The sequence below is a fragment of the Streptomyces sp. NPDC006997 genome (assembly GCF_040635175.1).
Classification (GTDB): domain Bacteria; phylum Actinomycetota; class Actinomycetes; order Streptomycetales; family Streptomycetaceae; genus Streptomyces.
In genome coordinates, this window is sequence record NZ_JBEYHH010000034.1 from 1 (window position 1) to 55137 (window position 55137).

General features: G+C 69.1%; 61 protein-coding genes and 1 tRNA gene. 51 read left to right on the forward strand and 11 right to left on the reverse strand.

Annotated features, from left to right (window positions below; translation table 11 throughout):
• Positions 1-114: 114 nt before the first annotated feature.
• On the reverse strand, positions 115-1341 hold the full coding sequence (locus ABZ659_RS28130; RefSeq protein WP_360225215.1) for a pyridoxal phosphate-dependent aminotransferase: 1227 nt from the start codon (positions 1339-1341) through the stop codon (positions 115-117).
• Positions 1342-1611: 270 nt separating this feature from the next.
• On the opposite strand from ABZ659_RS28130, the gene ABZ659_RS28135 reads away from it, so the two are divergent.
• From ABZ659_RS28135 to ABZ659_RS28215, 17 genes are all read left to right on the forward strand, one after another.
• A tRNA-Trp gene (locus ABZ659_RS28135) sits at positions 1612-1684 on the forward strand.
• 105 nt (positions 1685-1789) lie between these two features.
• Positions 1790-2077 (forward strand): preprotein translocase subunit SecE, encoded by a 288-nt coding sequence (gene secE, locus ABZ659_RS28140; RefSeq protein ID WP_360225217.1) that lies wholly within the window; start codon positions 1790-1792, stop codon positions 2075-2077.
• A 77-nt stretch (positions 2078-2154) separates the two neighbouring features.
• The gene (nusG, locus tag ABZ659_RS28145; protein ID WP_360225219.1) at positions 2155-2994 is read left to right on the forward strand and encodes a transcription termination/antitermination protein NusG; all 840 of its coding nucleotides are present in this window, start codon (positions 2155-2157) and stop codon (positions 2992-2994) included.
• Between the two features lie 188 nt (positions 2995-3182).
• Positions 3183-3617, forward strand: coding sequence for a 50S ribosomal protein L11 (gene rplK / locus ABZ659_RS28150; RefSeq protein ID WP_360225221.1), 435 nt, complete (start codon positions 3183-3185; stop codon positions 3615-3617).
• 81 nt (positions 3618-3698) lie between these two features.
• The gene (gene rplA, locus ABZ659_RS28155) at positions 3699-4424 is read left to right on the forward strand and encodes a 50S ribosomal protein L1 (RefSeq protein ID WP_360225223.1); all 726 of its coding nucleotides are present in this window, start codon (positions 3699-3701) and stop codon (positions 4422-4424) included.
• Positions 4425-4555: 131 nt separating this feature from the next.
• Positions 4556-5431 (forward strand): hypothetical protein, encoded by an 876-nt coding sequence (locus ABZ659_RS28160; RefSeq protein WP_360225225.1) that lies wholly within the window; start codon positions 4556-4558, stop codon positions 5429-5431.
• A 90-nt stretch (positions 5432-5521) separates the two neighbouring features.
• Entirely contained in the window at positions 5522-6394 is an 873-nt protein-coding gene (locus ABZ659_RS28165; protein WP_360225227.1) for a DUF1396 domain-containing protein, read from the forward strand.
• Between the two features lie 306 nt (positions 6395-6700).
• The gene (gene rplJ, locus ABZ659_RS28170) at positions 6701-7231 is read left to right on the forward strand and encodes a 50S ribosomal protein L10 (RefSeq protein ID WP_358779919.1); all 531 of its coding nucleotides are present in this window, start codon (positions 6701-6703) and stop codon (positions 7229-7231) included.
• 114 nt (positions 7232-7345) lie between these two features.
• On the forward strand, positions 7346-7732 hold the full coding sequence (gene rplL, locus ABZ659_RS28175; protein ID WP_360225229.1) for a 50S ribosomal protein L7/L12: 387 nt from the start codon (positions 7346-7348) through the stop codon (positions 7730-7732).
• 567 nt (positions 7733-8299) lie between these two features.
• Positions 8300-11779, forward strand: coding sequence for a DNA-directed RNA polymerase subunit beta (rpoB, locus tag ABZ659_RS28180; RefSeq protein ID WP_360225231.1), 3480 nt, complete (start codon positions 8300-8302; stop codon positions 11777-11779).
• Between the two features lie 94 nt (positions 11780-11873).
• On the forward strand, positions 11874-15788 hold the full coding sequence (locus ABZ659_RS28185; protein WP_360225233.1) for a DNA-directed RNA polymerase subunit beta': 3915 nt from the start codon (positions 11874-11876) through the stop codon (positions 15786-15788).
• Between the two features lie 126 nt (positions 15789-15914).
• Positions 15915-16475, forward strand: coding sequence for a DUF1707 and DUF4190 domain-containing protein (locus ABZ659_RS28190; RefSeq protein WP_360225235.1), 561 nt, complete (start codon positions 15915-15917; stop codon positions 16473-16475).
• Between the two features lie 333 nt (positions 16476-16808).
• Complete coding sequence (rpsL, locus tag ABZ659_RS28195) at positions 16809-17180, forward strand: 30S ribosomal protein S12 (RefSeq protein WP_003948652.1); 372 nt, start codon at positions 16809-16811, stop codon at positions 17178-17180.
• A gap of 2 nt (positions 17181-17182) precedes the next feature.
• Positions 17183-17653 (forward strand): 30S ribosomal protein S7, encoded by a 471-nt coding sequence (gene rpsG / locus ABZ659_RS28200; RefSeq protein WP_003998848.1) that lies wholly within the window; start codon positions 17183-17185, stop codon positions 17651-17653.
• Between the two features lie 39 nt (positions 17654-17692).
• On the forward strand, positions 17693-19819 hold the full coding sequence (gene fusA, locus ABZ659_RS28205) for an elongation factor G (protein WP_360225237.1): 2127 nt from the start codon (positions 17693-17695) through the stop codon (positions 19817-19819).
• Positions 19820-19975: 156 nt separating this feature from the next.
• Positions 19976-21169, forward strand: a complete 1194-nt coding sequence (gene tuf, locus ABZ659_RS28210; RefSeq protein ID WP_360225239.1) for an elongation factor Tu — start codon at positions 19976-19978, stop codon at positions 21167-21169.
• Positions 21170-21303: 134 nt separating this feature from the next.
• Positions 21304-22650: a hypothetical protein gene (locus tag ABZ659_RS28215; protein WP_360225241.1), complete on the forward strand. Its 1347-nt coding sequence runs from the start codon at positions 21304-21306 to the stop codon at positions 22648-22650.
• A 70-nt stretch (positions 22651-22720) separates the two neighbouring features.
• Here ABZ659_RS28215 and ABZ659_RS28220 read toward each other — a convergent pair whose 3' ends face one another.
• Together ABZ659_RS28220 and ABZ659_RS28225 are read right to left on the reverse strand one after the other, a co-directional pair.
• A complete protein-coding gene (locus ABZ659_RS28220) occupies positions 22721-24091 on the reverse strand; it encodes a carbohydrate-binding protein (RefSeq protein WP_360225243.1) in 1371 nt (456 codons plus the stop codon).
• A 126-nt stretch (positions 24092-24217) separates the two neighbouring features.
• Positions 24218-25129 (reverse strand): LysR family transcriptional regulator, encoded by a 912-nt coding sequence (locus ABZ659_RS28225; protein WP_360225245.1) that lies wholly within the window; start codon positions 25127-25129, stop codon positions 24218-24220.
• A gap of 164 nt (positions 25130-25293) precedes the next feature.
• Between ABZ659_RS28225 and ABZ659_RS28230 the strand changes: the two genes are divergently transcribed.
• Complete coding sequence (locus ABZ659_RS28230) at positions 25294-26424, forward strand: acyltransferase (RefSeq protein WP_360225247.1); 1131 nt, start codon at positions 25294-25296, stop codon at positions 26422-26424.
• Between the two features lie 35 nt (positions 26425-26459).
• Here the strand turns inward: ABZ659_RS28230 and ABZ659_RS28235 are convergent, their stop codons facing one another.
• From ABZ659_RS28235 to ABZ659_RS28250, 4 genes are all read right to left on the reverse strand, one after another.
• On the reverse strand, positions 26460-26717 hold the full coding sequence (locus ABZ659_RS28235) for a hypothetical protein (protein ID WP_360225249.1): 258 nt from the start codon (positions 26715-26717) through the stop codon (positions 26460-26462).
• A complete protein-coding gene (locus tag ABZ659_RS28240) occupies positions 26714-27061 on the reverse strand; it encodes a hypothetical protein (protein ID WP_360225251.1) in 348 nt (115 codons plus the stop codon). The genes ABZ659_RS28235 and ABZ659_RS28240 overlap by 4 nt, the downstream gene beginning before the upstream one ends.
• A gap of 88 nt (positions 27062-27149) precedes the next feature.
• Positions 27150-27965, reverse strand: coding sequence for a helix-turn-helix domain-containing protein (locus ABZ659_RS28245; RefSeq protein WP_360225253.1), 816 nt, complete (start codon positions 27963-27965; stop codon positions 27150-27152).
• A 197-nt stretch (positions 27966-28162) separates the two neighbouring features.
• Positions 28163-28633 carry an ATP-binding protein gene (locus ABZ659_RS28250; RefSeq protein ID WP_360225255.1) on the reverse strand — a complete coding sequence of 157 codons (471 nt, stop codon included), beginning with the start codon at positions 28631-28633 and terminating at the stop codon, positions 28163-28165.
• Between the two features lie 125 nt (positions 28634-28758).
• Here ABZ659_RS28250 and ABZ659_RS28255 point away from each other — a divergent pair, with 125 nt between their 5' ends.
• A complete protein-coding gene (locus tag ABZ659_RS28255; RefSeq protein ID WP_360225257.1) occupies positions 28759-29607 on the forward strand; it encodes a helix-turn-helix transcriptional regulator in 849 nt (282 codons plus the stop codon).
• Positions 29604-29804, forward strand: coding sequence for a DUF397 domain-containing protein (locus ABZ659_RS28260; RefSeq protein WP_360225259.1), 201 nt, complete (start codon positions 29604-29606; stop codon positions 29802-29804). The genes ABZ659_RS28255 and ABZ659_RS28260 overlap by 4 nt, the downstream gene beginning before the upstream one ends.
• On the opposite strand, the gene ABZ659_RS28265 is transcribed toward ABZ659_RS28260, so the two are convergent.
• Positions 29777-31153: an FG-GAP and VCBS repeat-containing protein gene (locus ABZ659_RS28265; protein WP_360225261.1), complete on the reverse strand. Its 1377-nt coding sequence runs from the start codon at positions 31151-31153 to the stop codon at positions 29777-29779. The genes ABZ659_RS28260 and ABZ659_RS28265 overlap by 28 nt on opposite strands.
• 213 nt (positions 31154-31366) lie before the next feature.
• Here ABZ659_RS28265 and ABZ659_RS28270 point away from each other — a divergent pair, with 213 nt between their 5' ends.
• A complete protein-coding gene (locus tag ABZ659_RS28270; RefSeq protein ID WP_360225329.1) occupies positions 31367-32479 on the forward strand; it encodes an endo-1,4-beta-xylanase in 1113 nt (370 codons plus the stop codon).
• Between the two features lie 7 nt (positions 32480-32486).
• Here ABZ659_RS28270 and ABZ659_RS28275 read toward each other — a convergent pair whose 3' ends face one another.
• From ABZ659_RS28275 to ABZ659_RS28285, 3 genes are all read right to left on the reverse strand, one after another.
• Positions 32487-32993, reverse strand: a complete 507-nt coding sequence (locus ABZ659_RS28275; protein ID WP_360225263.1) for a hypothetical protein — start codon at positions 32991-32993, stop codon at positions 32487-32489.
• A 72-nt stretch (positions 32994-33065) separates the two neighbouring features.
• Positions 33066-34607: a hypothetical protein gene (locus ABZ659_RS28280; protein ID WP_360225265.1), complete on the reverse strand. Its 1542-nt coding sequence runs from the start codon at positions 34605-34607 to the stop codon at positions 33066-33068.
• An 88-nt stretch (positions 34608-34695) separates the two neighbouring features.
• Positions 34696-37638 carry a BTAD domain-containing putative transcriptional regulator gene (locus tag ABZ659_RS28285; protein ID WP_360225267.1) on the reverse strand — a complete coding sequence of 981 codons (2943 nt, stop codon included), beginning with the start codon at positions 37636-37638 and terminating at the stop codon, positions 34696-34698.
• Between the two features lie 414 nt (positions 37639-38052).
• Here ABZ659_RS28285 and ABZ659_RS28290 point away from each other — a divergent pair, with 414 nt between their 5' ends.
• The 30 genes from ABZ659_RS28290 (at position 38053) to rpsK (ending at position 55066) form a co-directional block, all read left to right on the forward strand.
• Positions 38053-38997, forward strand: a complete 945-nt coding sequence (locus tag ABZ659_RS28290; protein WP_360225269.1) for a helix-turn-helix domain-containing protein — start codon at positions 38053-38055, stop codon at positions 38995-38997.
• A gap of 40 nt (positions 38998-39037) precedes the next feature.
• The gene (locus ABZ659_RS28295) at positions 39038-39868 is read left to right on the forward strand and encodes a carbohydrate-binding protein (RefSeq protein WP_360225271.1); all 831 of its coding nucleotides are present in this window, start codon (positions 39038-39040) and stop codon (positions 39866-39868) included.
• 426 nt (positions 39869-40294) lie between these two features.
• Positions 40295-40603 (forward strand): 30S ribosomal protein S10, encoded by a 309-nt coding sequence (gene rpsJ, locus ABZ659_RS28300; protein WP_003948644.1) that lies wholly within the window; start codon positions 40295-40297, stop codon positions 40601-40603.
• A 17-nt stretch (positions 40604-40620) separates the two neighbouring features.
• Positions 40621-41265, forward strand: coding sequence for a 50S ribosomal protein L3 (gene rplC, locus ABZ659_RS28305; RefSeq protein WP_031477844.1), 645 nt, complete (start codon positions 40621-40623; stop codon positions 41263-41265).
• A gap of 8 nt (positions 41266-41273) precedes the next feature.
• The gene (gene rplD, locus ABZ659_RS28310) at positions 41274-41933 is read left to right on the forward strand and encodes a 50S ribosomal protein L4 (protein WP_360225274.1); all 660 of its coding nucleotides are present in this window, start codon (positions 41274-41276) and stop codon (positions 41931-41933) included.
• Positions 41933-42352: a 50S ribosomal protein L23 gene (gene rplW, locus ABZ659_RS28315; protein ID WP_360225276.1), complete on the forward strand. Its 420-nt coding sequence runs from the start codon at positions 41933-41935 to the stop codon at positions 42350-42352. The genes rplD and rplW overlap by 1 nt, the downstream gene beginning before the upstream one ends.
• A gap of 38 nt (positions 42353-42390) precedes the next feature.
• Positions 42391-43227, forward strand: a complete 837-nt coding sequence (rplB, locus tag ABZ659_RS28320; RefSeq protein ID WP_360225278.1) for a 50S ribosomal protein L2 — start codon at positions 42391-42393, stop codon at positions 43225-43227.
• A 12-nt stretch (positions 43228-43239) separates the two neighbouring features.
• Positions 43240-43521, forward strand: a complete 282-nt coding sequence (gene rpsS, locus ABZ659_RS28325; protein ID WP_003992359.1) for a 30S ribosomal protein S19 — start codon at positions 43240-43242, stop codon at positions 43519-43521.
• A gap of 43 nt (positions 43522-43564) precedes the next feature.
• The gene (rplV, locus tag ABZ659_RS28330) at positions 43565-43912 is read left to right on the forward strand and encodes a 50S ribosomal protein L22 (RefSeq protein WP_019329637.1); all 348 of its coding nucleotides are present in this window, start codon (positions 43565-43567) and stop codon (positions 43910-43912) included.
• Positions 43912-44745 (forward strand): 30S ribosomal protein S3, encoded by an 834-nt coding sequence (gene rpsC / locus ABZ659_RS28335; RefSeq protein ID WP_360225280.1) that lies wholly within the window; start codon positions 43912-43914, stop codon positions 44743-44745. Before rplV ends, rpsC begins: the two co-directional genes overlap by 1 nt.
• A gap of 4 nt (positions 44746-44749) precedes the next feature.
• Entirely contained in the window at positions 44750-45169 is a 420-nt protein-coding gene (rplP, locus tag ABZ659_RS28340; protein WP_030967307.1) for a 50S ribosomal protein L16, read from the forward strand.
• Positions 45169-45393 (forward strand): 50S ribosomal protein L29, encoded by a 225-nt coding sequence (rpmC, locus tag ABZ659_RS28345; protein ID WP_007494763.1) that lies wholly within the window; start codon positions 45169-45171, stop codon positions 45391-45393. Before rplP ends, rpmC begins: the two co-directional genes overlap by 1 nt.
• A complete protein-coding gene (rpsQ, locus tag ABZ659_RS28350) occupies positions 45390-45680 on the forward strand; it encodes a 30S ribosomal protein S17 (protein WP_360225282.1) in 291 nt (96 codons plus the stop codon). The genes rpmC and rpsQ overlap by 4 nt, the downstream gene beginning before the upstream one ends.
• Positions 45681-45778: 98 nt before the next feature.
• Positions 45779-46147: a 50S ribosomal protein L14 gene (gene rplN, locus ABZ659_RS28355; protein WP_003998823.1), complete on the forward strand. Its 369-nt coding sequence runs from the start codon at positions 45779-45781 to the stop codon at positions 46145-46147.
• Between the two features lie 2 nt (positions 46148-46149).
• Positions 46150-46473 (forward strand): 50S ribosomal protein L24, encoded by a 324-nt coding sequence (gene rplX, locus ABZ659_RS28360; RefSeq protein ID WP_010036713.1) that lies wholly within the window; start codon positions 46150-46152, stop codon positions 46471-46473.
• Positions 46473-47030 carry a 50S ribosomal protein L5 gene (rplE, locus tag ABZ659_RS28365; protein WP_053661885.1) on the forward strand — a complete coding sequence of 186 codons (558 nt, stop codon included), beginning with the start codon at positions 46473-46475 and terminating at the stop codon, positions 47028-47030. Before rplX ends, rplE begins: the two co-directional genes overlap by 1 nt.
• A gap of 5 nt (positions 47031-47035) precedes the next feature.
• Positions 47036-47221: a type Z 30S ribosomal protein S14 gene (locus ABZ659_RS28370; RefSeq protein WP_003956452.1), complete on the forward strand. Its 186-nt coding sequence runs from the start codon at positions 47036-47038 to the stop codon at positions 47219-47221.
• Positions 47222-47432: 211 nt separating this feature from the next.
• Positions 47433-47831: a 30S ribosomal protein S8 gene (gene rpsH, locus ABZ659_RS28375; protein ID WP_030046382.1), complete on the forward strand. Its 399-nt coding sequence runs from the start codon at positions 47433-47435 to the stop codon at positions 47829-47831.
• A gap of 24 nt (positions 47832-47855) precedes the next feature.
• On the forward strand, positions 47856-48395 hold the full coding sequence (gene rplF / locus ABZ659_RS28380; RefSeq protein WP_360225285.1) for a 50S ribosomal protein L6: 540 nt from the start codon (positions 47856-47858) through the stop codon (positions 48393-48395).
• A 3-nt stretch (positions 48396-48398) separates the two neighbouring features.
• Positions 48399-48779 (forward strand): 50S ribosomal protein L18, encoded by a 381-nt coding sequence (gene rplR / locus ABZ659_RS28385; protein WP_019753098.1) that lies wholly within the window; start codon positions 48399-48401, stop codon positions 48777-48779.
• A gap of 41 nt (positions 48780-48820) precedes the next feature.
• Complete coding sequence (rpsE, locus tag ABZ659_RS28390; protein WP_004984517.1) at positions 48821-49426, forward strand: 30S ribosomal protein S5; 606 nt, start codon at positions 48821-48823, stop codon at positions 49424-49426.
• A 2-nt stretch (positions 49427-49428) separates the two neighbouring features.
• Positions 49429-49611 carry a 50S ribosomal protein L30 gene (gene rpmD / locus ABZ659_RS28395; protein WP_003974250.1) on the forward strand — a complete coding sequence of 61 codons (183 nt, stop codon included), beginning with the start codon at positions 49429-49431 and terminating at the stop codon, positions 49609-49611.
• 2 nt (positions 49612-49613) lie between these two features.
• Positions 49614-50069: a 50S ribosomal protein L15 gene (gene rplO, locus ABZ659_RS28400; RefSeq protein WP_067018996.1), complete on the forward strand. Its 456-nt coding sequence runs from the start codon at positions 49614-49616 to the stop codon at positions 50067-50069.
• Between the two features lie 243 nt (positions 50070-50312).
• Entirely contained in the window at positions 50313-51626 is a 1314-nt protein-coding gene (gene secY / locus ABZ659_RS28405; RefSeq protein WP_360225288.1) for a preprotein translocase subunit SecY, read from the forward strand.
• Complete coding sequence (locus ABZ659_RS28410; RefSeq protein WP_360225290.1) at positions 51626-52291, forward strand: adenylate kinase; 666 nt, start codon at positions 51626-51628, stop codon at positions 52289-52291. Before secY ends, ABZ659_RS28410 begins: the two co-directional genes overlap by 1 nt.
• A 133-nt stretch (positions 52292-52424) precedes the next feature.
• On the forward strand, positions 52425-53261 hold the full coding sequence (map, locus tag ABZ659_RS28415) for a type I methionyl aminopeptidase (protein ID WP_360225292.1): 837 nt from the start codon (positions 52425-52427) through the stop codon (positions 53259-53261).
• Between the two features lie 349 nt (positions 53262-53610).
• Complete coding sequence (gene infA, locus ABZ659_RS28420; protein WP_003948620.1) at positions 53611-53832, forward strand: translation initiation factor IF-1; 222 nt, start codon at positions 53611-53613, stop codon at positions 53830-53832.
• A 60-nt stretch (positions 53833-53892) separates the two neighbouring features.
• The gene (rpmJ, locus tag ABZ659_RS28425; RefSeq protein WP_003998809.1) at positions 53893-54006 is read left to right on the forward strand and encodes a 50S ribosomal protein L36; all 114 of its coding nucleotides are present in this window, start codon (positions 53893-53895) and stop codon (positions 54004-54006) included.
• A 207-nt stretch (positions 54007-54213) separates the two neighbouring features.
• A complete protein-coding gene (gene rpsM / locus ABZ659_RS28430) occupies positions 54214-54594 on the forward strand; it encodes a 30S ribosomal protein S13 (RefSeq protein ID WP_037858429.1) in 381 nt (126 codons plus the stop codon).
• Between the two features lie 67 nt (positions 54595-54661).
• Positions 54662-55066: a 30S ribosomal protein S11 gene (gene rpsK / locus ABZ659_RS28435; protein ID WP_003956432.1), complete on the forward strand. Its 405-nt coding sequence runs from the start codon at positions 54662-54664 to the stop codon at positions 55064-55066.
• The last annotated feature ends 71 nt before the right edge of the window (positions 55067-55137 follow it).

Below are 55137 nucleotides of genomic sequence, written 5' to 3' on the forward strand. Positions count from 1 at the left end.
GGTCGCGGACTGACGGCTGACGGCCGACGGACCGAGACGGCGAACTGAGAAGGCTGACAGGGACAGTGGGGGCTCACGTGAGTGGTCAGACGGGCCCACCCGCCTCAGGGCACGTCAGTCGCGCGCCTCCGCCAGCAGCTTCTGGATCCGGCTCACGCCCTCCACCAGGTCCTCGTCACCGAGCGCGTACGACAGCCGCAGGTAGCCCGGCGTACCGAACGCCTCGCCCGGGACCACCGCGACCTCGGCCTCCTCCAGGATCAGCGCGGCCAGCTCGACGGTGTTCTGCGGACGCTTGCCGCGGATCTCCTTGCCGACCAGCGCCTTCACCGACGGGTAGGCGTAGAACGCGCCCTCGGGCTCCGGGCAGAGCACGCCGTCGATCTCGTTGAGCATCCGCACGATCGTCTTGCGGCGCCGGTCGAACGCCTCGCGCATCTTCGCCACCGCGTCCAGGTCGCCGGAGACCGCGGCGAGCGCCGCCACCTGGGCGACGTTGGAGACGTTCGACGTGGCGTGCGACTGGAGGTTGGTCGCGGCCTTGACCACGTCCTTCGGGCCGACGATCCAGCCCACCCGCCAGCCGGTCATCGCGTACGTCTTGGCGACGCCGTTGACCACGATGCACTTGTCCCGCAGCTCCGGCGTGACGGCGGGCAGCGACACGGACACCGCGTCGCCGTACACCAGGTGCTCGTAGATCTCGTCGGTCAGCACCCACAGGCCGTGCTCCACGGCCCAGCGGCCGATCGCCTCGGTCTCGGACTCGGTGTAGACGGCGCCGGTCGGGTTCGACGGCGACACGAAGAGGACGACCTTCGTCTTCTCGGTGCGGGCCGCCTCCAGCTGCTCCACGCTCACCCGGTAGCCGGTGGTCTCGTCGGCGACGACCTCCACCGGGACACCGCCGGCCAGCCGGATCGACTCGGGGTACGTCGTCCAGTACGGCGCCGGGACGATGACCTCGTCACCCGGGTCGAGGATCGCGGCGAACGCCTCGTAGATGGCCTGCTTGCCGCCGTTGGTGACGAGGATCTGGGACGGGTCGACCTCGTAGCCGGAGTCGCGCAGCGTCTTCGCGGCGATCGCGGCCTTCAGCTCGGGCAGGCCGCCCGCCGGCGTGTAGCGGTGGTACTTCGGGTTCCGGCAGGCCTCGACGGCCGCCTCGACGATGTAGTCCGGGGTCGGGAAGTCGGGCTCGCCCGCCCCGAAGCCGATCACCGGGCGCCCGGCGGCCTTGAGGGCCTTGGCCTTGGCGTCGACGGCGAGGGTGGCGGACTCGGAGATCGCGCCGACTCGGGCGGAGACCCGGCGCTCGGTGGGAGGGGTTGCAGCGCTCATGGGCCCATCGTTTCAGACCGGAAATGTGCGTGGCACGCGGGTTTCACGAACTGAACAGTGCCGGGCAAACCGTCGGACAGCCGTCCGAAATGATCGCCGGGACCGCCGCCAACAGGCGGTCTTTCTCGCCGTAACGCCCTCACGGGCGCTTTCTGTTCGACGATCGGTCGAGGAACACGTACACTCACACGTCGTTGGCCTTCAGCGGGCCGCGCTCGCCGGGTGCACACCGTGCACCCGACCGGATGCGGTACGTTGGGGGAGTCACAAAGGGTCGTAGCTCAATTGGTAGAGCACTGGTCTCCAAAACCAGCGGTTGGGGGTTCAAGTCCCTCCGGCCCTGCTACACACACCGCCAGGATGTGTGCGCAGGTACGTACAGCATTGCACCGCCGTGCGGCTCAGACCGGGCGCGGCACGGCCACGACCCGGGATCAGGTGAGGATGAATGTCGGACGCCGTGGGCTCCCTCGACACGCCTGATGCCCAGGACGAGGTGCCCGAGTCGAAGAAGAAGACCCGTAAGGGTGGCAAGCGCGCCAAGAAGGGCCCGCTGAAGCGCCTCGCTCTCTTCTACCGCCAGATCGTCGCGGAGCTCCGCAAGGTCGTCTGGCCGACGCGCAGCCAGCTGACGCGGTACACGACCGTGGTGATCTTCTTCGTGATCGTGATGATCGGCCTGGTGACCGTGATTGACTATGGGCTCGACCACGCCGCCAAGTACGTCTTCGGCTGAGCCAGAAGCGAAGGGCGCCGTGATCGGCGCCCCTTTCGCGTGTTCCACCCGTATGTATCCAGGAAGAAGCAGCCACCGTGTCTGACCCGAACGTGAACGACGCCATGGAGCCTCGCGAGGACGTCGTCGAGTCCGTGGATGACGATCTCGACATCGTCGCGGGCGCGGACGAGGTCGACGAGACCCGGGCCGACGAGGCCGAGGCTGCGGACACCGCCGCCGACGAGGAGACGGAAGAGGCGGCCCCGGCTGAGGAAGCCGAGGCAGCCGAGGCTGAGGCCGAGGAGCCCGAGGCCGACATCGACCCCGTCGAGAAGCTCCGCCAGGAACTCCGCGTCCTGCCCGGCGAGTGGTACGTCATCCACACCTACGCCGGTTACGAGAACCGCGTGAAGACCAACCTGGAGCAGCGCGCCGTCTCGCTGAACGTCGAGGACTACATCTTCCAGGCCGAGGTGCCGCAGGAAGAGGTCGTCCAGATCAAGAACGGCGACCGCAAGACGATCAAGCAGAACAAGCTGCCCGGCTACGTCCTGGTCCGCATGGACCTGACGAACGAGTCCTGGGGTGTCGTCCGCAACACCCCCGGTGTCACCGGCTTCGTGGGCAACGCCTACGACCCGTACCCGCTGACGCTGGACGAGATCGTCAAGATGCTCGCCCCGGAGGCCGAGGAGAAGGCCGCCCGCGAGGCCGCGGAGGCCGAGGGCAAGCCCGCGCCGCAGCGCAAGGTCGAGGTCCAGGTGCTGGACTTCGAGGTCGGCGACTCGGTCACTGTCACCGACGGCCCGTTCGCCACGCTGCAGGCCACGATCAACGAGATCAACGCCGACTCGAAGAAGGTCAAGGGCCTCGTCGAGATCTTCGGCCGCGAGACCCCGGTCGAGCTGAGCTTCGACCAGATCCAGAAGAACTGACCCTTCTGGAGCACCGCTTCCGCGCAGGTCAGGCAGGCTCTTCGCTGGGGGTACCCCCGCTTGCGGGGGCTGTCTGACCTGCTCGGTTTTTGGCCGCGCATCTATACCCGTTATCGTTGTGCGGTATGCCTGCGTCAGGGTCGCGACCCTGGGTGGGCAGGACCCGAATCGAAAGGACCCGGAGAGCCATGCCTCCCAAGAAGAAGAAGGTCACGGGGCTCATCAAGCTCCAGATCCAGGCCGGTGCCGCCAACCCGGCTCCGCCGGTCGGCCCCGCGCTGGGTCAGCACGGCGTGAACATCATGGAGTTCTGCAAGGCGTACAACGCCGCGACCGAGTCGCAGCGTGGCTGGGTCATCCCGGTGGAGATCACGGTCTACGAGGACCGCTCGTTCACCTTCATCACCAAGACCCCGCCGGCCGCCAAGATGATCCTGAAGGCCGCGGGCGTGGAGAAGGGCTCCGGCGAGCCGCACAAGACCAAGGTCGCGAAGATCACCCGCGAGCAGGTCCGTGAGATCGCCACCACCAAGATGGCCGACCTCAACGCCAACGACCTGGACGCCGCCGAGAAGATCATCGCCGGCACCGCCCGTTCCATGGGCGTCACGGTCGAGGGCTGAGCCCCAACCTCCCCATCAGCAGATGAGTGGCGGGGCCTGCTCGGCCCGGACCACGACTCCTAAGCAACCCCAGGAGCAGTAGTGAGCAAGCGCAGCAAGTCTCTCCGCGCTGCGGACGCCAAGGTCGACCGGGAGAAGCTCTACGCCCCGCTCGAGGCCGTCCGTCTCGCCAAGGAGACCTCCACGACCAAGTTCGACTCCACCGTCGAGGTCGCCTTCCGTCTGGGTGTCGACCCGCGCAAGGCCGACCAGATGGTCCGTGGCACCGTGAACCTCCCGCACGGCACCGGTAAGACCGCCCGGGTCCTGGTCTTCGCGACCGGCGACCGTGCCGAGGCCGCGCGTGCCGCGGGCGCCGACATCGTCGGCGCCGACGAACTCATCGACGAGGTGTCGAAGGGCCGTCTGGACTTCGACGCCGTCGTCGCCACCCCGGACCTCATGGGCAAGGTCGGCCGCCTCGGCCGCGTGCTCGGTCCGCGTGGTCTGATGCCGAACCCGAAGACCGGCACTGTCACCCCCGACGTCGCCAAGGCCGTCACCGAGATCAAGGGCGGCAAGATCGAGTTCCGTGTCGACAAGCACTCGAACCTGCACTTCATCATCGGCAAGTCGTCCTTCGACGACAGCAAGCTGGTGGAGAACTACGGCGCCGCGCTGGAGGAGATCCTCCGTCTGAAGCCGTCGGCCGCCAAGGGTCGCTACATCAAGAAGGCCGCCATCACCACCACGATGGGCCCCGGCATTCCGGTCGACCCGAACCGCACCCGCAACCTCCTCGTCGAGGAGGACCCGGCCGCCGTCTGATCCTGACGACGACCGCGGCTCGCGCACGCGTATCCGCCGACGGGCCCCGCGACCTTCCGAGGTGCGGGGCCCGTTGTCGTACCCGCGGGTTAGCGTGCAGGGGTGGGCTCGGGCGGACGAGGGGGGCACAGGTGAGGTACGGGCTGGTGGGGCGGGGAATCGCCGCGGTGGCGCTGGTGACGGTGGCCGCCTGCGGCTGGCCCGGGGACTCCGACAGGCCGACCGGGCCCACGGCCACCCCCGCGCCCACCGGCACGTCCGAGGGGGCCCCGGCCGCCGTGCGGGACGCGCTGCGCGCGGTGGAGAAGGCCACCGGAGAGGCCGGTTCCGCCCGGGTGACCTCCACGACGACGATGGGCCGGATGCTGTCCATGGAGACCACCGGCATGTTGTCCTGGGCCGACCGCCCCGTGGGCCGCCTCACCCTCACCTACACCGGCGGGGAGGTCGCCGACACCATGCGGGAGCTGGGCAGCGTCTCCATGCGGGCGCGGCTGCTGCCCGACGCCTACTACGCCGAGTTCGGTGACGCCTTCGCGACCCGGCTGCACGGCAGGCACTGGATCAGGTACGACCACGACAGCCTGGAGGAGCTGCCGGGCGGCTCCGGGGCACAGCTGAAGGAGGAGCTGGAGCGGACGGCTCCGGTCCAGCCCATAGAGCTGCTGCTGGCCTGTGGGAGCGCGCGGAAGGTCGGCCCCGACCCGGTCGACGGCCACCCCGCCACCCGCTACTCCGGCACGCTGGAGGTGGCGGAGCTGGCCGACTCCCCCCTGAAGCGGCGGCTCACCGACGCCGGGGTCCTCACCCAGTCCGTCGACCTCTGGGTCGACGAGCGGAACCTGCTGGTCAAGAAGGTGGAGAAGGGTGAGCTGGTGGAGACGGGCGAGCTGCGGCAGACCGCTTTCTACGACGACTACGGCCTGAAGGTCACTGTCGAGAGGCCGCCGGGTGATGACACGGTGAACTTCACGGAGCTGCTGGACGGACATGGCCAGGGGTCCTGACGGGCAGCGGGAATGGAGGCGAGGTCTGTCAGTCCTCTGGGATACGCTCGCCTTTCCTTGAATCGGCCATGTGTTCCTTGGGGGGAATCAATGAGTCCTTACACACGCACCCGCCGGGTCCGGGGCGGCGCGGTAGGCGCCGGCGTGTCCGCGCTGCTGCTGGCCGCGGGCGCGGTCGGCTGCTCCTCCGTCGACGGTGACGGCGGCTCGCCGGAGATGGAGCCCGCGGCGGCGGTCGCGGCGGCGGCGAAGAGCGCCGAGGAGATCACCTCCCTCCGGTACCGGATGACCGGCGAGATCCCCGAGTCCGGCGAGGTCGAGGGCGAGGCGGCGATGTCCATCGACCCGCTGGCGATGGACATGGAGATGTCGGTCGACGGCGCCACCGCCACCGAGTCCGGCACGGTGGAGATCCGGCTCGTCGACCAGGTCATGTACATCGGCGGCGGCGCCGAGATGGCCAAGGAGATGGACGGCAAGAGCTGGATGAAGATGGACCTGTCCACGCTCGGCGACGAGAACCCGCTCAACGACCTGGGCGCGGGCCAGGCCGGTCAGAACCCCAACGCCGAGTCCAGCTTCCTCGCGGACGCCGAGGACGTGGAGGAGGTCGGCACCGAGACCGTCGAGGGCGTGAAGACCACCCACTACAAGGGCACGGTCACCCTCGACCAGCTGCGCGAGGCGAACAAGGGCGAGAGCAAGGCCCTGCGCGAGCAGCGCGAGAAGAGCATCGAGCAGTACGAGAAGATGGGCGTCGACGCCCTGGACATGGACCTGTGGATCGACGGCGAGGACCGTGCCAAGCAGGTCCGGATGCAGGGTGACACCGACGGTGGCCAGCTGGACATGACCATCACCTTCCTGGAGTACAACCAGCCGGTGGAGGTCGAGGCCCCGCCCGCCGCGGAGACCTTCGACTTCGCCGAGATGATGGAGGAGTCCGCGGCCGCCGAGAGCTGAGCCGTGGGCAGGTGAGCGCGGGTGACCGGATTTGCCTGACGCCGATCCGGTCACGTACTCTCGTCCACGAAGCCAAAGACCGCTGGTCGTTGCCGTGCACTCGTTCGAGGGCATGGTGGCCGAAGGATCCGCTGAACAGCGGACGACCCGCGCAGGTGACAGTGGAAGAACTCCCGGAGAGTGTGCGCCCGCCGCACGCCCGCCCGGTCGAGTCCGCCCCGTGCGCCTGCGCCGGGGCGTTTCGTTTTTCCCAGTCCTCCTTCGGGTCCGCGCGGTCCGAATCACCCGGAAGGAGGCCGAGGCTCTATGGCGAGGCCCGACAAGGCTGCCGCGGTTGCCGAGCTGACGGACAAGTTCCGCAGCTCCAACGCCGCCGTGCTGACCGAGTACCGCGGTCTCACCGTGGCCCAGCTCAAGCAGCTGCGCCGTTCGCTCGGTGAGAACGCCCAGTACGCCGTGGTGAAGAACACGCTGACCAAGATTGCGGCCAACGAGGCCGGGATCACCACGCTGGACGACCAGTTCAATGGTCCGACGGCGGTTGCCTTCATCACCGGTGACCCGGTGGAGTCGGCGAAGGGTCTTCGTGACTTCGCCAAGGACAACCCGAATCTCGTCATCAAGGGCGGTGTCCTTGACGGCAAGGCGCTGTCCGCCGACGAGATCAAGAAGCTTGCGGACCTCGAGTCCCGCGAGGTTCTGCTCTCCAAGCTGGCCGGTGCCTTCAAGGCGAAGCAGTCCCAGGCTGCCTCCGTCTTCCAGGCGCTGCCGTCGAAGCTCGTCCGCACCGTGGACGCGCTCCGTGCCAAGCAGGACGAGCAGGGCGGTGCCGAGTAACTCGGCTCGCACTCCGGCCGCCGCTGCCTGAACGCGGAGGCCGTCGCGGGCCAGACGTACGCCCGCCACACCAGTACATCCGGCACCTGCCGAATTAGTGGAAGGACCGCCATCATGGCGAAGCTCAGCCAGGAAGACCTGCTCGCGCAGTTCGAGGAGATGACCCTCATCGAGCTCTCCGAGTTCGTGAAGGCCTTCGAGGAGAAGTTCGACGTCACCGCCGCCGCTGCCGCGCCGGTCGTCGTCGCCGGCCAGGGTGGCGGCGCCGCCACCGAGGCCGTCGAGGAGAAGGACGAGTTCGACGTCATCCTCACCGGTGCCGGCGACAAGAAGATCCAGGTCATCAAGGTCGTGCGTGAGCTGACCTCGCTCGGCCTGAAGGAGGCCAAGGACCTGGTGGACGGCGCCCCGAAGCCCGTCCTGGAGAAGGTTGCCAAGGACGCCGCGGACAAGGCCAAGGAGTCCCTCGAGGGCGCCGGCGCCTCCGTCGAGGTCAAGTGACACCCAGCGACACGGCACGGTCCCCAGTGGGGCTGTAACGCTGACGCACCGAAGAGCGATCATCCATCCGGGTGGTCGCTCTTCGGCGTGTTCGGGGGCGCGACCACGGTTGCCTTGCACCCGCGTACGCGAGGGGTATGGTGATCTTCGTCGTGTCTCTGGGTGGCCCCGGTCGGGCAGGGGGTTCGGACTGGGGGGCCTTGACGAACCGCACGCAGCGCGCAATTCTCAGGACGCGTCGTCACAAGGATCCGAATCCGAGGCATGGATCGGCGACGAAGAGGGCAGTATCAACGTGCGTTGAGGGCAGGCCTTGTCGCAGGTGTTGAGAACAACGAGGACAACGAGGACCAACACGGGTGCCAAAGACCCGCACTGGACATCAGTGTGCCAAGTGGCTACACTGACCCTTTGCGCTGCCTGTTAGCTTCCCCTGCCCGTCACCAGGGGTCTGCCCTCGCCTCAGCATCGATGACCAGTAAGTCCCCGACCTGGGATTTCTGTCTCCTGCGGCGGTGAGGGGCCGGTACGCGCGTAGTGAGTCCGAGCCCTCGGAAGGACCCCCTCTTGGCCGCCTCGCGCACTGCCTCCGCGAATACGAACAACGGCGCCAGCACCGCCCCGCTGCGCATCTCCTTTGCAAAGATCAAGGAGCCGCTTGAGGTTCCGAACCTTCTTGCGCTGCAAACCGAGAGCTTCGACTGGCTGCTCGGCAACGACGCGTGGAAGGCTCGTGTCGAGCGGGCTCTGGACAACGGTCAGGACGTCCCCACCAAGTCCGGGCTTGAGGAGATCTTCGAAGAGATCTCCCCGATCGAGGACTTCAGCGGGTCGATGTCGCTGACCTTCCGCGACCACCGTTTCGAGCCGCCGAAGAACTCGATCGACGAGTGCAAGGAGCGCGACTTCACCTACGCGGCTCCGCTCTTCGTCACCGCCGAGTTCACCAACAACGAGACCGGCGAGATCAAGTCCCAGACCGTCTTCATGGGCGACTTCCCGCTCATGACGAACAAGGGCACCTTCGTCATCAACGGCACCGAGCGTGTCGTGGTGTCGCAGCTCGTTCGTTCGCCGGGTGTGTACTTCGACTCCAGCATCGACAAGACGTCCGACAAGGACATCTTCTCGGCCAAGATCATCCCGTCCCGGGGTGCCTGGCTGGAGATGGAGATCGACAAGCGCGACATGGTCGGTGTCCGCATCGACCGCAAGCGCAAGCAGTCCGTGACCGTCCTGCTGAAGGCGCTCGGCTGGACCACCGAGCAGATCCTCGAGGAGTTCGGCGAGTACGAGTCCATGCGCGCCACCCTGGAGAAGGACCACACCCAGGGCCAGGACGACGCGCTGCTCGACATCTACCGCAAGCTGCGTCCGGGCGAGCCCCCCACGCGTGAGGCCGCGCAGACGCTGCTTGAGAACCTGTACTTCAACCCCAAGCGCTACGACCTCGCCAAGGTCGGCCGCTACAAGGTCAACAAGAAGCTGGGTACGGACACCCCGCTGGACGCGGGCATCCTGACCGTCGAGGACATCCTCGCGACGATCAAGTACCTGGTGAAGCTGCACGCCGGTGAGACCGAGACCGTCGGAGACAACGGCGACAAGGTCGTCGTCGAGACCGACGACATCGACCACTTCGGCAACCGTCGTCTGCGCAGCGTCGGCGAGCTGATCCAGAACCAGGTCCGTACGGGTCTGGCGCGCATGGAGCGCGTCGTGCGCGAGCGCATGACGACCCAGGACGTCGAGGCGATCACGCCGCAGACGCTGATCAACATCCGGCCGGTCGTCGCCTCCATCAAGGAGTTCTTCGGCACCAGCCAGCTGTCGCAGTTCATGGACCAGAACAACCCGCTGTCGGGTCTCACCCACAAGCGCCGTCTGTCGGCGCTCGGCCCGGGTGGTCTCTCCCGTGAGCGGGCGGGCTTCGAGGTCCGTGACGTGCACCCGTCGCACTACGGCCGCATGTGCCCGATCGAGACCCCCGAAGGCCCGAACATCGGTCTGATCGGCTCGCTCGCCTCCTACGGCCGGGTCAACGCGTTCGGCTTCGTCGAGACGCCGTACCGCAAGGTCGTCGAGGGCCAGGTCACCGACGAGGTGGACTACCTGACCGCCGACGAGGAGGACCGCTTCGTCATCGCCCAGGCCAACGCGCCGCTCACCGAGGACATGCACTTCTCGGAGCGCGTGCTGGTGCGCCGCCGCGGCGGCGAGGTCGACTACGTCCCCGGCGACGAGGTCGACTACATGGACGTCTCGCCGCGCCAGATGGTGTCGGTCGCGACCGCCATGATCCCGTTCCTGGAGCACGACGACGCCAACCGCGCCCTGATGGGCGCGAACATGATGCGCCAGGCCGTCCCGCTCATCAAGGCGGAGTCGCCGCTGGTCGGCACCGGCATGGAGTACCGCTCCGCGGTCGACGCCGGTGACGTCGTCAAGGCGGAGAAGGCCGGTGTGGTCCAGGAGGTCTCTGCGGACTACATCACCACCGCCAACGACGACGGCACGTACATCACGTACCGCCTGGCCAAGTTCGCCCGCTCCAACCAGGGCACCTCGGTCAACCAGAAGGTCATCGTCAACGAGGGCGACCGCGTCATCGAGGGCCAGGTCCTCGCCGACGGTCCGGCCACCCAGCACGGTGAGATGGCGCTCGGCAAGAACCTGCTGGTCGCGTTCATGCCGTGGGAGGGCCACAACTACGAGGACGCGATCATCCTGTCGCAGCGCCTCGTGCAGGACGACGTCCTCTCCTCGATCCACATCGAGGAGCACGAGGTCGACGCCCGTGACACCAAGCTCGGCCCCGAGGAGATCACCCGGGACATCCCGAACGTCTCCGAGGAGGTCCTCGCCGACCTCGACGAGCGCGGCATCATCCGCATCGGCGCCGAGGTCATCGCCGGTGACATCCTCGTCGGCAAGGTCACGCCCAAGGGCGAGACCGAGCTGACGCCGGAGGAGCGCCTGCTGCGCGCGATCTTCGGCGAGAAGGCCCGTGAGGTCCGTGACACCTCGCTGAAGGTGCCGCACGGCGAGACCGGCAAGGTCATCGGCGTCCGCGTCTTCGACCGCGAGGAGGGCGACGAGCTGCCCCCCGGCGTGAACCAGCTGGTCCGCGTGTACGTGGCGCAGAAGCGCAAGATCACCGACGGTGACAAGCTCGCCGGCCGCCACGGCAACAAGGGCGTCATCTCGAAGATCCTGCCGATCGAGGACATGCCGTTCATGGAGGACGGCACCCCGGTCGACATCATCCTCAACCCGCTGGGTGTGCCGTCCCGGATGAACCCGGGACAGGTCCTGGAGATCCACCTCGGCTGGCTCGCCAGCCAGGGCTGGGACGTCTCCGGCCTCGCGGACGAGTGGGCGCAGCGCCTCCAGCAGATCGGCGCCGACGTGGTCGAGCCCCGGACGAACGTGGCGACGCCGGTCTTCGACGGCGCCCGTGAGGACGAGCTGACCGGCCTGCTGGAGAACACCCTGCCCAACCGCGACGGCGACCGCATGGTCCAGCCGTCCGGCAAGGCGCGGCTGTTCGACGGCCGCTCGGGTGAGCCGTTCCCGGACCCGATCTCGGTCGGCTACATGTACATCCTCAAGCTGCACCACCTGGTCGACGACAAGCTGCACGCGCGCTCGACCGGCCCGTACTCGATGATCACCCAGCAGCCGCTGGGTGGTAAGGCCCAGTTCGGTGGCCAGCGGTTCGGCGAGATGGAGGTGTGGGCCCTTGAGGCGTACGGCGCCGCCTACGCCCTCCAGGAGCTGCTGACCATCAAGTCCGACGACGTCACCGGCCGCGTGAAGGTCTACGAGGCCATCGTCAAGGGCGAGAACATCCCCGAGCCCGGCATCCCCGAGTCCTTCAAGGTGCTCATCAAGGAGATGCAGTCCCTGTGCCTGAACGTGGAGGTGCTGTCCAGCGACGGTATGTCCATCGAGATGCGCGACACCGACGAGGACGTCTTCCGCGCTGCGGAGGAGCTCGGCATCGACCTGTCCCGGCGCGAGCCGAGCAGCGTCGAAGAGGTCTGACGGGAGTTCCGGAGACCTCCACCCGGAGGTCTCCGGCCCCAGGACCCCCGTATCAGACCCCAAGACTCACAACCCTGAGAGGGATTGACGCATAGTGCTCGACGTCAACTTCTTCGACGAGCTCCGGATCGGCCTGGCCACCGCTGACGACATCCGTCAGTGGAGCCACGGCGAGGTCAAGAAGCCCGAGACCATCAACTACCGCACGCTCAAGCCGGAAAAGGACGGGCTCTTCTGCGAGAAGATCTTCGGTCCGACCCGGGACTGGGAGTGCTACTGCGGCAAGTACAAGCGCGTCCGCTTCAAGGGCATCATCTGCGAGCGCTGTGGCGTCGAGGTCACCCGCGCCAAGGTGCGCCGTGAGCGGATGGGTCACATCGAGCTGGCCGCGCCCGTCACGCACATCTGGTACTTCAAGGGCGTTCCCTCGCGCCTCGGTTACCTGCTCGACCTCGCCCCGAAGGACCTGGAGAAGGTCATCTACTTCGCGGCGTACATGATCACGTTCGTCGACGAGGAGCGCCGCACCCGCGACCTGCCCTCGCTGGAGGCCCACGTCTCCGTCGAGCGTCAGCAGATCGAGCAGCGCCGGGACGCCGACCTGGAGGCCCGCGCCAAGAAGCTCGAGACCGACCTGGCCGAGCTGGAGGCCGAGGGCGCCAAGGCCGACGTGCGCCGCAAGGTGCGCGAGGGTGCCGAGCGTGAGATGAAGCAGCTGCGCGACCGCGCGCAGCGCGAGATCGACCGCCTCGACGAGGTGTGGAACCGGTTCAAGAACCTCAAGGTCCAGGACCTGGAGGGCGACGAGCTGCTCTACCGCGAGCTGCGCGACCGCTTCGGCACCTACTTCGACGGCTCGATGGGCGCCGCCGCGCTGCAGAAGCGGCTGGAGTCCTTCGACCTCGACGAGGAGGCCGAGAAGCTCCGCGAGATCATCCGCACCGGCAAGGGGCAGAAGAAGACCCGTGCGCTCAAGCGCCTGAAGGTCGTCTCCGCGTTCCTGCAGACCAGCAACAGCCCCAAGGGCATGGTCCTGGACTGCGTGCCGGTCATCCCGCCGGACCTGCGTCCGATGGTGCAGCTGGACGGTGGCCGCTTCGCGACCTCCGACCTGAACGACCTGTACCGCCGTGTCATCAACCGCAACAACCGCCTGAAGCGGCTTCTCGACCTCGGCGCGCCCGAGATCATCGTGAACAACGAGAAGCGGATGCTCCAGGAGGCCGTGGACGCGCTGTTCGACAACGGCCGTCGTGGCCGCCCGGTGACGGGCCCCGGCAACCGTCCGCTGAAGTCGCTGTCCGACATGCTCAAGGGCAAGCAGGGCCGCTTCCGGCAGAACCTGCTCGGCAAGCGAGTCGACTACTCGGCGCGTTCCGTGATCGTCGTCGGCCCGCAGCTGAAGCTGCACCAGTGCGGTCTGCCGAAGGCGATGGCGCTGGAGCTGTTCAAGCCGTTCGTGATGAAGCGGCTGGTCGACCTGAACCACGCGCAGAACATCAAGAGCGCCAAGCGCATGGTGGAGCGCGGCCGGACCGTGGTGTACGACGTCCTCGAAGAGGTCATCGCCGAGCACCCGGTGCTGCTGAACCGTGCGCCCACCCTGCACCGCCTCGGCATCCAGGCCTTCGAGCCGCAGCTGGTCGAGGGCAAGGCCATCCAGATCCACCCGCTCGTCTGCACCGCGTTCAACGCGGACTTCGACGGTGACCAGATGGCCGTGCACCTGCCGCTGTCCGCGGAGGCGCAGGCCGAGGCCCGCATCCTGATGCTGTCCTCGAACAACATCCTCAAGCCCGCCGACGGCCGTCCGGTGACGATGCCGACCCAGGACATGGTGCTGGGTCTGTACTTCCTGACGACCGACAGCGACGCCCGTGAGGTCAAGGGCGAGGGCCGCGCGTTCGCGTCCGTCGCCGAGGCGATCATGGCCTTCGACGCCGGCGAGCTGTCGCTCCAGTCGAAGATCGACGTCCGCTTCCCGGTCGGCACCATCCCGCCGCGCGGCTGGACCCCGCCGGTCCGCGAGGAGGGGGACGACCGCGTCGGGGCAGGTGAGTGGCAGCAGGGTGACAGCTTCACGCTGAAGACCACGCTGGGCCGCGCGCTATTCAACGAGCTGCTGCCCGAGGACTACCCCTTCGTCGACTACGAGGTCGGCAAGAAGCAGCTCTCCCAGATCGTCAACGACCTGGCCGAGCGCTACCCGAAGGTCATCGTGGCGGCGACGCTCGACAACCTGAAGGCGGCGGGCTTCTTCTGGGCCACCCGTTCCGGCGTCACCGTGGCCTTCTCCGACATCGTCGGTCCGCCGGAGAAGCCGCAGATCCTGGAGCGGTACGAGGACCAGGCGCTGAAGATCCAGAAGCAGTTCGAGCGTGGTCTCGTCACCAAGGAAGAGCGCACGCAGGAACTGATCGTCATCTGGAACAAGGCGTCCAGCGAGGTCGCCGAGGCGATGCAGCGGAACTTCCCGCGCACCAACTCGATCTTCATCATGATCGAGTCCGGCGCCCGAGGAAACATGATGCAGCTGCGTCAGATCGCCGGTATGCGTGGTCTGGTGTCCAACGCCAAGAACGAGACCATCCCGCGGCCGATCAAGGCGTCGTACCGCGACGGTCTCACCGTGCTGGAGTACTTCATCGCCACGCACGGTGCCCGTAAGGGTCTGGCGGACACCGCCCTGCGTACCGCCGACTCGGGTTACCTCACCCGTCGTCTGGTCGACGTCTCCCAGGACGTCATCATCCGCGAGGAGGACTGCGGCACCGAGCGCGGTCTGCGGCTGCGGATCGCCGAGCGCGACGCCGAGGGCACGCTGCTCAAGGCGGACGACGTCGAGACGTCCGTGTACGCGCGCTGCCTCGCCGAGGACATCGTCGTCGACGGCAAGGTGCTGGCCCCGGCCGGTACCGACCTCGGTGACGTGCTCATCGACGAGCTGGTCAAGCACGGCGTCGCGGAGGTCAAGACCCGCTCGGTCCTGACCTGCGAGTCCGCCGTCGGTACCTGCGCCATGTGCTACGGCCGCTCGCTGGCCACCGGCAAGCTGGTCGACATCGGTGAGGCGGTCGGCATCATCGCCGCCCAGTCCATCGGCGAGCCCGGCACCCAGCTGACGATGCGTACCTTCCACACCGGTGGTGTGGCCGGTGACGACATCACCCAGGGTCTGCCGCGTGTCGTCGAGCTGTTCGAGGCCCGTACCCCGAAGGGTGTCGCCCCGATCTCCGAGGCCGCCGGGCGGGTGCGGATCGAGGAGACCGAGAAGACCAAGAAGCTCGTCGTCACCCCGGACGACGGCAGCGACGAGACGGCGTACCCGATCTCGAAGCGTGCCCGTCTCCTGGTGTCCGAGGGCGAGCACGTCGAGGTGGGCCAGAAGCTCACCGTGGGTGCCACCAACCCGCACGACGTGCTGCGCATCCTGGGCCAGCGGGCCGTCCAGGTCCACCTGGTCGGCGAGGTCCAGAAGGTCTACAACTCGCAGGGTGTGTCGATCCACGACAAGCACATCGAGATCATCATCCGGCAGATGCTGCGCCGTGTGACGATCATCGAGTCCGGCGACGCCGAGCTGCTGCCCGGCGAGCTGGTCGAGCGCTCGAAGTTCGAGACCGAGAACCGTCGTGTGGTCCAGGAGGGCGGTCACCCGGCCTCCGGCCGTCCGCAGCTGATGGGTATCACCAAGGCGTCGCTGGCGACCGAGTCCTGGCTGTCGGCGGCGTCCTTCCAGGAGACGACCAGGGTCCTGACGGACGCGGCGATCAACGCCAAGTCCGACTCCCTGATCGGCCTCAAGGAGAACGTCATCATCGGTAAGCTCATCCCGGCCGGTACGGGTCTGTCCCGCTACCGCAACATCCGGGTGGAGCCGACCGAGGAGGCCAAGGCCGCGATGTACTCGGCCGTCGGCTACGACGACATCGACTACTCGCCGTTCGGCACGGGCTCCGGCCAGGCCGTTCCGCTGGAGGACTACGACTACGGTCCGTACAACCAGTAGGCGGCGCGGTAGGTCCTGAAGGGCGGTCACCCCGATCGGGGTGACCGCCCTTCGGCGTATGCGGAACCGAAGCGGCGCAACGGGCGTTGAAAGGGGCAAGAGGTCGCAATCGGCTGGGAGGCGCCCATGTCCGAACCGTCACCGTGGCGGCAGTGGCAGCCCTGGCAGGGGCAGAGCAGCGGCGGCAACGCGTCGTCGATGCTCGCCTCCCACGCGGACCGGGAGCGGGCCGTGGACGTGCTCAGAGCCGGGTTCAGCGAGGGGCGGCTGCTGGGGGCGGAGCTGGAGAAGCGGGTGGCGCGCGCCTACCAGGCGCGGACGGTGGGGGAGCTGGCCCTGCTCGTCGCCGACCTGCCGCAGGGGCCGGTGCCGTTCGCCGGGGCCCTGCCCCAGCCCGTGCCGCCCGTGCAGGCCGTTCCGCACACCTTCCTGCCCGCCCCGCGACCGCCGGTCAACGGCAAGGCGGTCGGCTCCATGGTCTGCGGGGTGCTCACGGTGGTGACCGGCGGGGTCACCGGCATCCCCGCGGTGATCCTGGGCCACGCGGCCCGGGCGGAGATGCGGCGCAGCGGCGAGGGCGGTGAGGGCTTCGCCATGACGGGGCTGGTGCTCGGGTGGCTCTCGGTGGCGGGCTGGGCCCTGATCGTGACGATACTCTTCGCGGCGGCGCTGGCGTCAGGCGGCTGACCTGCGGAAAGCCTGGCCGCAGGCGTTCGGGTGTCAGGCATTCGAAGATCATCCGAGTGGCTGGGCTTTGGCCTGATTCGGGTGGCTCGGGTGGGCCCGCCCATTTGTTTTGACCACAGCGAATGAGGTAGGTACGCTCAGACCTTGTGCCTGGGGTGTGCCCTGGCCCTCGTGCGTGCCTTCACACCGCACTGCGGGGCCGTGAGCGGCCACCGAAATCGCGCTTCTTCCCGCCTGACGGCGGAGGTCCGCGGGATTCGACACACCCGACCGCGTGGGTCGGAGACGTTCCAGGTTAGCTGTACCCATCGGCACACAGAAACCGGAGAAGTAGTGCCTACGATCCAGCAGCTGGTCCGCAAGGGCCGGCAGGACAAGGTCGAGAAGAACAAGACGCCCGCACTCGAGGGTTCGCCCCAGCGTCGCGGCGTCTGCACGCGTGTGTTCACGACCACCCCGAAGAAGCCGAACTCGGCCCTGCGTAAGGTCGCGCGTGTGCGTCTGACCAGCGGGATCGAGGTCACCGCTTACATTCCGGGTGAGGGACACAACCTGCAGGAGCACTCCATCGTGCTCGTGCGTGGTGGCCGTGTGAAGGACCTGCCGGGTGTTCGCTACAAGATCATCCGCGGCTCGCTCGACACCCAGGGTGTCAAGAACCGCAAGCAGGCCCGCAGCCGCTACGGCGCCAAGAAGGAGAAGTAAGAATGCCTCGTAAGGGCCCCGCCCCGAAGCGCCCGGTCATCATCGACCCGGTCTACGGCTCCCCTCTGGTGACCAGCCTGATCAACAAGGTGCTGCTGAACGGCAAGCGCTCCACCGCCGAGCGCATCGTCTACGGCGCCATGGAGGGTCTGCGCGAGAAGACCGGCAACGACCCGGTCATCACCCTCAAGCGCGCTCTCGAAAACATCAAGCCGACCCTCGAGGTCAAGTCCCGCCGTGTCGGTGGCGCCACCTACCAGGTGCCGGTCGAGGTCAAGCCCGGCCGCGCCAACACCCTGGCGCTGCGCTGGCTGGTCGGTTACTCCCGCGCCCGTCGCGAGAAGACCATGACCGAGCGTCTGCTCAACGAGCTTCTCGACGCTTCGAACGGCCTCGGTGCGGCCGTCAAGAAGCGCGAGGACACGCACAAGATGGCCGAGTCCAACAAGGCCTTCGCGCACTACCGCTGGTAGTCGCTACCCACATCGAGACCGAGAGAAGACTGAAGCCTTATGGCTACCACTTCGCTTGACCTGGCCAGGGTGCGCAACATCGGCATCATGGCCCACATCGACGCGGGCAAGACGACCACCACCGAGCGGATCCTGTTCTACACCGGCGTTTCCTACAAGATCGGTGAGGTCCACGACGGCGCTGCCACCATGGACTGGATGGAGCAGGAGCAGGAGCGTGGCATCACGATCACCTCTGCTGCCACCACCTGCCACTGGCCGCTGGAAGACGTCGACCACACCATCAACATCATCGACACGCCGGGCCACGTCGACTTCACCGTCGAGGTGGAGCGTTCGCTGCGCGTGCTCGACGGTGCCGTGACGGTGTTCGACGGCGTCGCCGGCGTCGAGCCCCAGTCCGAGACGGTGTGGCGTCAGGCGGACCGCTACGGCGTTCCGCGTATCTGCTTCGTCAACAAGCTCGACCGCACCGGTGCCGAGTTCCACCGCTGCGTCGACATGATCTCCGACCGTCTTGGCGCGCAGCCGCTCGTCATGCAGCTGCCGATCGGCGCGGAGGCCGACTTCAAGGGCGTCATCGACCTCGTGACGATGAAGGCCTACGTCTGGTCCGCCGAGGCCACCAAGGGCGAGATGTACGACACCGTCGACATCCCGGACACCCACCTGGAGGCCGCCGAGGAGTACCGCGGCAAGCTCCTGGAGGCCGTGGCCGAGAACGACGAGGAGCTGATGGAGCTGTACCTGGAGGGCGAGGAGCCCTCCGTGGAGCAGCTCTACGCGGCGATCCGCCGTATCACCATCGCCTCCGGCAAGGGCGACGGCACCACCGTCACCCCCGTGTTCTGCGGCACCGCCTTCAAGAACAAGGGCGTCCAGCCCCTGCTCGACGCGGTCGTGCGCTACCTGCCCTCCCCCCTGGACGTCGAGGCCATCGAGGGCCACGACGTGAAGGACGCGGAGAAGGTCATCGCGCGCAAGCCGTCCGACGAGGAGCCCCTCGCGGCGCTGGCGTTCAAGATCATGAGCGACCCGCACCTCGGCAAGCTCACCTTCGTCCGCGTGTACTCCGGCCGTCTGGAGTCCGGCACCGCCGTGCTGAACTCCGTCAAGGGCCGCAAGGAGCGCATCGGCAAGATCTACCGTATGCACGCGAACAAGCGTGAGGAGATCGACTCGGTGGGCGCCGGTGACATCGTCGCCGTCATGGGTCTGAAGCAGACCACCACCGGTGAGACGCTGGCCGACGAGAAGAACCCGGTGATCCTGGAGTCCATGGACTTCCCGGCGCCGGTCATCGAGGTCGCCATCGAGCCGAAGTCGAAGGGCGACCAGGAGAAGCTGGGTGTCGCCATCCAGCGGCTCGCGGAGGAGGACCCCTCCTTCCAGGTGCACACCAACGAGGAGACCGGCCAGACCGTCATCGGCGGTATGGGCGAGCTTCACCTCGAGGTGCTCGTCGACCGTATGAAGCGTGAGTTCAAGGTCGAGGCCAACGTCGGCAAGCCGCAGGTCGCGTACCGCGAGACCATCCGCAAGTCGGTCGAGAAGGTCGAGTTCACCCACAAGAAGCAGACGGGTGGCACCGGCCAGTTCGCGCGCGTCATCATCGCGGTCGAGCCGATCGAGGGCGGCGACGCCTCGTACGAGTTCATCAACAAGGTCACCGGTGGACGTATCCCCAAGGAGTACATCCCCTCGGTCGACGCCGGTGCGCAGGAGGCCATGCAGTTCGGCATCCTCGCCGGTTACGAGATGACCGGTGTCCGCGTGACCCTGCTCGACGGCGCCTACCACGAGGTGGACTCCTCCGAGCTGGCGTTCAAGATCGCTGGTTCGCAGGCCTTCAAGGAGGCCGCGCGCAAGGCGTCCCCCGTGCTCCTGGAGCCGATGATGGCCGTCGAGGTCACCACGCCCGAGGACTACATGGGCGACGTGATCGGCGACATCAACTCCCGCCGTGGCCAGATCCAGGCCATGGAGGAGCGGGCGGGTGCCCGCGTCGTGAAGGGCCTCGTGCCCCTGTCGGAGATGTTCGGCTACGTCGGCGACCTCCGCAGCAAGACGTCGGGTCGCGCGAGCTACTCGATGCAGTTCGACTCCTACGCCGAGGTTCCGCGGAACGTCGCCGAGGAGATCATCGCGAAGGCCAAGGGCGAGTAACGGACCTCGTCCGAACGCCGTAGGCTTGACTCCGGTGCCTCCCGGGCCATTCCTCCGCATTCACGGCGGAATGGCCCGAGGCCCGGGACCTGACAGCAAAGATCACCTGGCGCCGATGAAGTAAGGCGTACCAGAACCACTCCCAGGAGGACCCCAGTGGCGAAGGCGAAGTTCGAGCGGACTAAGCCGCACGTCAACATCGGCACCATCGGTCACATCGACCACGGTAAGACGACCCTCACGGCCGCCATTACCAAGGTGCTGCACGACGCGTACCCGGAGCTGAACGAGGCCACCCCGTTCGACAACATCGACAAGGCGCCCGAGGAGCGCCAGCGCGGTATCACCATCTCCATCGCGCACGTCGAGTACCAGACCGAGGCGCGTCACTACGCCCACGTCGACTGCCCTGGTCACGCGGACTACATCAAGAACATGATCACCGGTGCCGCCCAGATGGACGGCGCCATCCTGGTGGTCGCCGCCACCGACGGCCCGATGCCGCAGACCAAGGAGCACGTGCTCCTGGCCCGCCAGGTCGGCGTGCCGTACATCGTCGTCGCCCTGAACAAGGCCGACATGGTGGACGACGAGGAGATCATGGAGCTCGTCGAGCTCGAGGTCCGTGAGCTGCTCTCCGAGTACGAGTTCCCGGGCGACGACCTGCCGGTCGTCCGCGTCTCCGCGCTCAAGGCCCTGGAGGGCGAGCAGGAGTGGGTCGACTCCGTCCTCAACCTGATGAAGGCTGTCGACGAGTCGGTCCCGCAGCCCGAGCGTGACATCGACAAGCCGTTCCTGATGCCGATCGAGGACGTCTTCACGATCACCGGTCGCGGTACGGTCGTCACCGGCCGTATCGAGCGTGGTGTCCTGAAGGTCAACGAGACCGTCGACATCATCGGCATCAAGACCGAGAAGACCACCACCACGGTCACCGGCATCGAGATGTTCCGCAAGCTGCTCGACGAGGGCCAGGCCGGTGAGAACGTCGGTCTGCTGCTCCGCGGCATCAAGCGCGAGGACGTCGAGCGCGGCCAGTGCATCATCAAGCCGGGCTCGGTCACCCCGCACACGGAGTTCGAGGCGCAGGCGTACATCCTGTCGAAGGACGAGGGTGGCCGTCACACCCCCTTCTTCAACAACTACCGCCCGCAGTTCTACTTCCGTACGACTGACGTGACCGGTGTCGTGCACCTCCCCGAGGGCACCGAGATGGTCATGCCGGGCGACAACACCGAGATGCGCGTCGAGCTGATCCAGCCCGTCGCCATGGAGGAGGGCCTGAAGTTCGCCATCCGTGAGGGTGGTCGGACCGTGGGCGCCGGCCAGGTCACCAAGATCGTCAAGTAAGTCCGCCTTGCTTGGTCGTCTGACCTGAGTGCTCGAAAGGGCCCGTACGACTTCGGTCGTACGGGCCCTTTTGCCATGGGGGCAGGACCTTCGGCCCCGGGCCCCGGGCGGTCGCGCTGATCGAGAGTGGGAGCGTGACGCCACCGATACACCGGACGCGCGGCCTCGGTGCCGCGCTGCTCCTGCTGCTCGCCGCCCTGTTCACCCTGTTGCCCTCCGCCTCCCCGGCGGCCGCGAGCCCCGCCGGGGAGCAGCCGGTCACCCTCACCCTCTTCTGGGGCCAGACCTGTCCCAAGTGCAAGGCCGAGCGCGCCTTCCTCAAGGACTTCGGCGCGGACCACCCGCGGCTGGAGGTCGTCCAGTACGAGGTCTGGAACGACACCGGCAACCGCGACCTCTTCGAGGAGTACGCCGACCGGCACGGCGTCAAGGCCACCGCGGTCCCCGCCACCTTCGTGGACGACCGGGTCTGGGTCGGCTGGACCGACGCCATCGAGGACGACCTGCGCAGGGTCCTCGAAGGCGCGCTGCGCGGCGAGCCCGTCCCCGAGGGCGTGTACGGCACCGGCGGGTCGTCGTCGACGTGCGACATCACCGAGAAGTGCGAGGTGGTCAAGGAGAGCAACAAGGTCGACGTACCGCTCGTCGGGAGCGTGGAACTCGCCGACCGGTCACTGGTCGTCTCCACCCTCGTGATCGGCTTCGTCGACGGCATCAACCCCTGCTCGCTGTGGGCGATCTCCATCCTCCTGGCGATCGTGCTGCGCACCGGCAGCCGCCGCCGGGTGATCGCGGTGGGGACGGTGTTCCTGCTGGTCACGGCCGGGATGTACGCGATCTACATGGCCGGCATCTACAGCGCGCTGACCGTGGTGGGCTTCCTGGACGCCATCCAGATCGGCATCGCGGTGGCGGCCGGTGTCTTCGGGGTGCTGAGCGTCAAGGACTACTTCTGGTTCCGCAAGGGCGCGACCCTGTCCATCCCGGAGGGCCGCAAGCCCGCGCTCTACCAGCGGATGCGGACCATCGCCATGCACCGCTCGCTGCTGCCCGCGCTGGCCGCGACGACCGCGCTCGCGGTGGCGGTGTCGCTGCTTGAGACGCCGTGCACGGCCGGGTTCCCGGTGATGTGGACGGGGATGCTGGCCGCCCAGGACGTGCCGTTCGCGGAGGCGGCCGGGCTGTACGTGCTCTACATGATCCCGTTCCTGATCGACGAGTTCCTGGTGTTCGGCGTGGCCGTGGTGACCATGCGGGCGGCGAAGCTCCAGGAGAAGCACGGCCGCCTGCTGAAGCTGGTGAGCGGCACGGTGATGCTGGCGCTGGCCGGGGTGATGCTGGCGGCGCCCGAGATCATGGAGGACGTGGTCGGGGCGACGGTGGTGTTCCTGGGGGCGCTGCTGGTGGCGGTGGCGGTGCACCTGGTGACGCGGGGGTGGCTGACCCGGCGGAAGGGCGGGGGCGAGCTCACCTCCGCCTGACCGCGGACGGACGGAGGGGCCCGTACGACGCCAGGCGTCCGTACGGGCCCCTCGCACCCCCCTCGGGTGGTTACGCGCGCTGCCAGAGCGCCGGGACGTTCGGGGGCTCCCAGCCCGGCTGCGCCTGGTGGCCCTGGAGGCAGCGGTAGGTGGCGCCGCCGTAGGTCACCGTGTCGCCGGCCTGGTAGACGGTTCCGGCGGCCCAGGTGCCGCTGGGGTCACCGGGGTCGCCGGGGTCGCCCGGGTCGCCGCCTCCGGTGTTGGTCTTCAGGGTGAGCCCGTACCCCTGGAGCAGGGGGTTGATCGGCTGGAAGTACGTCGTCCCGCCGGAGGAGCAGTTGCCCGAGCCGCCCGAGGTGACGCCCTGGGCCTGGCTGCCGGAGATGTAGGAGCCGCCGGAGTCGCCGGGCTCGGCGCAGACCGAGGTGCGGGTGACGCCGGTGATGGTGCCCTCGGGGTAGGTGACGCTGGTGTTGAGCTGCTGGATGGTGCCGCAGTGCCAGCCGGTGGTGGAGCCGGAGCGGCACACCGACGCCCCGACGGGCGCCTGCGTGGACCCGGTGACCTGCACGTTCTGCCCGCCCGCGCCCTTGACGTAGGGGGTGGCGGTCCAGGAGGAGTTGGTGGCCACCCAGGCGGTGTCCCGGCCGGGGAAGGTGGACGCCTGGAAGGTGCCCTGCGCGACCTGGTTGTAGCCGCTGGTGCCGGACCCGGCCCGGCCGCAGTGACCGGCGGTCGCGAAGCCCTGCTGGGTGCCGCGGGTGACGGGGAAGCCGATGGAGCACCGGCCGCTGTTGTTGATGTAGTACGCGTCACCGCCGCGCAGGTCGTACAGCGGGCGGGGCCGCTCGACCGACTTGGTGACCCGGGCGAGGGAGGCGTCGACGCCCGCCGCGCGCAGCAGGTCGCGGGCGGCGCCGGTCCGTACCGCCTGGACGACGAGGGCGTTGGCGCGGACGTCGACGTACCAGACGGGGACGTCGGTGCCGCCGTCGCGGGTGGCCGCCCGGTCGAGGCGGGCCTTGGCGGTGTCGAGGGCGGCCAGGGAGTGGCGTACGACGGTGGCGTGGGCGCCCTGCCGGGTGATGGCGGCGGTGTCCGCGGGGTCGGTGGTGGCGACGGTGAGGGTGCCGGAGTCGGTGCCGCTGACCCAGGCGCCCGCGTAGTCGGCGCCGAGCGCGGCGCGCAGGCGGCCCGCGGTGGCGCCGGCGTCGGCCTCGTTGGCGAGGCGGTGCCCGGCCTGCTCGGCGGTGAGGCCGAGGTCGCGTTGCATGGCGTGCAGCAGGGCGGGCGGTGCCTGGTCGGTGCGGAGGGTCTCGGCGGCGGAGGGAGGGGTCGTCGTACCGGCGCTCGCGGATCCGGTGAGGCCGGTCAGGAGCAGGGCGCCGGTGGCTGCCGCGGCGGCGCAGGCGGCTCTGGTGTGACGTGTACGCGGGGGCATGGGGAAGGTCTCTCCTCGGTTTCGGCTCCGTGGGTCGGGGTGGTGCTCGGGGAGGTACGGAGGTGCCGAAACCGTAGGGAGCGCGCGGGGCCGGGCGTAAGGAATCAGTTGGCCTTCTGCACGGCGTTATGGACGCGATGTGGCCAGTGCCGGGTGGGCGGCGCGGGCCTGGGCGAGGACCTGGGCGGCGGTGTCGGGGTGCTGGGTCGCCGGGTGCCAGCCGAGCAGGTGCCGCCAGGTCAGCGGCGTACCGGCGAGCGGGCGGACGGTGATGCCGGGGGTGCTGGGGAAGGTGGCCCGGCACAGGCCGACCGCCCGCCCCACCCGGGCGAGGTGCACGCAGGACGCGGTGTCCGTCTCGTACAGCCGCCGTGGGGTGAACCCGGCGCGGGCGCAGGCGGCGGTGAAGCAGTCGGCGAAGCAGCTGTCGCCGGGAACGCAGGCCCACTCCTGCCCGGCGAGGTCGGCGAGGTCGATCGGGTCGGCGTGGGCGAGCGGGTGGTCGTCCGCGAGCATCACGCACACCGGGTCCACGGCGATTTCCCGCCAGGTGAGCCGGTCGGGGCCGGGTGGGGGAGCGGAGCCGCAGGTGCCGGTGAGCGCGTAGTCGAGGCGTCCTTCGGCGAGCAGGTCGGCCAGTTCGCGTTCGGACCAGGAGGTGCGGGTGGTGACGTCGATGCCGGGGGCGGTCTGGGCGAGGCGGTCCAGGAGGGCGCCGAGCAGGGGGCCGTGGGTGCCGCCGATGCGCAGCCGCGGGGTGTGGCGGGGCGCGTGGGCGAACCGGGTCGCCTCCTGTTGCAGCTCGGCGACGGCGGGGAGCAGCACCCTGGCGTGGTCGAGGACGAGTTCGCCGAGGGCGGTGGCGTGGACGCCGTGCCGGTGGCGTTCGAAGAGGGGGCCGCCGAGGGCACGTTCGATGCGCTTGAGCTGCGCGCTCAGCGCGGGCTGCGCGAGGCCGAGCGCTGTCGCCGCCCGGGTGAGGCTGCCCGCCTCGGCGATGGCGCGGACGGTTCTGAGATGCCGCAACTCCAGCTCCATGAGGGGAGCTTGCGGCGTCCGCCGGGGCGAGGCAAGACTTTGGTACGGACCAGTGGCGACGGCGGTGTGGAGGAACGCTCCTCCTCCGTGTGAATCCGCGTGTTCCCGCGCGACGGGCGGGGCGCGCACCCCCTAGCGTGCTGTGGGTGTTTCGTGGATCGTCGATGGTTCCCGGGGGCGTGGCGCTGGCCGACCGCCCCGCCGCCTCCCACCGCCCACGGGTCGTGCCCGCCGCGCGGGGACGGCCCCGCCTCTTCCTGATTGACGGCGTCCGGCTGGCGGCGGCCCTGATGGTGGTCCTGCACCACTACGTCGGTACCAGGCGCGCCGACGAGCCGGGCAACCCGATCTGGGGCCGACCGGTGTCGGAGATCGTGCCGACGTGGTTCCGGGTGGCGTCGTACGGCTGGATCGGCGTGGAGGTCTTCTTCGTCGTCAGCGGCTTCGTGATCTGCATGTCGTGCTGGGGGCGGACGCCGAGGCAGTTCTTCGTCTCCCGGGTGATTCGCCTGTACCCCGCGTACTGGTTCGCGGTGCTGTTCACCACGGGGGTGGTGGCGTTGCTGCCGGGGGTGTGGGAGCGGCTGCCGGTGCGGGAGGTGCTGCTGAACCTGACGATGCTTCAGCAGGGCTCCGGGGTCCCGCACGTGGACCTGGTCTACTGGACCCTCTGGTCGGAGCTGCGCTTCTACCTCCTGTTCCTGGTGGTCGTGGCGACGGGCCTGACGTACCGCAGGGTGGTGGTCTTCTGCTGCGTCTGGGGCGCGGCGGCGATGCTCGCGCCGGTGGCGGAGTTCCCGCTGCTGGTGCTGGTGGCCAACCCCTCGGGCGCGTGGTTCTTCATCGCAGGGCTCGCCCTGTACCTGATGTACCGCTTCGGCCAGGACCTGCTGCTGTGGGGCATCCTCGGGATGGCGTACCTCATGGGGCAGTTGGAGCTGGGGGAGCGGGTGGCGTACGAGCAGGTGAGCAGCTGGCGGGGGGCCTTCCTGATCTACTCCGTGTTCCTGCTGGTCATGGTGGCGGTCGCGCTGGGGTACGCCGACCGGGTACGGGCGCGCTGGCTGGTGACGGCGGGGGCGCTGACGTACCCGCTGTACCTGGTGCACTACGTCGCCGGTACGTCGCTGATCGCGCGGTTGCGTGACGTGCTGGACGCACGCTTGCTGGTGGCGATGCTGGTCGCCGGGTTCCTGGTGCTGAGCTGGGCGGTGCACCGGTGGGTGGAGCGGCCGGTGGGGCGGGTGGTGAAGCGGGGGTTGGACGCGGCGGTGGTGCGGGGGCGGGGGGTTTGAGGGGGGTCGGTTACTGGGAGAGGCTCGTGGCTGCCCTACCAGCCCAGGTAGGTGAGTTGCACGACGTAGACGCGTTCACTGCGGACGACGATCTGGTACGTGAACATGCCACCCGGAACCGTGACGTCGCCCCCCTTGGGGTCGTCGGCGTTATGGGATCTGCCGTGCACGTACAGCGCCTCGGCGGCTCTGACCAGCTCGGCGGCCTTGTGTTCGACCTGGGTGAGGAAGGCCGAGGGGGCGGAGCGAGCGGCTTCTTCAGCGCCGAAGGCGTACTCCCAGGTCCAGCTCAAGTGCGTACTGCCTTCATGGCCTCGTCCAGGACGGCGCTCAGCTCCCGCAAAGCCTCCCGGGCGACGGCGGCGTCCTCGTGCTCCAGGTCGTTCCTGGCGCGGGCGTGGCGGGCGGCGAGGTCGGGGCGGCGGGCGATCTCGATGTCCCGGGCCCAGGTCAGGACCCAGCCCCGCACCGGGCTGAGGGACTGCCACTCCACGGCCTTGGCGAAGGCCTCGTCCTTCGTCCGCTGCATCTCCGGCAACCGGCCCGGGGCGACGACGGCGAGGGCGGCCCGCAGGGCGTCGGGAGTCTGCTCGGGGCGGGGAACCAGCTCGTGCCCGTCGTTGGCCTGAGTGCTCATGGAGTCCTCCCGGGAGTGCACTGGCCAGAGTAGTCGTCCGGGACTGCCGGGATCGTCGGGCGCGAACATGTGCGGGTGTCTCTCCTGCTCAGGCGCGGCAGTCGCCGCAGCGGGTGTCGGGTTCTCGGGAGCGGAAGGCGCGGTCGCAGCCGTCGCAGTTGCGGAGGGGTGGGGGAGGGGCGGGGGCGGGTGCGCGGAAGGGGGGTGGGGGTGGCAGGTGAGTGGTGAGGCGGTGGGCCAGGAGTGCGGCGGGGCGGCGTACGCCTTCGGGTGGGAGGTCGCTGGTCAGGGCGTGGCGTACGGCGGTGGGGGACACCTCGCGTTCCAGCCAGGCGGCGACGCCGGGGGCCAGGTGGGAGGTGTCGCAGGCGGAGAGGAGGAGGCCGGGGTTCGTGTCGCGGAGGCCAGCAAGCAGGTCCGTCGCCTGCTGGAGTAGGGCCGGGGCCGGGTACGCGGGGCGGGGTACCGGGGGGAGGGGTTTGCGGGGCTTCCGCTTCCTGGGGGCGGGAGGGGGTGTGGGGGTCGCGCCCGGTTGGTTGCAGGAGATCGTGCGGGTGACGATGCGGCCCGCCGGTGTGCGGGTGCGTTCGCGGCGCAGGTAGCCGTGGGTCTCCAGTTCGCGCAGGGCGGCGGCGATGCGGGTCGGGCCCTCCGGGAAGCGGGCGGCCAGGGTCTTGATGTCCACGGGCGCGCTGCTCGGCAGGGACTGGATGTGGCAGGCCAGGCCGATCGCCAGGAGGGAGAGTTCCCGGTGCTGTGCGAGATGGTTGCCGATCACCGTGAAGCGGGTGGTGTGGCGGGTGTTCTCGTGGATGACGCCGCCGCCGTGATGACGCGTACGGGTGGGATGCGTGGCAGCTGCTGACTGGGCGCGCGAGGGCGCGCTAGGGTTTTGGGTACCCATCGGGAAGCGCTCTTCTTCCTTGGTGGTCAGGCCCTCGCACTGGGATGGCAGTCCCGGCGGGGGCCGAAGTCTTTTTCGGATGTTTGCTGTTTGCGCTGAGCGTAAGGGAGTTGGGGGAGCGGAAAGCCAGCCCGAGCGGTGATGTTCACCCTCGCGGGTGAGGGGAGGGGGTGGCTTGGTGGGGTGTCTTTCTCTCGTTACTTTTCCTGGGGGTAGGAGCTGGGGTCACCGGAGCCTGGGAGTGCGGGTTCCGGTGGGGTGAGGCGCAGTTCCGCCCACACCGTTTTCCGGGGGAAGCGGCCCTCCGACACGCCCCAGCGGTCCGACAGCGCCTCCACGAGGAGCAGGCCGCGGCCCGACTCCGCGTCGGGGGGTGACTGGCGGGGCTGGGGGAGGTGGTTACCGCGGGTGTCGGTGACCTCGATGCGGAGGACGCTTCCGATCACGTACAGCGTGAGCCGGAAGTCCCGCCCCCGTACCCGGCCGTGCGTCGCCGCGTTCGCCGACAGCTCCGCGACCAGATGCCGTGCCGGGTCCAACGGCAGGCCCCAGGCGCGGAGTTGCTCTACCGCGAGCAGACGGGCCAGGCGGGCGCCGCGGGGTGTGGAGGAGAGCTGCACGCTGAAGTTGCGGACGGGCGTGACGAGGTCGGCGGTTTTCTGGTTCACGTCACTCAGCGTGGCGCTGTGTGCGTACCGTGGGAAGTGACTCTGTGGGTACGTACGGTCACTGTCCGCACGTTGTCCGGTGCTGTCCGGACTGTCGGGGCGGGGTGAGTGGGGAGGGGCGGGGGATGAGCGTCGACGTGGATGAGCCCGGTTGGGAAGTCGATCCGGACGATGAGTGGGGTGTCGCCGTCATCACCACGGTGGGGCGGCAGTTGAAGCTGCGGCGGGAGGCGGTGGGGATGCGCGCCGCCGAGTTCGGGGCGGCTGTCGGGTACGGGGAGGACCTCGTCTACAAGATCGAGGGCGGGAAGCGGATTCCCCGGCGGGAGTACCTGGAGCAGGCGGACGAGGTGTTGGGGGCGGGTGGGCTGATCGCGGCGACGTGGGAGGACGTGAAGAAGGTCCGGTATCCGAAGAAGGTGCGGCAACTGGGTCTACTGGAGGCCAAGGCCGTGGAGATCGGCTTGTACGAGTGCCACATCATCGCGGGGCTGTTGCAGACACCCGAACATGCGCGAGCCCTGATCAGCGCGGCTCAGCCGACCTACTCGCCGGATGATGTGGAGCGCATGGTTGCCGCTCGGCTTGCCCGGCAAGCGATCTTCGAACGCGACCCGGCTCCGTCGCTCCACTTCGTGCTGGAAGAGGCACCGCTGCGGCGACCCATCGGGGGCACAATGGCACGGCGGCGGCAGCTTGAACGCATCTTGGAGGTGGGGCAGTTGAACAACGTCGTCCTCCAGGTGATGCCACTGCACACCGAAACTCACTCCGGCATGGACGGCAGGATCGAGCTGCTGAAGTTCGCGGACGGTACGGCGGTGGGCCGCTCGGACGGGGCCTTCAACGGGCGACCGACGACCGACCCCAAGCACCTGCGCGTCCTTGAGCTGAGGTATGGCACGATCCGGGCGCAGGCCCTCCCGCCGGGGGAGTCTCTGGCCTTCATCGAGCAATTGCGGGGAGAAGCGTGAGCGAGTTGGTCTGGTTCAAGAGCAGCTACAGCGGTGGCAACGACGGCGAGTCCTGCGTCGAGATAGCCATAACCCCCGGCACCGTCCACGTCCGCGACTCCAAGCACGCCCCCGCCCAGAGCCCCCGGCTCGCGCTCGCGCCGGAGGTCTGGGGGGCGTTCCTCGCTGGTTACTGCGGGAACGACGCGACCACGTAGACCGTCGCCGCGCCGGTCGTCGTGATGCCGGACGACGTGCCGGGGAGGCGGAGGGACGTGTCGCGGCCGTCGCCCGACACGAGCAGGTCGGGGCGGCCGTTTCGGTCGGTGTCGCGCAGGCGGACGTCGATGCCGAAGAACTCGTACTCGGCCGGGGCGCCGGGGACGCCGGACGTGGCGCGGCTGAAGTACTGGGAGTTCACGCCGGTCAGGCCCGCGCGGCTGCCGCGCAGGACGTGGACGCCGCCCGCGGCCTTGCGCGTGCTGACCGTCTCGCCGGGGACGCCGACCGCCAGGTCCGGGTAGCCGTCGCCGTTGGTGTCGGCGGCGGAGAGGCTGGCGCCCATCCAGTCACCGGGCGAGGCGGCCGTGGTCACGCCCGAGGACGCCTGGGTGATCCGGTACTTCGTCGTCGGACCGGTGCTGCCGCCGCGCCAGACGGCGACCGAACCGGCGTCGCGGTTGTATGTGCGGTCGCTGACCGCGAGGTCGCCGTAGCCGTCCTTGTTGAAGTCGGCGACGACGCCGGTGGGACTGTAGTCGGGCCGGGCGTTGTTGATGACGGTGACCTTGCCCGCCCTGACCGTGGAGCCGCCGCGCAGGAACCAGGCGTCCTGGGTCATCTTGTCGTCGTGGTAGCCCTGGCCGAGGACGAAGAGGTCGGTCGCCTTGTCGTTGGTGACCCTGCCCGCGACCAGGCCGGTGGGTTCGAGGACGTCGTTGGGCGTGTGCCGGGTGATCGAGCCCGTCGTGCCGGACTTGGTGAAGCCGCCCCGGTAGACGTAGACGCTGTCGATGCCGTTGGTGACGGCGAGGTCGGCCCTGCCGTCGCCGTTGAAGTCGCCGGTCTCCAGGTACTTGCCGAAGCCCTGGTAGGTGGACGCCTTCTTCGGCAGGCGGGTGGCGTCGGAGCCGGAGAGGCCGGACGCCCTGCCCCAGAGGATGGTGACCGCGCCGGAGCTGACCTTGTCACCGACCTTCTCGGTGAAGTCGGCCACGGCCAGGTCGGCGTACCCGTCGCGGTTGAGGTCGGCGGCGGCGAGGTCCTCACCGAAGGCGTCGGCGTAGCCGCCCGCGTCCCCGGCCGTGCCGGGGATGCCCGAGGTGGCCTGGGAGAAGACCTTGGTGGTGGTGCCGGGGCCGGTGGCCGTGCCGTACACCACGACGACCTGGCCGTTGCGGTTGCCGTGGGCGTAGTCGCGGTAGCCGTCGCCGTTGAAGTCGTCGGCGTACTTGGCGGGGACGGTGACCGCGCTGGCGGCGCCCGTGGCGAGGGTGAGCAGTCCGCCGGTGAGGGAGACGGCGGTGGCCGTGGCGACCGCCAGGCGGATGCTGCTGCGTCTGGACATGCGGCTCCTGTGGTGATGACCAGCGTTGATCAGTGCTGGGCTTGCGGAGACGAGACTCCTGGCAGGCGGGGATGGTTGTGCCCACCCGTGCGCCCCGTTCGTGCACGGGTATTGACCCGCCGCTCGGTGGGGGCCTAGCTTCCCTCTTCAAAAGTTTCGGACGCATCTTCGAAACATTCGAGAATGAGGCCCCGTATGAGACCCGCACGCCCCATACGCCCCCTGCGCTTCGCCACTGTCGCCCTCACCGCCGCCGCCCTGACCCTGCCGCTGCTGTCGGGCGTGGCCACCGCCGAGCCCTCCGCCGAGCGGCACTCCCACGCCAAGCACGACCGGCTGCGCGTCGCCGCGCCCGAGGGGTTCTACGTCGGCACCGCCGTCGCGGGGGGCGGGCACCACCTGGAGCAGGACTACCCGGACCCGTTCACCTACGACAGGCAGTACCGGAAGATCCTCGGGCGGCAGTTCAGCTCGGTCTCCCCCGAGAACCAGATGAAGTGGGACTTCATCCACCCCGAGCGGGACCGCTACGACTTCGCCGCCGCCGACGCCATCGTCGACTTCGCGGACAAGCACGGACAGGTCGTCCGCGGCCACACCCTGCTGTGGCACAGCCAGAACCCGGCGTGGCTGGAGGAGGGCGACTTCACCAAGGCCGAGCTGCGCGCGATCCTGCGCGACCACATCACCACCGTCGTCGGCCGCTACGCGGGCCGCATCCAGCAGTGGGACGTCGCCAACGAGATCTTCGACGGCGAGGGCAACCTGCGCACCCAGGAGAACATCTGGCTCCGCGAGCTGGGCCCCGGCGTCATCGCCGACGCCTTCCGCTGGGCGCACCGCGCCGACCCGCACGCCCAGCTCTTCCTCAACGACTACGGCGTGGAGAGCGTCAACGCCAAGAGCGACGCCTACCTCGCCCTCGTCAAGGACCTGCGGGCCCGGCGCGTACCCGTGCACGGCTTCTCCGCCCAGGCCCACCTGAGCACCCGCTACGGCTTCCCGGGCGACCTGGAGCAGAACCTGCGGCGCTTCGACGCGCTCGGGCTGGAGACCGCCATCACCGAACTGGACGTCCGGATGGACCTGCCGGAGAGCGGCGTGCCGACCCCCGAGCAGCTGACCCAGCAGGCCGACTACTACCAGCGTGCCCTGACCGCCTGCCTCGCCGTCGACGACTGCAACTCCTTCACCATCTGGGGCTTCACCGACAAGTACTCCTGGGTCCCGGTCTTCTTCGAGGGCGAGGGGTCCGCGACGGTCATGACGGAGGACTTCCGCCGCAAGCCCGCCTTCTACGCGCTGCTCGACACGCTGAAGGGCTGACCACCGGTCACGGCGCGGGCGGCGGCATCACCGCGAAGACGACCATGCCCGCGCCGTGGTCGACCACCGACGGGACTCCGACGCTGACGCGCGAGGCGGCCCCCGGTGGCGGGCCCGTCGCCGCGCTCGCCTCCGCCAGCAGCGCCCGCGCCTTGGACTCCGCCTGGTCGTAGCGGTCCGGGAACGCCGAGCGCTGCACCTTCTGGGCCGTTTGGCCCGCGGTGAGGTGGGGGTGCTGCTGCTCCACACGGACGGCGCGGGTGAAGAACTGCTCCGCCGCGTAGGGCACGCGCATGATCTGCTCAGGGGTGCCCCAGCCCTGACTCGGGCGCTGCTGGAAGACGCCCAGGGAGTCGCGGTCGCCGCAGGGCAGGTTGTTCATGTGGGACTCGACCCAGCCCGCCTCGAAACCGGCGAGCATCACCTTGTCGGAGACGCCGAGGCGGCGGCCCACGGCGTACACCGCCTTCGTCACTTCCAGATCGCGGTCGGGTGGGACGTGGCACGGTGCCATCGTGGGGTTCCTCTCGATGTGAAGGGGTGGGTGGGCGGGCCCCCGTACGCCCCGCCCACCCACGATTACGGCCTACGGGTTGGGCACGTCCTGGGCGAGGTTGCCGCCCATGTCCACCCAGGTGTCGTTCCAGGCGTGGCCGTGCTCCGGGCCGCGCTGCCAGGTGTGGGTCACCCGGCCCTCGGGGTCGCGGCCGAACACCGACAGGTCGCCGCTCGGGTTGAGGACCACGGCCGGGTCGTCCGTGAGCCGTCCGTGCAGGGGGGTCCAGTCGGACCAGGGGCCGCCGGTGCCGGTCTGCCAGCGGTGGTGCAGGGCCTTGTCGGTGCCCCGGGCGAAGAGGACCATGCCGCCGTCCCGGCCGACGAGGGCCGTGGGGCGGCCCTCCGTGGAGCCGCCCATGTCCGCCCACGACTCGTTCCAGGCGTGGCCGTGCTCCGGGCCGTGCTGCCAGGTGTGGGTCACCCGGCCGTCGGGGTCCCGGGCGAAGACCGACAGCGCGCCGTTCGGGCTGAGCAGCACCGCCGGGTCGCTCGCCAGCCGTCCGCCCAGCGGGCTCCAGTCGGACCAGGGGCCGCCGGTGCCGGTCTGCCAGCGGTGGTGCAGGGCGTCGTCGGTGCCCCGGGCGAAGAGGACCATGCCGCCGTCCCGGCCGACGAGGGCCGTGGGGCGACCCCGGACCGAGCCGCCCATGTCCGCCCACGACTCGTTCCAGGCGTGGCCGTGCTCCGGGCCGTGCTGCCAGGTGTGGGTCACTCGGCCGTCGGGGTCCCGGGCGAAGACCGACAGCGCGCCGTTCGGGCTGAGCAGCACCACCGGGTCGCTCGCCAGCCGTCCGCCCAGCGACACCCAGTCCGGCGCCCACTCGCCCGCCTCCGACTGCCAGGTGTGCCACAACGCCCCGTCGGTGCCCCGCACGAACACCGCGAGCTTGCCGTAGCGGCCCACCAGCGCCCAGGGCCGTCCCACCGCCCCGGACGCCGGGCGTCCCAGCGGCGTCCAGTCCGACCACGCCCCGCCCGCCTGGTGCTGCCAGCGGTGCGCCACCTCGCTAGAGCCCTCGACGCCGGACACCACCATGCCCGCGCCGTGGTCCACCACCGACGGCACCCCGACGCTGACCCGGGGCGCGGTCAGGCCCGGCTCGGTCCACCAGGTGGTCTCCTTGCGGGCACCCGCCCAGCCGAAGCTGAAGTGCACGTGGTCGGTGTGCGGGCTGCGGCCGGTGTACGGGGTCCAGCCCGCCTGCGCCCGGTACGACTCCCAGATCCGCCGGTTCCAGATCATGTACATGATTCCGAAGCGGCGGGCCAGGGCGTGCGGGTTGCCGTGCCGGTCGGTGGCCAGGAGCCAGTTCAGGAGGTCGTCGGCCACGTGCTCCTGCGTGTGCACGTCCACGCCCCAGTCCCAGGCGCGGCCCTCCTTGTGCTCGCTGACGCCCGGCGCGTCGCAGGACCTGCCGATGCCCAGGCTCCGGGTGTCCGGGTAGGCGGCGAGCACCAGATCGCGGAAGGCCAGCAGTCCCGGCTTCGCGGTGGGATCGCAGCCCTGCTGGCCCTCGTAGGGCGCGTACGGGTCGATGTGGGGACCGAAGTCGGGGGCGGTGGGCGGCATGAGGGGGCTCCAAGACTCGCGTCGTGCCGTCGGCGCCTTCGCCTCCGGCCTCTCACCGCCACTGTTCCGACCCGCTCTCTCGCCCCGGTCACACCTCGGTCACTCCCGTCCGCGCGAGCCGGGGAGGGCCTGCCCCCGCCCGTCGCCGGTACGTCCTGCGGGCGATGCCGAGCGCCATCGCCACACCGTCCTCGGCCGTCGCGCCCCGCCGCCACGCCCCGGCGTACGCCTCCTCCGACAGGTGCTCCCGTACGAGCGCCCGGGTGTGGGTGTGGAGTACGGCGAAGGGGCGTAGGCCGGTGATGTTCGCCCCCGTCACCTCGCGGTGGCGGTGTGCTGCCCCGAGGACCACGGCCGCGCCCTCGTACTGCCCGAGGGCGCCCAGCGTCCAGGCCAGGGTCTCCAGCATCCAGGCGGGACCCCAGTTGTCGTCGATGGCGCGCTGCCTCACGAGCGCGTCGCACAGCGGCATCAGACCCTCCGACGGCTCGCCGTGCAGCAGCTCGGTCAGCGCGACGCACCACTGGGCCCAGGTCTGCGCCCACTCGGCACCGGCCGCCTCGGCCTCGGCGACGTAGGTCTCGCACGCGGCGCGCGCCTGCTCGCGGTCGCCGAGGAAGGCGGCGGCCATCGCCCAGAACATGGTGGCCATGTGGGCGTCGCCGGTGAGGCCGTGAGACAGCAACTCCTCCCGTGACTCGGCCAGTCGGGCGATGCAGGCGGGATCGCCCGGGACCAGCAGCGCGTACACCCCCTCGACGTAGACCACGGGCGGGGCCTTCGCCGCGTCGAGGGCCGTCCGGCACTCGGCCAGGAGCATCCGGGCCACCGCGTGGTCGCCCTGGAGGACCGCGATGAACGCCGTCAGGGCCGTCGTCGGCACGAGCAGCTCGGCGAGGGCCGGATCGGCCGGGTCGAGCAGGGCGGACAGGCGCTCGATCCAGCCCCGCGCCTCGCCGAGGGTGCTGCTGACGAACCAGGAGCGGACCCGCGTCAGATCGACGGTGATGGCCGCGCCGGTCGGCGCCCGGCCCGGCTGGACGCGGCAGAAGTCGAGCGCGGACCGCAGGTTGGGCAGCTCCCGGCGCAGCCGCAGCAGCCAGCCGGTCTCGCCGGGACCGAACCACTCGTCGGCGGCCCGCGCGGCGAGGGCCTGGTAGTAGTCGCTGTGCCGGACCAGCAGAGCCGTCGCGTCGCCCCGCGCGCGCAGCCGTTCGGTGCCGTACTGGCGGATGGTCTCCAGCAGTCGGTACCGGGTGACGGTGCCGGGCCGGTCCACCGCGGCGACGGCCTCGGCGGTGACCACCGACTTGTGCACCAGGCCGTCCAGCAGGTCCAGTACGTCGTCCCGCGCGATGCCCTCGCCCACGCACACCGCCTCGGCCGCCGGAAGGTCGAAGCCGCCGACGAAGACCGACAACCGGCTCCACAGCAATCGCTCCCCGGGCGTGCACAGGCCGTGGCTCCAGTCCATGACGCCGCGCAGGGTGTGCCCGTACCGGTGGGCGGCGGGCCCGGGGGCCTCGTACGACGGCACGGCCGGGCGGGGGACGGCCAGCAGGCGGAAACGGTCCTCCAGGCGCTCCAGCACCTCCGCCACGGTCAGCGCGCTCAGCCGGACCGCCGCCAGTTCGATGGCCAGCGGGATGCCGTCCAGGCGTCGGCACAGTTCGGCCGCCTCGGCGTGGTCGTCGGCGCCGGTGTGCAGCGGCGCCGCGGACGCCGCCGCCCGGTCCGCCAGCAGCCGCAGCGCCTCGCTCGGGGTGCCGTCCGGCCCGTCCCGGAGCGTCAGACAGGGCACCGGCATCAGATGCTCGCCCGGTACGCCGAGCCGCTCCCGGCTGGTGGCCAGCACCCACAGCTCCGGGGCGGCCCGCAGCAGCCGCAGCACCAGCGCCGACACGGCCGCCGTCAGGTGCTCGCAGTTGTCCAGGACGAGGAGCAGGCGCCGCGCGCTCAGGTGCTCGGCCACCGCGTCGGCGGCGGAACGCGTGGACTGGTCGCGCAGTCCCAGGGACTCGGCGACCGCCCGGGCCACCAGCGCCGGGTCGGTGACCGCCGCGAGGTCCACCAGCCAGGCCCCGTCGGGGAAGCCGGACCCCGGTCGCCGGGCGACCCGCAGCGCCAGCCGGGTCTTGCCGACCCCGCCCACACCGGTCAGCGTGACCAGCCGGGAGCGGTCCAACAGCCTCCTGACCCTGGCCAGTTCCCGCTCACGCCCGATGAAGGACGTGGTCTCCGCGGGCAGGTTCCCGTGGCCGCGCGCGCCCGTCGTCGGGGCGTGCGCGAGGTCCGGGGCCGCCGTCAGCATCCGCTGGTGCAACGTCTTCAGCTCGCTGCCGGGGTCGATGCCCAGCTCCTCGGCGAGGACCGCGCTGACCTCGTGGAAGCACCGCAGGGCCTCGCCCTGGCGCCCGCACTGGTAGAGGGCGAGCATGTGCTGTGCCCAGAAGCGCTCCCGCAGCGGGTGGGTCCGGGTCAGCGCCCGCAGTTCCGGCAGGACGTCGGCGGGGCGTCCACACCGGATCACGGCGTCGATCCAGGCCTCCCGCGCGGCGAGCCGCTGCTCGCACAGGGCCGGGATCACGTCCGCGAACCGCTCCTGCGGCAGGTCCGCCAGCGGCTCGCCACGCCACAGTGCGAGCGCCTCGTCGAGCAGCGCCGCCGCCCGCTGCGGCCGGTCCTCGGCGAGCGCGGCCCCGCCCTCCCGGACGAGCGCGGTGAACCGGTGGGCGTCCAGGACGTCCGCGGCGCCGACGCGCAGCACATAGCCGCCGTGCTCGGTGCGCACCGCCTCCGGGCCGAGGGCCCTGCGCAGCCGCAGTACGTAGTTCTGCACGGCGTTGCGGGCGCCGCGCGGGGGGTCCTGCCCCCACAACCGGTCCACCAGGTCGGCCATCGGGACGACACGGCCGGGGTCGACGAGCAACGCCACCAGCAGCGTGCGCAGTCGGGCCGCGCCGAGGCTCACCCGCACCCCGTCGCGGGTGACCGTCAGCGGCCCCAGGATCCCGAAGTCGTACTGTCCCATTCGAGTGACGCTAGTACGTAAAGTAATCACAACGCTACGGCGCGTGAACGCAGGGTGGGGGTGTGCGCCGCTCGCCCGCGCCACGGCGCGCGCTGGAAGCCGGCCGCTTCAGCGGCAGCGGAACACACGCGGCCGGCGGACCCCCGTAGCGGCGGGCGACGCCGGGGCGCCGGACACACCGTCGTACAGGGCCGCCGACCCACACGCCGCGCTCTTCGCCCAACGACGACGGCGCGGAGAGCGCCAACGCCGAGTCCTGGGTTCCGGTCTTCTTCGAGGGCGGGGGCCCGCGACGGTCATGACGGAGGACTTCCGCCGCAAGCCCGCCCTCCACGCCCTGCTGTCCGCGCCGGAGAGGGCGTGAGACGCTGGTGCCGCTCGATTGGTCTGTACCTGCCATGAGGGGGCCACGCCATGCGCGGCACCACCGTCCCACCCGGCACGCCCTGTCCGATCCCCCGCCCCGACGAGGTGCCCCTGCACCGGCTCGAAGTGGCCGGTCCGGGGGCTCCCCCCTTCGCCGCGGGCAGCTTCGACGCCGTAGGGCCGCTGTCGCGGTCCGCCCGGCCGCACCGGCACACCTTCTACGAGATCGCCTACGTGACCGCCGGGTCCGGCGCCCACGTCGTCGATCTGGCCCGCCGACCGCTGGCCCCGCCGCAGCTCGTCGTCCTGCGTCCGGGGCAGGTGCACCACTGGGAGCAGGACCGGCGTCTCGACGGCACGCTGGTGCTGTTCACCGAGGACTTCCTGGTCGACCACCCGGGCGACCGCGACCTGCTGCGACGGCTCGCCGCCCGCTCCCGGCTGCGGCCCGCCGCCGGGGAGGACGAGCGGGTCGGGCGGCTGATGGCGGAACTGGTCGCGGAGTACCGGCAGCGGGCACCGGCGTACGAGAGCGTCCTGCGGTCGCTGCTGCACGTGCTGGTCGTACGGGTGTCCCGGCTCGCGAGGGACCCCGGGCCCGGTGCCACGGCCGGTGCCACGGCCGAGGGACGCCCCGCCGCCGTGGCCGACCGCTTCGGGCGGCTGGTCGCCAGTCGGGAGGCCGTCACCTGGACCGTGCGCGAATGCGCCGAGCGGCTGGGCGTCACCCCCGGCTACCTCACCCAGGCCGTCCGGGCCGCCACCGGGCGCAGCCCCGGCCGGCTGCTGATCGAGGCCCGCACCCGGCGGGCCCAGCGGCTGCTGGCCCACACCGAGCTGTCCGTACGGCAGGTCGCCGCGCGCACCGGCTTCAGCGACCCGGCCTACTTCAGCCGCTTCTTCCGCAGGGAGACCGGGCACAGCCCGGGCACCTTCCGAAAACACCACAGCCGCGTCCACCTGTCCCTCGAAGGCGGGTCGGGACGGGCCTAGGTTCGGTGCCGTCCCCCACCCCACGAGGAGCGCACCAGTCATGGACGACACCACACCCCCCGCGGACGGCTCCCGCCTCGTCCGCCGCAAGACCGTCTTACGCGCCGCGCTCGCCGCCACCGCCGCGGTCCCGGCGGCCCTGCTGGGCGGCCCGGCCCTGGCCCGCACCCTCGCCAGCGGCGACACCGCGCCCCCGCTCACCCCGGCCTGCGACGACGGGGACGACCCGACGCCCCCGCAGACCGAGGGGCCCTACTTCAAGCCGGGCTCCCCGCGCCGCGCCAGCCTCCTGGACGCCGGAACGACCGGGACCCGGCTCACCGTGAGCGGGTACGTCTTCGGGCTCGCCTGCCGGCCGATCGGCGCCGTCCTGCTGGACTTCTGGCAGGCCGACGCGAACGGGGCCTACGACAACACCGGCTTCCGGCTGCGCGGCCACCAGTTCACGGGGGCCGACGGGGCCTTCACCCTCACCACGATCGTGCCGGGCCTGTACCCCGGCCGCACCCGGCACCTCCACGTGAAGGTGCAGGCGCCGAACCGGCCGGTCCTGACCACGCAGCTGTACTTCCCGAACGAGCCCCGCAACAACACCGACACGATCTTCGACCCCCGGCTGCTGATGACCGTGCGCGACGCGGGCGGCGGCGCGAAGGAGGCCGCCTTCGACTTCGTCCTGAACGTCCCCCAGGACCCGGGCGGGCCCGATCCGACGCCAACGCCCCCCGGGGGCACCTGGGCCCAGGGCGTCACCTACCAGGTCGGTGACCGGGTGACGTACGCGGGTCGGGCCTACTCCTGCCTCCAGGCCCACACCGCCCAGCCCGGCTGGGAGCCCCCCGCGACCCCGGCGCTGTGGCGGGCGCTCTGAGCCCCGCCGCCCGCTCCACCCGCCCCGGGTTTGACCTACGTCACGCCCGGGGTAATCTCTTCCGCTCGATTGGCGTCGCCCTTGCCCCGTATGGCAGACTGTCCGAGTTGCTCGGTCGAGTGTTGATGCTGCGCGCCTCCCGCCGGGAGGACCGGAAGCGAGTCCCACAGTACTCGTCGTTCCAACTGCCGTAAGGCAGCAATGGGGCGGACGTACGGGAATCTTCCGGGAAGTGTCAGCGCGGCACCGGCCAGGCACCCGGTGGGCTTTCGCCCCCGGTCCAACGGTTCGGCGAGGGCCGTGCTACCCCAGCAGGGATGTTCGAACAAGGGACATTCATGTCAGCGGGAGCGCGACACGCCCGACCGCGTGGGTCGGAGAAACCGGGTCCCAGAGCGTTACGAGAGACAGGACTACTGAGTAGCCATGGCGGGACAGAAGATCCGCATCCGGCTCAAGGCCTACGACCACGAGGTCATCGACTCTTCGGCCAAGAAGATCGTCGAGACGGTGACGCGCACTGGTGCGTCGGTCGCGGGCCCGGTGCCGCTGCCCACTGAGAAGAACGTGTACTGCGTCATCAAGTCGCCGCACAAGTACAAGGACTCGCGCGAGCACTTCGAGATGCGCACGCACAAGCGCCTGATCGACATCCTCGACCCGACGCCCAAGACCGTTGACTCTCTGATGCGACTCGACCTCCCGGCCGGTGTCGACATCGAGATCAAGCTCTGAGGGGTCGTGGTCTGAGAATGGCTAAGCAGATCAAGGGCATCCTGGGCGAGAAGCTCGGCATGACGCAGGTGTGGGACGAGAACAACCGCGTTGTTCCGGTCACCGTCGTCAAGGCCGGGCCCAATGTCGTGACCCAGGTCCGTACGAACGACGCAGACGGCTACGAGTCCGTCCAGCTCGCCTTCGGCGAGATCGACCCGCGCAAGGTGAACAAGCCCCTCAAGGGTCACTTCGCCAAGGCCGACGTCACCCCCCGCCGCCACCTCGTCGAGATCCGTACCGCTGACGCCAGCGAGTACACCCTCGGCCAGGAAGTCACCGCCGAGGTCTTCGAGGCCGGTGTCAAGGTGGACGTGACCGGCAAGAGCAAGGGCAAGGGCTTCGCCGGTGTCATGAAGCGCCACAACTTCCGTGGCCTCGGCGCCGGACACGGTACCCAGCGCAAGCACCGCTCTCCCGGTTCCATCGGTGGCTGCGCCACCCCGGGCCGTGTGTTCAAGGGCCTCCGCATGGCGGGTCGCATGGGCAACGAGCGGGTCACCACCCAGAACCTGACCGTCCACGCCGTTGACGCGGAGAAGGGTCTGCTGCTCATCAAGGGCGCGGTTCCCGGTCCGAACGGCGGCCTCGTCCTGGTCCGCACCGCGGCCAAGGGGGCCTGAGGTAACCGATGAGCACTGTTGACATCCTTTCGCCGGCGGGCGACAAGGCCGGTACCGTCGAGCTCCCCGCGGAGATCTTCGACGTTGAGAAGGTCAGCATCCCGCTGATCCACCAGGTCGTCGTCGCACAGCTGGCCGCTGCCCGCCAGGGCACCCACAAGACCAAGACGCGCGGCGAGGTCCGCGGTGGCGGCAAGAAGCCGTACCGCCAGAAGGGCACCGGCCGCGCCCGTCAGGGTTCGACCCGTGCGCCGCAGTTCGCCGGTGGTGGCGTCGTCCACGGCCCGCAGCCGCGTGACTACTCGCAGCGCACCCCGAAGAAGATGAAGGCCGCCGCCCTGCGGCACGCCCTCACCGACCGGGCGCGTCACGACCGCATCCACGTCGTCTCCGGCGTGATCGACGGCGACAGCCCCTCCACCAAGGCCGCGAAGAGCCTGTTCGGCAAGATCAGCGAGCGCAAGAACCTGCTCCTGGTCATCGAGCGCTCCGACGAGGCCGCGTGGCTGTCCGCCCGCAACCTGCCCCAGGTGCACATCCTGGAGCCGGGCCAGCTGAACACGTACGACGTTCTCGTCTCGGACGACGTGGTCTTCACCCAGGCCGCTTTCGAGTCCTTCGTGTCCGGCCCGAAGGCCGTCACTGACACCGAAGGGAGCGAGGTCTGATGGCTATCCGTCACCCCTCCATCGCCTCGAAGGCCGCCAAGGCCGCCAAGGCCGCGCGCGTCGCCAAGGCGCGTCGTCAGGCCGCCGAGGGCAAGAACACCGTCGTCACCCCGGCCAGCAAGGCGTTCACGGACCCCCGTGACGTGCTGCTGAAGCCGGTCGTGTCCGAGAAGAGCTACGCGCTTCTCGACGAGAACAAGTACACGTTCATCGTCGCGCCGGGCTCCAACAAGACCCAGATCAAGGAGGCCGTGCAGGCGGTCTTCGACGTCAAGGTCACCGGGGTCAACACGATCAACCGCCAGGGCAAGCGCAAGCGGACCCGCACGGGCTTCGGCCAGCGTGCCGCCACCAAGCGCGCGATCGTGACCCTCGCCGAGGGCGACCGTATCGACATCTTCGGCGGTCCGTCCGCGTAAGCGGGTCGGATCGTCCGATATCGGACGAGGACTGAGAAATGGGAATCCGCAAGTACAAGCCGACTACGCCGGGCCGTCGTGGCGCCAGCGTCGCCGACTTCGTCGAGGTCACGCGGTCCACGCCGGAGAAGTCGCTGGTTCGCCCCCTGCACAGCAAGGGCGGCCGTAACAATTCCGGTCGTGTGACCGTCCGCCACCAGGGCGGTGGCCACAAGCGCGCCTACCGAGTGATCGACTTCCGTCGTCACGACAAGGACGGCGTGCCGGCGAAGGTCGCGCACATCGAGTACGACCCCAACCGCACCGCGCGCATCGCGCTGCTGCACTACGCCGACGGCGAGAAGCGCTACATCCTCGCGCCGCGCGGCCTGTCGCAGGGCGACCGCATCGAGAACGGCCCCGGGGCCGACATCAAGCCGGGCAACAACCTCGCCCTGCGCAACATCCCGGTCGGCACCACGCTGCACGCCATCGAGCTGCGGCCGGGCGGCGGCGCCAAGTTCGCCCGCTCCGCCGGCGCCTCGGTGCAGCTGCTCGCGAAGGAGGGCACCATGGCCCACCTCCGTATGCCGTCCGGTGAGATCCGCCTGGTCGACGTCCGCTGCCGCGCCACCGTCGGCGAGGTCGGCAACGCCGAGCAGTCGAACATCAACTGGGGCAAGGCGGGCCGCAAGCGGTGGCTGGGCGTTCGCCCGACCGTCCGTGGTGTGGTCATGAACCCGGTGGACCACCCGCACGGTGGTGGTGAGGGCCGGACCTCCGGTGGTCGTCACCCCGTGTCCCCGTGGGGCAAGAAGGAAGGCCGTACTCGTTCGCCCAAGAAGGCGTCGAACAAGTACATCGTCCGCCGCCGCAAGACGAACAAGAAGCGCTAAGGACGGGTTGAGATGCCTCGTAGCTTGAAGAAGGGGCCCTTCGTCGACGACCACCTGATCAAGAAGGTGGACGCCCAGAACGAAGCCGGCACCAAGAACGTCATCAAGACCTGGTCCCGACGCTCGATGATCGTGCCGGCCATGCTCGGCCACACGCTCGCGGTGCACAACGGCAAGACCCACATCCCGGTGTTCGTCACCGAGTCGATGGTCGGCCACAAGCTCGGCGAGTTCTCGCCGACGCGCACCTTCCGGGGCCACGTCAAGGACGACCGGAAGTCGAAGCGCCGCTAGCAGCGGATCGCATTCAGACACGTAAGTAACTGAAGGGACAACCATGGAAGCCAGGGCCCAGGCGCGGTACATCCGCGTCACGCCCATGAAGGCCCGCCGCGTGGTGGACCTCATCCGTGGCATGGACGCCACGGAGGCCCAGGCTGTTCTGCGATTCGCTCCGCAGGCAGCCTCCGTGCCGGTCGGCAAGGTGCTCGACAGCGCCATCGCCAACGCCGCGCACAACTACGACCACACCGACGCCGACAGCCTCTACATCTCCGAGGCGTACGTCGACGAGGGCCCGACCCTGAAGCGGTTCCGTCCGCGCGCCCAGGGCCGTGCCTACCGGATCCGCAAGCGGACCAGCCACATCACCGTGGTCGTCAGCAGCAAGGAAGGAACCCGGTAATGGGCCAGAAGGTAAACCCGCACGGGTTCCGGCTCGGTGTCACGACCGACTTCAAGTCGCGTTGGTACGCCGACAAGCTGTACAAGGACTACGTCAAGGAAGACGTCGCCATCCGTCGGATGATGACGTCCGGCATGGAGCGCGCCGGTATCTCCAAGGTGGAGATCGAGCGTACCCGTGACCGCGTCCGCGTCGACATCCACACCGCGCGTCCGGGCATCGTCATCGGCCGCCGCGGCGCCGAGGCCGACCGTATCCGCGGCGACCTGGAGAAGCTGACCGGCAAGCAGGTCCAGCTGAACATCCTCGAGGTCAAGAACCCGGAGACGGACGCTCAGCTGGTGGCCCAGGCCGTCGCCGAGCAGCTGTCCTCCCGCGTCTCCTTCCGCCGTGCGATGCGCAAGAGCATGCAGTCGGCGATGAAGGCGGGCGCCAAGGGCATCAAGATCCAGTGCGGTGGCCGCCTCGGCGGCGCCGAGATGTCCCGCTCGGAGTTCTACCGCGAGGGCCGCGTGCCCCTGCACACGCTCCGCGCGAACGTCGACTACGGGTTCTTCGAGGCCAAGACGACCTTCGGCCGCATCGGTGTGAAGGTCTGGATCTACAAGGGCGACGTCAAGAACATCGCCGAGGTCCGCGCCGAGAACGCCGCAGCCCGCGCGGGTAACCGCCCGGCCCGCGGTGGCGGCTCCGACCGCCCGGCCCGTGGTGGCCGCGGTGGCGAGCGGCGCGGTCGCAAGCCGCAGCAGTCCGCCACGGCTGCCGAGGCCAACAAGGCGGAGGCCCCGGCCGCCGCCGCGGCCGAGCCGAGCGCTGCCGGAAAGGAGAGCTGACCCCATGCTGATCCCCCGTAGGGTCAAGCACCGCAAGCAGCACCACCCCAAGCGCAGCGGCGCTGCCAAGGGTGGGACGACGGTTGCGTTCGGCGAGTACGGCATCCAGGCGCTCACCCCGGCGTACGTGACGAACCGTCAGATCGAGGCCGCTCGTATCGCCATGACGCGTCACATCAAGCGTGGTGGCAAGGTCTGGATCAACATCTACCCGGACCGCCCGCTCACCAAGAAGCCCGCCGAGACCCGCATGGGTTCCGGTAAGGGTTCGCCGGAGTGGTGGATCGCCAACGTCAAGCCCGGACGCGTGATGTTCGAGCTGTCGTACCCCAACGAGAAGATCGCCCGTGAGGCGCTCACGCGTGCGGCCCACAAGCTGCCGATGAAGTGCCGGATCGTCAAGCGCGAGGCAGGTGAAGCGTGATGTCGGCCGGTACCAAGGCGTCCGAGCTGCGCGAACTGGGCAACGAGGAGCTTCTGGCGAAGCTCCGCGAGGCCAAGGAAGAGCTGTTCAACCTCCGCTTCCAGGCGGCGACGGGCCAGCTCGAGAACCACGGCCGTCTGAAGGCGGTCCGCAAGGACATCGCGCGGATCTACACCCTGATGCGCGAGCGTGAGCTGGGCATCGAAACGGTGGAGAACGCATGAGCGAGAACAACGTGACCGAACAGAAGACCACCGAGGCGCGCGGCTTCCGCAAGACCCGTGAGGGTTACGTCGTCAGCGACAAGATGGACAAGACCGTCGTCGTCGCCGTCGAGGACCGCGTCAAGCACGCCCTGTACGGCAAGGTCATCCGCCGTACGAACAAGCTCAAGGCGCACGACGAGCAGAACGCCGCGGGTGTCGGCGACCGCGTCCTCCTGATGGAGACCCGGCCGCTGTCCGCGACGAAGCGCTGGCGCGTCGTCGAGATCCTCGAGAAGGCCAAGTAATTCCTGCGGGGCAAACCCGGCAGGTCAGTTCCGCCAGGCTCGGCAGGGGCTCGTAACACGGCCCCTGCCGGGAACCGGCAGACAAACAGGAGATAGACGTGATCCAGCAGGAGTCGCGACTGCGCGTCGCCGACAACACTGGTGCGAAGGAGATCCTTTGCATCCGTGTGCTCGGTGGCTCCGGTCGCCGCTACGCGGGCATCGGTGACGTCATCGTCGCCACCGTCAAGGACGCGATCCCCGGTGGCAACGTGAAGAAGGGTGACGTCGTCAAGGCGGTCATCGTTCGCACCGTCAAGGAGCGCCGCCGTCCGGACGGCTCGTACATCCGCTTCGACGAGAACGCCGCCGTCATTCTGAAGAACGACGGCGACCCTCGCGGCACCCGTATCTTCGGCCCGGTCGGCCGTGAGCTGCGCGAGAAGAAGTTCATGAAGATCATCTCGCTCGCGCCGGAGGTGCTGTAAGCATGAAGATCAAGAAGGGCGACCTGGTCCAGGTCATCACCGGCAAGGACAAGGGCAAGCAGGGCAAGGTCATCGCGGCCTTCCCGCGCGAGGACCGCGTCCTGGTCGAGGGTGTCAACCGGGTCAAGAAGCACACCAAGGCCGGTCCGACCGCTCGCGGTTCGCAGGCCGGCGGCATCGTCACGACCGAGGCGCCGATCCACGTCTCCAACGTCCAGCTGGTCGTGGAGAAGGACGGCAAGAAGGTCGTCACGCGTGTCGGCTACCGCTTCGACGACGAAGGCAACAAGATCCGCGTTGCCAAGCGGACGGGTGAGGACATCTGATGGCGACCACCACCACTCCGCGTCTGAAGACGAAGTACCGCGAGGAGATCGCGGGCAAGCTGCGTGACGAGTTCAAGTACGAGAACGTCATGCAGGTTCCCGGCCTCGTCAAGATCGTGGTCAACATGGGTGTGGGCGACGCCGCCCGCGACTCCAAGCTGATCGAGGGCGCCATCCGCGACCTCACCACGATCACCGGTCAGAAGCCGGCCGTCACCAAGGCCCGCAAGTCCATCGCGCAGTTCAAGCTGCGTGAGGGCCAGCCGATCGGTGCCCACGTCACGCTCCGTGGCGACCGCATGTGGGAGTTCCTGGACCGCACCCTGTCGCTCGCGCTGCCGCGCATCCGCGACTTCCGCGGCCTGTCCCCCAAGCAGTTCGACGGCCGTGGCAACTACACCTTCGGTCTCACGGAGCAGGTCATGTTCCACGAGATCGACCAGGACAAGATCGACCGCGTCCGGGGTATGGACATCACCGTGGTCACCACGGCGACCAACGACGCTGAGGGCCGCGCGCTCCTTCGTCACCTCGGCTTCCCCTTCAAGGAGGCGTGAGCGAGATGGCGAAGAAGGCTCTGATCGCGAAGGCTGCTCGCAAGCCCAAGTTCGGCGTGCGTGCGTACACCCGCTGCCAGCGCTGCGGTCGTCCGCACTCCGTGTACCGCAAGTTCGGCCTCTGCCGCGTGTGCCTTCGTGAGATGGCTCACCGTGGCGAGCTGCCGGGCGTGACCAAGAGTTCCTGGTAGTCCTGTACTTCGGGACCCCGGAAACTCTCGGTAAGTAAAGGGCGATGTCAGGCGCCCGCCCCTCCATGGCTTAGGCTAGGAGGGTTGGGCGCCTGGACGCCCGTACGACTTACTACGCCGTAGGTCCACCGCGCCGCACCCGTCCCGTCTCGGATCGGGGAGAGGGATGGCGCACCAGGAAACCCCGGCGAGAGAGGCCGAAGGCCAATTCATGACCATGACTGATCCGATCGCAGACATGCTGACTCGTCTGCGGAACGCGAACTCGGCGTACCACGACTCCGTGACGATGCCGGCGTCCAAGATCAAGTCTCACATCGCGGAGATCCTCCAGCAGGAGGGCTTCATCACGGGCTGGCGCGTCGAGGACGCGGAGGTCGGCAAGAACCTCGTCCTGGAGCTGAAGTTCGGCCCCAACCGTGAGCGCTCCATCGCGGGCATCAAGCGGATCTCCAAGCCCGGTCTCCGGGTGTACGCGAAGTCCACCAACCTGCCGAAGGTGCTCGGCGGCCTGGGCGTGGCGATCATCTCCACGTCGCACGGGCTCCTCACCGACAAGCAGGCCGGCAAGAAGGGCGTGGGTGGGGAAGTCCTCGCCTACGTCTGGTAGCGGAAGGGAACGGAGGAAACAGCTATGTCGCGCATCGGCAAGCTCCCCATCGCGGTTCCCGCCGGCGTGGACGTCACCATCGACGGCCAGACGGTTTCGGTCAAGGGTCCCAAGGGCCAGTTGACCCACACCGTCGCGGCGCCGATCGAGATCGCCAAGGGTGAGGACGGCGTGCTCAGCGTCACCCGCCCCAACGACGAGCGTCAGAACAAGGCCCTGCACGGCCTGTCCCGCACGCTGGTGGCGAACATGATCACCGGCGTGACCCAGGGTTACGTGAAGAAGCTCGAAATCAGCGGTGTCGGTTACCGCGTTGTCGCCAAGGGCTCGAACCTGGAGTTCTCCCTCGGTTACAGCCACCCGATCGTGGTCGAGGCCCCCGAGGGCATCACCTTCAAGGTCGAGGCCCCCACCCGTTTCTCGGTCGAGGGCATCGACAAGCAGAAGGTCGGCGAGGTCGCGGCCAACATCCGCAAGCTGCGCAAGCCCGACCCGTACAAGGCCAAGGGCGTCAAGTACGAGGGTGAAGTCATCCGCCGCAAGGTCGGAAAGGCGGGTAAGTAAGCCATGGCATACGGGCAGAAGATCCTGAAGGGCGACGCCTACAAGCGCGCCGCGATCAAGCGCCGCCACATCCGGATCCGCAAGCGGATCAACGGAACGGCGGAGCGCCCCCGTCTGGTCGTGACCCGCTCCAACCGTCACATCGTGGCGCAGGTGATCGACGACCTGAAGGGTCACACCCTGGCGTCGGCGTCGTCCCTGGACGCGTCGATCCGCGGTGCCGAGGACAAGTCCTCGCAGGCCAAGAAGGTCGGCGCCCTGGTCGCCGAGCGTGCCAAGGCCGCCGGTGTCGAGGCCGTCGTGTTCGACCGTGGTGGCAACCAGTACGCCGGGCGCATCGCCGCCCTGGCGGACGCCGCCCGCGAGGCCGGGCTCAAGTTCTGAGCCGGTTCCGTAGCTAGCGGAAACAGAGAGAGGTAATTCCAATGGCTGGACCCCAGCGCCGCGGTGGCGGTGCCGGTGGCGGCGAGCGGCGGGACCGGAAGGGCCGTGACGGCGGCGCTGCTGCCGCCGAGAAGACCGCGTACGTTGAGCGCGTGGTCGCGATCAACCGCGTCGCCAAGGTTGTGAAGGGTGGTCGTCGCTTCAGCTTCACCGCGCTGGTCGTGGTGGGCGACGGTGACGGCACCGTGGGTGTCGGTTACGGCAAGGCCAAGGAGGTGCCGGCCGCCATCGCCAAGGGTGTGGAGGAGGCCAAGAAGCACTTCTTCAAGGTCCCCCGGATCCAGGGCACCATCCCGCACCCCATCCAGGGTGAGAAGGCTGCCGGCGTCGTGCTGCTCAAGCCCGCGTCGCCCGGTACCGGTGTGATCGCCGGTGGTCCGGTGCGCGCCGTGCTGGAGTGCGCCGGTATCCACGACGTGCTGTCGAAGTCGCTCGGCTCCGACAACGCCATCAACATCGTGCACGCGACCGTGGAGGCCCTGAAGGGCCTGCAGCGTCCCGAGGAGATCGCGGCCCGCCGCGGTCTGCCGCTGGAGGACGTCGCCCCCGCGGCCCTGCTGCGTGCGCGTGCCGGGGCGGGTGTGTGATCATGGCGCAGCTCAAGATCACGCAGGTCAAGTCCTACATCGGCAGCAAGCAGAACCACCGTGACACCCTGCGCTCCCTTGGTCTCAAGGGGATCAACACGCAGGTCGTCAAGGAGGACCGCCCCGAGTTCCGCGGCATGGTGCACACCGTCCGCCACCTCGTGACGGTCGAGGAGGTCGACTGATCATGGCGGAGAACAACCCGCTCAAGATCCACAACCTCCGTCCCGCCCCGGGCGCCAAGACCGCCAAGACCCGTGTCGGTCGTGGTGAGGCGTCGAAGGGTAAGACGGCCGGTCGTGGTACGAAGGGCACGAAGGCCCGTTACCAGGTTCCGGAGCGCTTCGAGGGTGGCCAGATGCCCCTCCACATGCGTCTTCCGAAGCTGAAGGGCTTCAAGAACCCGTTCAAGACCGAGTACCAGGTCGTGAACCTCGACAAGCTGGCCGCGCTCTACCCCGAGGGTGGCGAGGTCACCGTCGAGGGTCTGGTGGCCAAGGGCGCTGTGCGCAAGAACAGCCTCGTCAAGGTCCTCGGCCAGGGCGAGATCTCCGTGGCGCTGCAGGTGACGGTCGACGCCGTCTCCGGCTCCGCCAAGGAGAAGATCACCGCCGCCGGCGGTACCGTCACCGAGCTCGTCTGAATTCCACAGGCGTCTCGATGACTTGAGCGATCCCGACCGGGGATACCCCACAAATGGGGTATCCCCGGTTGGTCGTTCCTAGGTGGCAGTCTCGCCGGTAAGGTGGCCTGCACTGCCAACTTTCACCGGGGTACCTCACGCGGGCACTCCGGGGGGCGGTTGGCCGTTATCTCAGTCGTTGTTTCATTGGACCTTCAAGACCGTCACCCTTGACGCAGATGCGCGGGGGTCGCAGGAGGCACCGTGCTCACCGCGTTCGCCCGGGCGTTCAAGACGCCCGACCTGCGCAAGAAGCTGCTGTTCACGCTCGGCATCATCGTGGTGTACCGGGTCGGTACGCACATCCCGATCCCGGGTGTCGACTACCGGAGCGTCCAGACCTGTATCGACGTCGCCGAGGGCAACCAGGGTCTGTTCGGCCTGGTCAACATGTTCAGTGGCGGTGCGCTGCTCCAGATCACGATCTTCGCGCTCGGCATCATGCCGTACATCACCGCGAGCATCATCCTTCAGCTGCTGACGGTGGTGATCCCGCGACTGGAGGCCCTGAAGAAGGAGGGCCAGGCCGGTACCGCGAAGATCACGCAGTACACCCGTTACCTGACGGTGGCGCTCGCCGTGCTCCAGGGCACCGGCCTGGTGGCCACCGCCCGCAGCGGCGCGCTGTTCAGCGGCTGCCCGGTCGCCTCGGAGATCGTCCCGGACCGCTCGATCTTCGTCACCATCACCATGGTGATCACGATGACCGCCGGTACGGCCGTCGTCATGTGGCTCGGTGAGCTGATCACCGACCGCGGCATCGGCAACGGCATGTCGATCCTGATGTTCATCTCGATCGCCGCGACCTTCCCGTCCGCGCTGTGGGCCATCAAGCAGCAGGGCTCGCTGGCCGGCGGCTGGATCGAGTTCGGCACCGTCATCGCGGTCGGCCTGGTCATGGTCGGCCTGGTGGTCTTCGTCGAGCAGGCCCAGCGTCGCATTCCGGTGCAGTACGCGAAGCGCATGATCGGCCGCCGGTCCTACGGCGGCACGTCCACCTACATCCCCCTCAAGGTGAACCAGGCGGGTGTGATTCCCGTCATCTTCGCCTCGTCGCTGCTGTACATCCCCGCCCTGATCGCCCAGTTCTCCAGCGGCAACTCGTCGTGGAAGACCTGGATCGAGGGTCACCTTGTCAAGGGCGACCACCCGCTTTACATCAGTATGTACTTCTTGCTCATCGTGTTCTTCGCGTTCTTCTACGTGGCGATCTCCTTCAACCCCGAGGAAGTCGCGGACAACATGAAGAAGTATGGTGGCTTCATCCCGGGCATCCGGGCTGGCCGACCGACCGCCGAGTACCTCAGTTACGTACTCAACCGGATCACCTGGCCGGGTTCGCTGTACCTGGGTCTGATCGCTCTCGTACCAACAATGGCGTTGGTCGGTTTCGAGGCAAACCAGAACTTCCCGTTCGGCGGTACCAGCATCCTGATCATCGTGGGTGTCGGTCTGGAGACGGTGAAGCAGATCGAGAGCCAGCTCCAGCAGCGCAATTACGAAGGGTTCCTCCGCTGATGCGAATCGTCCTCGTCGGGCCACCGGGCGCGGGCAAGGGTACGCAAGCCACCCGCCTTGCCGAGAAGCTGTCGATCCCGCACATCTCCACGGGCGACCTGTTCCGCGCCAACATCAGCCAGCAGACGGAGCTGGGGAAGCTCGCCAAGTCCTACATGGACGCGGGCAACCTCGTGCCGGACGAGGTCACCATCGCGATGGCCAAGGACCGGATGGAGCAGCCCGACGCGGAGAACGGCTTCCTGCTGGACGGCTTCCCGCGCAACGTCTCGCAGGCCGAGGCGCTGGACGAACTGCTGACGGCGGAGCACATGGAGCTGGACGCGGTGCTCGACCTGGAGGCCCCCGAGGACGAGGTCGTCAAGCGGATCGCCGGCCGGCGCATCTGCCGCAAGGACTCCAGCCACGTCTTCCACGTCACCTACAGCGCCCCCAAGAAGGAGGGCGTGTGTGACGTGTGCGGCGGTGAGCTGTACCAGCGCGACGACGACTCCGAGGCGACGGTCCGCACCCGGCTGGAGGTCTACCACACGCAGACCGAGCCGATCATCGACTACTACAAGGCGCAGGGCCTGGTCGTCACGATCAACGCCCTGGGTCCGGTCGACGAGGTCACGGGCCGCGCGCTGGAGGCGCTGAAGCGTCAGGGCGACGCCGTCCAGTAGGCATCGCCGTCCATACGGTGTCGCAGCCGCGGTTCCCGGAACTCGGGACCGCGGCTGCGGCGCGGTAGCGCCCGTATCGTTGGTGTAGTCCCCTCCCTGGCCCCGCCCCCGGTCGAAGAAAGGCCCCGTCCCCATGGTGCAGATCAAGAACCCCGAGCAGATCGCGAAGATGCGTGAGGCGGGGCTGGTCGTCGCCGCCGTCCACGCGGCCACCCGGGAGGCCGCGGTGCCCGGCGCGACGACGAGGGATCTGGACGAGGTCGCCCGCAAGGTGCTCGCGGAGCACGGCGCGAAGTCGAACTTCCTGGGGTACGGCGGCTTCCCCGCCACCATCTGCACCTCCGTCAACGAGGTCGTCGTCCACGGCATCCCCTCCGAGGACGTCGTGCTGAAGGACGGCGACATCATCTCCGTGGACGCCGGTGCGATCATCGACGGCTGGCACGGGGACGCGGCGTACACCGCCTTCGTCGGCTCCGGTCACGCGCCGGAGCTCGTCGAGCTGTCCCGGGTGACCGAGGAGTCGATGTGGGCCGGGATCGCGGCGATGAAGCAGGGCCACCGGCTCGTCGACATCTCCCGCGCCATCGAGACGTACGTCCGCCGCCAGCCGAAGCCCGGTGGCGGCCGGTACGGGATCATCGAGGACTACGGTGGCCACGGCATCGGCTCCGAGATGCACATGGACCCGCACCTGCTGAACTACGTCGACCGTAAGCGCGGCAAGGGCCCCAAGCTGGTCCCCGGCGTCTGCCTCGCCATCGAGCCGATGCTCTCCCTGGGCACCGCGAAGACGGAGGTCCTGTCGGACGACTGGACGGTCATCACGACCGACGGCACCTGGTCCTCGCACTGGGAGCACTCCATCGCCCTGACCCCGCAGGGCCCCCTGGTCCTGACGGCCCCCGACGGCGGCAAGGCCAAGCTGGCGGAGTACGGCATCACGGCGGCACCGGACCCGCTGGCCTGACGGCGGCGGGGTCGCGTCCGCTGGTCGGAGGCCAGCGCAGCCGCGCGAAGCCAGTGAGGCGCGCCAGCGCCGAGTGCCCGCGAGGGCGGCGTCGGGGAGTCGGTCGGCGGCAAGGCCAAGCCGGCGGAGTACGGCATCACGGCGGCACCGGACCCGCTGGCCTGACGGCGGCGCGGTCGCGTCCGCCCGACCCGCTCGCATGATGATCTCCGTCATGGGGCAGGATTGCTCGATTCGTCTTTCCGGGTGCGCTGACGTAGACTGACTCGTCGGCTCCCGTGCACCCGCATGTCCACATGTTCGTCGGTGTGACGGAGTCGACCAAGGTAGTCGATTCGAAGGGCGAAGCGTGGCCAAGAAGCAAGGTGCCATCGAGATCGAGGGCACTGTCGTCGAGTCTCTGCCGAACGCGATGTTCAAGGTCGAGCTCCAGAACGGCCACCAGGTCCTGGCACACATCAGCGGCAAGATGCGTATGCACTACATCCGCATCCTCCCTGACGACCGGGTCGTGGTGGAGCTGTCTCCGTACGACCTGACGCGTGGCCGGATCGTCTACCGCTACAAGTAGATCTTGCCCGCGCCCCGCTTCCGAGCGGAGCGATGGCACTGACCCGGAGAACCTCACCCCATGAAGGTCAAGCCGAGCGTCAAGAAGATCTGCGACAAGTGCAGGGTGATCCGCCGTCACGGCCGGGTCATGGTCATCTGCGAGAACCCGCGCCACAAGCAGCGCCAGGGCTGACCGTAGATCCATCCCTCTGCTTCCGCAGAGATTCGCGCGACGCGAGCTGAGTTACATGTTCATACGCAGGACCCAGGCGCACCGCGCCTGACACCCCCGGTTCGGAGGCTGGGGACCCAGGCCGTACCTACTCTTTGAAACAGAAGACGCCGGCGGCTGGGAGTCGGTCCTGCGGAAGACCTCCGAAGATCAAACTGGAGCCATTGAATGGCACGCGTTTCCGGTGTTGACATCCCGCGCGAAAAGCGTGTGGAGGTCGCCCTCACCTACGTGTTCGGCATCGGCCGGACCCTTTCGCAGCAGACGCTGGCCGCTACCGGCGTCGACCCGAACACCCGCGTCCGCGACCTCTCCGAGGAGCAGCTCGTCGCGATCCGCGAGTACGTCGACAACAACATCAAGACCGAGGGTGACCTCCGTCGTGAGATCCAGGCCGACATCCGCCGCAAGGTGGAGATCGGTTGCTACCAGGGTCTCCGTCACCGCCGCGGTCTGCCCGTCCGCGGTCAGCGCACCAGCACCAACGCCCGCACCCGCAAGGGCCCGCGTCGCGCCATCGCCGGCAAGAAGAAGCCGGGCAAGAAGTAGTCCGCAGCGGACTTCGCCGTCCAGCGGTCTTCGCTGTAGGACCGACCACCTCCCGTAGGAGTTATAGATGCCCCCCAAGGGTCGTCAGGGCGCTGCCAAGAAGGTGCGCCGCAAGGAAAAGAAGAACGTCGCTCACGGCCACGCGCACATCAAGAGCACGTTCAACAACACCATCGTCTCGATCACCGACCCGTCGGGCAACGTGATCTCCTGGGCCTCCGCCGGCCACGTCGGCTTCAAGGGCTCCCGGAAGTCCACCCCGTTCGCCGCGCAGATGGCCGCCGAGTCGGCTGCCCGTCGTGCGCAGGAGCACGGGATGCGCAAGGTCGACGTGTTCGTGAAGGGCCCGGGTTCCGGTCGCGAGACCGCGATCCGCTCGCTCCAGGCGACGGGTCTCGAGGTCGGCTCCATCCAGGACGTCACCCCGACCCCGCACAACGGCTGCCGTCCGCCGAAGCGCCGCCGGGTCTGACCCAGGTGTACGCGGTCGCGGTCTCCGCGTGAGCGGAGGTCTCCCGCGCCGCCGAGTCTGGGACTCGGTTG

Coding starts and splice junctions, on each gene's coding strand:
- ABZ659_RS28130 (WP_360225215.1), bottom strand. CDS start 1,341: ATGAGCGCTGCAACCCCTCCCACCGAGCGCCGGGTCTCCGCCCGAGTC.
- secE (WP_360225217.1), top strand. CDS start 1,790: ATGTCGGACGCCGTGGGCTCCCTCGACACGCCTGATGCCCAGGACGAG.
- rplK (WP_360225221.1), top strand. CDS start 3,183: ATGCCTCCCAAGAAGAAGAAGGTCACGGGGCTCATCAAGCTCCAGATC.
- ABZ659_RS28165 (WP_360225227.1), top strand. CDS start 5,522: ATGAGTCCTTACACACGCACCCGCCGGGTCCGGGGCGGCGCGGTAGGC.
- rplJ (WP_358779919.1), top strand. CDS start 6,701: ATGGCGAGGCCCGACAAGGCTGCCGCGGTTGCCGAGCTGACGGACAAG.
- rplL (WP_360225229.1), top strand. CDS start 7,346: ATGGCGAAGCTCAGCCAGGAAGACCTGCTCGCGCAGTTCGAGGAGATG.
- ABZ659_RS28190 (WP_360225235.1), top strand. CDS start 15,915: ATGTCCGAACCGTCACCGTGGCGGCAGTGGCAGCCCTGGCAGGGGCAG.
- rpsG (WP_003998848.1), top strand. CDS start 17,183: ATGCCTCGTAAGGGCCCCGCCCCGAAGCGCCCGGTCATCATCGACCCG.
- fusA (WP_360225237.1), top strand. CDS start 17,693: ATGGCTACCACTTCGCTTGACCTGGCCAGGGTGCGCAACATCGGCATC.
- ABZ659_RS28220 (WP_360225243.1), bottom strand. CDS start 24,091: ATGCCCCCGCGTACACGTCACACCAGAGCCGCCTGCGCCGCCGCGGCA.
- ABZ659_RS28225 (WP_360225245.1), bottom strand. CDS start 25,129: ATGGAGCTGGAGTTGCGGCATCTCAGAACCGTCCGCGCCATCGCCGAG.
- ABZ659_RS28230 (WP_360225247.1), top strand. CDS start 25,294: ATGGTTCCCGGGGGCGTGGCGCTGGCCGACCGCCCCGCCGCCTCCCAC.
- ABZ659_RS28240 (WP_360225251.1), bottom strand. CDS start 27,061: ATGAGCACTCAGGCCAACGACGGGCACGAGCTGGTTCCCCGCCCCGAG.
- ABZ659_RS28245 (WP_360225253.1), bottom strand. CDS start 27,965: ATGGGTACCCAAAACCCTAGCGCGCCCTCGCGCGCCCAGTCAGCAGCT.
- ABZ659_RS28255 (WP_360225257.1), top strand. CDS start 28,759: ATGAGCGTCGACGTGGATGAGCCCGGTTGGGAAGTCGATCCGGACGAT.
- ABZ659_RS28265 (WP_360225261.1), bottom strand. CDS start 31,153: ATGTCCAGACGCAGCAGCATCCGCCTGGCGGTCGCCACGGCCACCGCC.
- ABZ659_RS28275 (WP_360225263.1), bottom strand. CDS start 32,993: ATGGCACCGTGCCACGTCCCACCCGACCGCGATCTGGAAGTGACGAAG.
- ABZ659_RS28280 (WP_360225265.1), bottom strand. CDS start 34,607: ATGCCGCCCACCGCCCCCGACTTCGGTCCCCACATCGACCCGTACGCG.
- ABZ659_RS28285 (WP_360225267.1), bottom strand. CDS start 37,638: ATGGGACAGTACGACTTCGGGATCCTGGGGCCGCTGACGGTCACCCGC.
- ABZ659_RS28290 (WP_360225269.1), top strand. CDS start 38,053: ATGCGCGGCACCACCGTCCCACCCGGCACGCCCTGTCCGATCCCCCGC.
- ABZ659_RS28295 (WP_360225271.1), top strand. CDS start 39,038: ATGGACGACACCACACCCCCCGCGGACGGCTCCCGCCTCGTCCGCCGC.
- rpsJ (WP_003948644.1), top strand. CDS start 40,295: ATGGCGGGACAGAAGATCCGCATCCGGCTCAAGGCCTACGACCACGAG.
- rplC (WP_031477844.1), top strand. CDS start 40,621: ATGGCTAAGCAGATCAAGGGCATCCTGGGCGAGAAGCTCGGCATGACG.
- rplD (WP_360225274.1), top strand. CDS start 41,274: ATGAGCACTGTTGACATCCTTTCGCCGGCGGGCGACAAGGCCGGTACC.
- rplW (WP_360225276.1), top strand. CDS start 41,933: ATGGCTATCCGTCACCCCTCCATCGCCTCGAAGGCCGCCAAGGCCGCC.
- rplB (WP_360225278.1), top strand. CDS start 42,391: ATGGGAATCCGCAAGTACAAGCCGACTACGCCGGGCCGTCGTGGCGCC.
- rpsS (WP_003992359.1), top strand. CDS start 43,240: ATGCCTCGTAGCTTGAAGAAGGGGCCCTTCGTCGACGACCACCTGATC.
- rplV (WP_019329637.1), top strand. CDS start 43,565: ATGGAAGCCAGGGCCCAGGCGCGGTACATCCGCGTCACGCCCATGAAG.
- rpsC (WP_360225280.1), top strand. CDS start 43,912: ATGGGCCAGAAGGTAAACCCGCACGGGTTCCGGCTCGGTGTCACGACC.
- rplP (WP_030967307.1), top strand. CDS start 44,750: ATGCTGATCCCCCGTAGGGTCAAGCACCGCAAGCAGCACCACCCCAAG.
- rpmC (WP_007494763.1), top strand. CDS start 45,169: ATGTCGGCCGGTACCAAGGCGTCCGAGCTGCGCGAACTGGGCAACGAG.
- rpsQ (WP_360225282.1), top strand. CDS start 45,390: ATGAGCGAGAACAACGTGACCGAACAGAAGACCACCGAGGCGCGCGGC.
- rplX (WP_010036713.1), top strand. CDS start 46,150: ATGAAGATCAAGAAGGGCGACCTGGTCCAGGTCATCACCGGCAAGGAC.
- rplE (WP_053661885.1), top strand. CDS start 46,473: ATGGCGACCACCACCACTCCGCGTCTGAAGACGAAGTACCGCGAGGAG.
- ABZ659_RS28370 (WP_003956452.1), top strand. CDS start 47,036: ATGGCGAAGAAGGCTCTGATCGCGAAGGCTGCTCGCAAGCCCAAGTTC.
- rpsH (WP_030046382.1), top strand. CDS start 47,433: ATGACCATGACTGATCCGATCGCAGACATGCTGACTCGTCTGCGGAAC.
- rplF (WP_360225285.1), top strand. CDS start 47,856: ATGTCGCGCATCGGCAAGCTCCCCATCGCGGTTCCCGCCGGCGTGGAC.
- rplR (WP_019753098.1), top strand. CDS start 48,399: ATGGCATACGGGCAGAAGATCCTGAAGGGCGACGCCTACAAGCGCGCC.
- rpsE (WP_004984517.1), top strand. CDS start 48,821: ATGGCTGGACCCCAGCGCCGCGGTGGCGGTGCCGGTGGCGGCGAGCGG.
- rpmD (WP_003974250.1), top strand. CDS start 49,429: ATGGCGCAGCTCAAGATCACGCAGGTCAAGTCCTACATCGGCAGCAAG.
- rplO (WP_067018996.1), top strand. CDS start 49,614: ATGGCGGAGAACAACCCGCTCAAGATCCACAACCTCCGTCCCGCCCCG.
- ABZ659_RS28410 (WP_360225290.1), top strand. CDS start 51,626: ATGCGAATCGTCCTCGTCGGGCCACCGGGCGCGGGCAAGGGTACGCAA.
- map (WP_360225292.1), top strand. CDS start 52,425: ATGGTGCAGATCAAGAACCCCGAGCAGATCGCGAAGATGCGTGAGGCG.
- rpmJ (WP_003998809.1), top strand. CDS start 53,893: ATGAAGGTCAAGCCGAGCGTCAAGAAGATCTGCGACAAGTGCAGGGTG.
- rpsM (WP_037858429.1), top strand. CDS start 54,214: ATGGCACGCGTTTCCGGTGTTGACATCCCGCGCGAAAAGCGTGTGGAG.
- rpsK (WP_003956432.1), top strand. CDS start 54,662: ATGCCCCCCAAGGGTCGTCAGGGCGCTGCCAAGAAGGTGCGCCGCAAG.